53 protein-coding genes (1 of these 53 running past the window's edge) are annotated in these 57671 nt (G+C 55.3%); 48 read left to right on the top strand and 5 right to left on the bottom strand.

Features of this window, described 5'->3' with window-relative positions:
* The 3 genes from DWZ54_RS09205 to DWZ54_RS09195 form a co-directional block, all read left to right on the top strand.
* Positions 1 to 328, top strand: the 3' portion of a protein-coding gene (locus DWZ54_RS09205) for a B12-binding domain-containing radical SAM protein (RefSeq protein WP_118475747.1). The gene continues 1478 nt to the left of window position 1, outside the view; the window shows 328 of its 1806 coding nt (coding positions 1479-1806); its start codon lies off the left edge, out of view; the stop codon is at positions 326 to 328.
* Positions 329 to 417: 89 nt separating this feature from the next.
* Positions 418 to 1182, top strand: a complete 765-nt coding sequence (locus DWZ54_RS09200; RefSeq protein WP_118475797.1) for an HAD-IIB family hydrolase — start codon at positions 418 to 420, stop codon at positions 1180 to 1182.
* Between the two features lie 123 nt (positions 1183 to 1305).
* On the top strand, positions 1306 to 2001 hold the full coding sequence (locus DWZ54_RS09195) for a DUF542 domain-containing protein (protein ID WP_118475745.1): 696 nt from the start codon (positions 1306 to 1308) through the stop codon (positions 1999 to 2001).
* 85 nt (positions 2002 to 2086) lie between these two features.
* On the opposite strand, the gene DWZ54_RS09190 is transcribed toward DWZ54_RS09195, so the two are convergent.
* Both DWZ54_RS09190 and DWZ54_RS12050 read right to left on the bottom strand, forming a co-directional pair.
* Positions 2087 to 2692 carry a DUF1847 domain-containing protein gene (locus tag DWZ54_RS09190; protein ID WP_118475743.1) on the bottom strand — a complete coding sequence of 202 codons (606 nt, stop codon included), beginning with the start codon at positions 2690 to 2692 and terminating at the stop codon, positions 2087 to 2089.
* Positions 2693 to 2706: 14 nt separating this feature from the next.
* A complete protein-coding gene (locus tag DWZ54_RS12050; protein WP_118475741.1) occupies positions 2707 to 3621 on the bottom strand; it encodes a DUF134 domain-containing protein in 915 nt (304 codons plus the stop codon).
* Positions 3622 to 3968: 347 nt separating this feature from the next.
* On the opposite strand from DWZ54_RS12050, the gene DWZ54_RS09180 reads away from it, so the two are divergent.
* Complete coding sequence (locus DWZ54_RS09180) at positions 3969 to 4307, top strand: hypothetical protein (RefSeq protein ID WP_199663319.1); 339 nt, start codon at positions 3969 to 3971, stop codon at positions 4305 to 4307.
* Positions 4308 to 4356: 49 nt separating this feature from the next.
* Here the strand turns inward: DWZ54_RS09180 and DWZ54_RS09175 are convergent, their stop codons facing one another.
* Positions 4357 to 5241, bottom strand: a complete 885-nt coding sequence (locus DWZ54_RS09175; protein ID WP_118475739.1) for an Rpn family recombination-promoting nuclease/putative transposase — start codon at positions 5239 to 5241, stop codon at positions 4357 to 4359.
* Positions 5242 to 5444: 203 nt separating this feature from the next.
* Here DWZ54_RS09175 and DWZ54_RS09170 point away from each other — a divergent pair, with 203 nt between their 5' ends.
* The 8 genes from DWZ54_RS09170 (at position 5445) to DWZ54_RS09135 (ending at position 21284) form a co-directional block, all read left to right on the top strand.
* Positions 5445 to 7025, top strand: a complete 1581-nt coding sequence (locus DWZ54_RS09170; protein WP_233541670.1) for a type I restriction-modification system subunit M — start codon at positions 5445 to 5447, stop codon at positions 7023 to 7025.
* Positions 7018 to 8244 (top strand): restriction endonuclease subunit S, encoded by a 1227-nt coding sequence (locus DWZ54_RS09165; RefSeq protein WP_118475735.1) that lies wholly within the window; start codon positions 7018 to 7020, stop codon positions 8242 to 8244. The genes DWZ54_RS09170 and DWZ54_RS09165 overlap by 8 nt, the downstream gene beginning before the upstream one ends.
* 32 nt (positions 8245 to 8276) lie before the next feature.
* Positions 8277 to 8864, top strand: a complete 588-nt coding sequence (locus tag DWZ54_RS09160) for a restriction endonuclease subunit S (protein WP_118475733.1) — start codon at positions 8277 to 8279, stop codon at positions 8862 to 8864.
* Between the two features lie 21 nt (positions 8865 to 8885).
* Positions 8886 to 12026 carry a type I restriction endonuclease subunit R gene (locus DWZ54_RS09155; protein ID WP_118475731.1) on the top strand — a complete coding sequence of 1047 codons (3141 nt, stop codon included), beginning with the start codon at positions 8886 to 8888 and terminating at the stop codon, positions 12024 to 12026.
* A gap of 44 nt (positions 12027 to 12070) precedes the next feature.
* Positions 12071 to 13819: a DUF262 domain-containing protein gene (locus DWZ54_RS09150; protein ID WP_118475729.1), complete on the top strand. Its 1749-nt coding sequence runs from the start codon at positions 12071 to 12073 to the stop codon at positions 13817 to 13819.
* Positions 13820 to 14117: 298 nt separating this feature from the next.
* Entirely contained in the window at positions 14118 to 16202 is a 2085-nt protein-coding gene (locus DWZ54_RS09145) for an SEL1-like repeat protein (protein WP_118475727.1), read from the top strand.
* A gap of 135 nt (positions 16203 to 16337) precedes the next feature.
* Positions 16338 to 19013 (top strand): N-6 DNA methylase, encoded by a 2676-nt coding sequence (locus tag DWZ54_RS09140; protein WP_118475726.1) that lies wholly within the window; start codon positions 16338 to 16340, stop codon positions 19011 to 19013.
* Complete coding sequence (locus DWZ54_RS09135) at positions 19014 to 21284, top strand: N-6 DNA methylase (RefSeq protein WP_118475724.1); 2271 nt, start codon at positions 19014 to 19016, stop codon at positions 21282 to 21284.
* Here DWZ54_RS09135 and DWZ54_RS09130 read toward each other — a convergent pair.
* Positions 21274 to 22536, bottom strand: coding sequence for a phospholipase D family protein (locus tag DWZ54_RS09130; protein ID WP_118475722.1), 1263 nt, complete (start codon positions 22534 to 22536; stop codon positions 21274 to 21276). The two genes, DWZ54_RS09135 and DWZ54_RS09130, sit on opposite strands and share 11 nt — an antisense overlap.
* Before the next feature lie 173 nt (positions 22537 to 22709).
* Between DWZ54_RS09130 and DWZ54_RS09125 the strand changes: the two genes are divergently transcribed.
* Positions 22710 to 22949: a hypothetical protein gene (locus DWZ54_RS09125; RefSeq protein WP_118475721.1), complete on the top strand. Its 240-nt coding sequence runs from the start codon at positions 22710 to 22712 to the stop codon at positions 22947 to 22949.
* Between the two features lie 139 nt (positions 22950 to 23088).
* Here the strand turns inward: DWZ54_RS09125 and DWZ54_RS09120 are convergent, their stop codons facing one another.
* The gene (locus DWZ54_RS09120; protein ID WP_199663317.1) at positions 23089 to 23562 is read right to left on the bottom strand and encodes a sporulation-specific protein 15; all 474 of its coding nucleotides are present in this window, start codon (positions 23560 to 23562) and stop codon (positions 23089 to 23091) included.
* A gap of 195 nt (positions 23563 to 23757) precedes the next feature.
* Between DWZ54_RS09120 and DWZ54_RS09115 the strand changes: the two genes are divergently transcribed.
* From DWZ54_RS09115 to DWZ54_RS08945, 35 genes are all read left to right on the top strand, one after another.
* Positions 23758 to 24027 (top strand): IreB family regulatory phosphoprotein, encoded by a 270-nt coding sequence (locus tag DWZ54_RS09115; protein ID WP_118475719.1) that lies wholly within the window; start codon positions 23758 to 23760, stop codon positions 24025 to 24027.
* On the top strand, positions 24027 to 24443 hold the full coding sequence (ruvX, locus tag DWZ54_RS09110; protein ID WP_118475717.1) for a Holliday junction resolvase RuvX: 417 nt from the start codon (positions 24027 to 24029) through the stop codon (positions 24441 to 24443). Before DWZ54_RS09115 ends, ruvX begins: the two co-directional genes overlap by 1 nt.
* A gap of 148 nt (positions 24444 to 24591) precedes the next feature.
* Positions 24592 to 24900, top strand: a complete 309-nt coding sequence (locus DWZ54_RS09105) for a DUF1292 domain-containing protein (protein WP_199497589.1) — start codon at positions 24592 to 24594, stop codon at positions 24898 to 24900.
* A gap of 63 nt (positions 24901 to 24963) precedes the next feature.
* Positions 24964 to 26247 (top strand): endolytic transglycosylase MltG, encoded by a 1284-nt coding sequence (gene mltG / locus DWZ54_RS09100; protein ID WP_118475715.1) that lies wholly within the window; start codon positions 24964 to 24966, stop codon positions 26245 to 26247.
* A 35-nt stretch (positions 26248 to 26282) separates the two neighbouring features.
* Positions 26283 to 26897: an O-methyltransferase gene (locus DWZ54_RS09095; RefSeq protein ID WP_233541669.1), complete on the top strand. Its 615-nt coding sequence runs from the start codon at positions 26283 to 26285 to the stop codon at positions 26895 to 26897.
* A gap of 6 nt (positions 26898 to 26903) precedes the next feature.
* On the top strand, positions 26904 to 28130 hold the full coding sequence (locus tag DWZ54_RS09090) for a U32 family peptidase (protein ID WP_118475791.1): 1227 nt from the start codon (positions 26904 to 26906) through the stop codon (positions 28128 to 28130).
* A gap of 54 nt (positions 28131 to 28184) precedes the next feature.
* Positions 28185 to 28466: an acylphosphatase gene (locus DWZ54_RS09085; RefSeq protein WP_118016151.1), complete on the top strand. Its 282-nt coding sequence runs from the start codon at positions 28185 to 28187 to the stop codon at positions 28464 to 28466.
* Between the two features lie 27 nt (positions 28467 to 28493).
* A complete protein-coding gene (gene aroQ / locus DWZ54_RS09080) occupies positions 28494 to 28931 on the top strand; it encodes a type II 3-dehydroquinate dehydratase (RefSeq protein ID WP_118475713.1) in 438 nt (145 codons plus the stop codon).
* Between the two features lie 47 nt (positions 28932 to 28978).
* Positions 28979 to 30058 (top strand): Xaa-Pro peptidase family protein, encoded by a 1080-nt coding sequence (locus tag DWZ54_RS09075; RefSeq protein WP_118475711.1) that lies wholly within the window; start codon positions 28979 to 28981, stop codon positions 30056 to 30058.
* 157 nt (positions 30059 to 30215) lie between these two features.
* Entirely contained in the window at positions 30216 to 30773 is a 558-nt protein-coding gene (gene efp, locus DWZ54_RS09070) for an elongation factor P (protein ID WP_118016148.1), read from the top strand.
* Between the two features lie 226 nt (positions 30774 to 30999).
* Positions 31000 to 31401, top strand: coding sequence for an Asp23/Gls24 family envelope stress response protein (locus DWZ54_RS09065; RefSeq protein ID WP_118016147.1), 402 nt, complete (start codon positions 31000 to 31002; stop codon positions 31399 to 31401).
* Positions 31402 to 31421: 20 nt separating this feature from the next.
* A complete protein-coding gene (amaP, locus tag DWZ54_RS09060; protein ID WP_118475709.1) occupies positions 31422 to 32003 on the top strand; it encodes an alkaline shock response membrane anchor protein AmaP in 582 nt (193 codons plus the stop codon).
* A 15-nt stretch (positions 32004 to 32018) separates the two neighbouring features.
* Entirely contained in the window at positions 32019 to 32261 is a 243-nt protein-coding gene (locus DWZ54_RS09055) for a DUF2273 domain-containing protein (RefSeq protein WP_118016145.1), read from the top strand.
* A 45-nt stretch (positions 32262 to 32306) separates the two neighbouring features.
* Positions 32307 to 32738, top strand: coding sequence for a transcription antitermination factor NusB (gene nusB, locus DWZ54_RS09050; RefSeq protein ID WP_118475707.1), 432 nt, complete (start codon positions 32307 to 32309; stop codon positions 32736 to 32738).
* A 92-nt stretch (positions 32739 to 32830) separates the two neighbouring features.
* Positions 32831 to 34090: an exodeoxyribonuclease VII large subunit gene (xseA, locus tag DWZ54_RS09045; RefSeq protein ID WP_118016143.1), complete on the top strand. Its 1260-nt coding sequence runs from the start codon at positions 32831 to 32833 to the stop codon at positions 34088 to 34090.
* A complete protein-coding gene (xseB, locus tag DWZ54_RS09040) occupies positions 34062 to 34304 on the top strand; it encodes an exodeoxyribonuclease VII small subunit (RefSeq protein ID WP_118475705.1) in 243 nt (80 codons plus the stop codon). Before xseA ends, xseB begins: the two co-directional genes overlap by 29 nt.
* Before the next feature lie 6 nt (positions 34305 to 34310).
* On the top strand, positions 34311 to 35189 hold the full coding sequence (locus DWZ54_RS09035) for a polyprenyl synthetase family protein (RefSeq protein ID WP_118475703.1): 879 nt from the start codon (positions 34311 to 34313) through the stop codon (positions 35187 to 35189).
* A 21-nt stretch (positions 35190 to 35210) separates the two neighbouring features.
* Positions 35211 to 37139 (top strand): 1-deoxy-D-xylulose-5-phosphate synthase, encoded by a 1929-nt coding sequence (gene dxs, locus DWZ54_RS09030; protein ID WP_118475701.1) that lies wholly within the window; start codon positions 35211 to 35213, stop codon positions 37137 to 37139.
* A gap of 43 nt (positions 37140 to 37182) precedes the next feature.
* On the top strand, positions 37183 to 37989 hold the full coding sequence (locus DWZ54_RS09025; RefSeq protein WP_118475699.1) for a TlyA family RNA methyltransferase: 807 nt from the start codon (positions 37183 to 37185) through the stop codon (positions 37987 to 37989).
* Positions 37990 to 38004: 15 nt separating this feature from the next.
* A complete protein-coding gene (locus tag DWZ54_RS09020) occupies positions 38005 to 38856 on the top strand; it encodes an NAD(+)/NADH kinase (RefSeq protein WP_118016138.1) in 852 nt (283 codons plus the stop codon).
* A 66-nt stretch (positions 38857 to 38922) separates the two neighbouring features.
* Positions 38923 to 39381 carry an arginine repressor gene (gene argR, locus DWZ54_RS09015; RefSeq protein ID WP_118016137.1) on the top strand — a complete coding sequence of 153 codons (459 nt, stop codon included), beginning with the start codon at positions 38923 to 38925 and terminating at the stop codon, positions 39379 to 39381.
* Positions 39382 to 39400: 19 nt separating this feature from the next.
* Positions 39401 to 41110, top strand: coding sequence for a DNA repair protein RecN (gene recN / locus DWZ54_RS09010; RefSeq protein ID WP_118475697.1), 1710 nt, complete (start codon positions 39401 to 39403; stop codon positions 41108 to 41110).
* Between the two features lie 105 nt (positions 41111 to 41215).
* Entirely contained in the window at positions 41216 to 41761 is a 546-nt protein-coding gene (locus DWZ54_RS09005) for an NUDIX domain-containing protein (protein ID WP_118475695.1), read from the top strand.
* A 72-nt stretch (positions 41762 to 41833) separates the two neighbouring features.
* Positions 41834 to 42460: a site-2 protease family protein gene (locus tag DWZ54_RS09000; RefSeq protein ID WP_118475693.1), complete on the top strand. Its 627-nt coding sequence runs from the start codon at positions 41834 to 41836 to the stop codon at positions 42458 to 42460.
* A gap of 11 nt (positions 42461 to 42471) precedes the next feature.
* A complete protein-coding gene (locus tag DWZ54_RS08995) occupies positions 42472 to 43299 on the top strand; it encodes a ScpA family protein (protein ID WP_118475691.1) in 828 nt (275 codons plus the stop codon).
* Positions 43286 to 44017: an SMC-Scp complex subunit ScpB gene (scpB, locus tag DWZ54_RS08990; RefSeq protein WP_118475689.1), complete on the top strand. Its 732-nt coding sequence runs from the start codon at positions 43286 to 43288 to the stop codon at positions 44015 to 44017. The genes DWZ54_RS08995 and scpB overlap by 14 nt, the downstream gene beginning before the upstream one ends.
* 72 nt (positions 44018 to 44089) lie before the next feature.
* Positions 44090 to 46579 carry a DUF3656 domain-containing protein gene (locus DWZ54_RS08985; RefSeq protein ID WP_118475687.1) on the top strand — a complete coding sequence of 830 codons (2490 nt, stop codon included), beginning with the start codon at positions 44090 to 44092 and terminating at the stop codon, positions 46577 to 46579.
* A 45-nt stretch (positions 46580 to 46624) separates the two neighbouring features.
* Entirely contained in the window at positions 46625 to 49000 is a 2376-nt protein-coding gene (locus DWZ54_RS08980; RefSeq protein WP_118475686.1) for an endonuclease MutS2, read from the top strand.
* Between the two features lie 81 nt (positions 49001 to 49081).
* Positions 49082 to 51208, top strand: a complete 2127-nt coding sequence (locus DWZ54_RS08975; protein ID WP_118475684.1) for a transglycosylase domain-containing protein — start codon at positions 49082 to 49084, stop codon at positions 51206 to 51208.
* Between the two features lie 59 nt (positions 51209 to 51267).
* Positions 51268 to 52476 carry a tyrosine--tRNA ligase gene (gene tyrS, locus DWZ54_RS08970; RefSeq protein WP_118475682.1) on the top strand — a complete coding sequence of 403 codons (1209 nt, stop codon included), beginning with the start codon at positions 51268 to 51270 and terminating at the stop codon, positions 52474 to 52476.
* A 125-nt stretch (positions 52477 to 52601) separates the two neighbouring features.
* The gene (locus tag DWZ54_RS08965; RefSeq protein ID WP_118475680.1) at positions 52602 to 53339 is read left to right on the top strand and encodes a YebC/PmpR family DNA-binding transcriptional regulator; all 738 of its coding nucleotides are present in this window, start codon (positions 52602 to 52604) and stop codon (positions 53337 to 53339) included.
* Positions 53340 to 53425: 86 nt separating this feature from the next.
* A complete protein-coding gene (ruvC, locus tag DWZ54_RS08960) occupies positions 53426 to 53920 on the top strand; it encodes a crossover junction endodeoxyribonuclease RuvC (protein ID WP_118016126.1) in 495 nt (164 codons plus the stop codon).
* Entirely contained in the window at positions 53917 to 54513 is a 597-nt protein-coding gene (gene ruvA, locus DWZ54_RS08955; RefSeq protein ID WP_118475679.1) for a Holliday junction branch migration protein RuvA, read from the top strand. The genes ruvC and ruvA overlap by 4 nt, the downstream gene beginning before the upstream one ends.
* Positions 54514 to 54608: 95 nt before the next feature.
* A complete protein-coding gene (gene ruvB, locus DWZ54_RS08950) occupies positions 54609 to 55586 on the top strand; it encodes a Holliday junction branch migration DNA helicase RuvB (RefSeq protein WP_118016155.1) in 978 nt (325 codons plus the stop codon).
* A 166-nt stretch (positions 55587 to 55752) separates the two neighbouring features.
* The gene (locus DWZ54_RS08945) at positions 55753 to 56406 is read left to right on the top strand and encodes an epoxyqueuosine reductase QueH (protein ID WP_118475677.1); all 654 of its coding nucleotides are present in this window, start codon (positions 55753 to 55755) and stop codon (positions 56404 to 56406) included.
* Positions 56407 to 57671: the final 1265 nt, after the last annotated feature.

The raw sequence follows: 57671 nt of genomic DNA, 5'->3' as shown, positions 1-57671 counted from the left end.
CGCGGAGGCGGAGCTTATGGACAGCCTCCTGCGCTTCGACGCGCTGCTCGCCGATGGCGGGCGCATCCGGCCGGCGTACCTGCACTGGGATATGGAGAAGCATCAGGCTGTGACGGCGCCGTTCTGGCGCAGTGAGCGGCCGCAGGCGTATGTGCCGGGGTTCGTGTTCCGGAACTGGCGCGACCTGCGCGGCAAGTACCATATCGAGTTTTTTCCATACGATATGTGCGCCCTGCTGAAGGGCGAAGGTGAGCTGCCAAGGCGTCAGACGGCACTGCTCTTTGACTTCACGGGGCTCGACGTGACCTGCCGGGAGGTCGTGCTCTGAGATAGAGATTGTGCTATACTATAAGGAATCGCTAGGAAAAGAAAGGTGGTGTGCGGGGGCGTCGCGCATTGGCGCTGCCCGCGGAACAGATGAAATTAGCAGCAACGGATTTTGACGGGACGTTTTGCCCGCACGGGGAGCCGATTCCCGCGGAAAATATAGAGGCCGTGCAGCGCTGGCAGAAAGCCGGCCATAAATTCGGCATCTGTACGGGACGCGGGATCGGGCTCATCCGTCATGCGCTCGCGCCGTACCCGGAGCTCAGGCCCGATTACCTCGTCTGCAACAACGGCGGCGTGATCGTCGACGGCGCTGGCAGGATCCTGCAGAGCTTCGTCGTGCCCGCGGACGTGCGTGACGGCATGCTCGCCATGCCCGTGCTCCGCGAGACGCATCATCCGCTGCGCATCCTGACGGAGCGCGGCATGTTCACGCTCGACACGGGCGCCGATATCCCGTTCGGCCTGCCCATTGAGATGCCGCTGATCTCGTTTGACGAAGCGCAGAAACTCCCCGATGCCGTGCAGATCAGCCTGCGCTGTGATTCGGTCGAGGAAGCTCTGGCGACGACGCACGAGGTCGAAAAAGCCTTTCCCGGCATCGTCGGCAACATCAACCGCAATTACATCGATTTCAACCGCCGCGAGGCCAACAAGCGCGACGGCGTGCGCCATCTGCTGCAGGTGACGGGCTGGCAGCCGGAACAGGTCCTCTTCATTGGCGACGACCGCAACGATCTGCCGGCCGTCGAATATTTCAAGGGCTGCACCGTCGCAACGGCCGCTGATTTCATGAAGGAGGCCGCAAGCGCCGTCTATCCGACGGTCGGCGATATGCTCCTCGCCAATCTGTAAGTTCTCTGTAGCAAATGTTACAGAACCCATCGCTTCCATCCGATATACTGAAGATGCTTAAAGAACAACAGCAAAACAACAAGAAGCATCAATACTGGTACTATCTGTAAAGGAAGCGATACTATGATCACGAAAGATATGACACTTGCCGACGTCGTCAAGGCTCATCCGAACACGATCGGGTTCCTCAACGGCCTGCATCTCGATTACTGCTGCGGCGGGCACGAAGCCATTTCCATCGCGGTCCGCGAGAAAGGGCTCGACGTGGACAAATTCCTTGCGGAGCTCAATGAAGTGGCGGCGCGCAAGACGCAGCAGCGCGACGTACACGAGGACATCGAATCCTTCAAGGAACTCAAGGTTACGGACATGCTCGACGACCTCGAAGCCACGCACCACGTCACGGACCGCAAACTCATGGCCGAGACGGAAGCATATCTCAACAAGATCCTCATCGTCCATTACCCGCATCACGGTGAAATGCTCACGCGCCTCCATCATCTCTACGCCGGCCTCAAAGCCGAGCTCGAAGAGCATTTTGCCAAGGAAGAGCAGCTCGTCTTCCCGCTGATGCGTCAGCATCCGCACCCCGACGCCAAGACGCTCGCACTCGTCGAGGAGCTGGAGCAGGAGCACAGCGGCGCCGGCGACATCATCAAGGAAATCCAGGAACTCACGGACAACTTCACGCCGCCTGCAGATGCCTGCCCGACGTTCCGTCATACGTACGCCACTATGGAACAGCTCTTTGATGATGTCTTCATCCACATCTTCAAGGAAAACTCCATCGCCTTCCCCGAGTACGCCGAACAGGCATAAGAAGGCCGGACAAGCATAGAAAAACGCCCGCCCCGTGTTTCAAAGACACAGGGGCGGGCGTTTTGACGTATTTGGCTGAGATCAGTCAAACTTCTCCTTCGTCCATGATGCCGAGCTTGCGCTTCCAATAGCGCGAATAGATGGCACCGAGCGGGTTGTGGGCGAGCAGGCGGTCCTTGACGACGAGCGTCGTGACGGGGCCGGGGCAGGCGGCGTTGAAGAGCGCGTCATGGCCGACGCAGAGCCCGCACGAGATGAAGAGCTCCGTGCCGGCTTCGGCGAGGAAACGCGCCTGGAACTTCGGGTTGCACATGGCCTCGTGTTCAAGTTCCGGCTTGACCTGCTTGAGGCCGAGTTCCTTCTTGGCAAAGCTGCAGTTCTTGCAGCAGACGCTGTAAAAGGCAAAGCCCTGCTTTTCATAGAACCGGGCGATGTAGCGGGCCTCGGCGTTCAATCCGATGCAGAACGCCATGCCGAGTTTGTGGTAGCCCATCGCCTTGGCGAACTCCGCTGTTTCCTCGAGCCGTGTGATGTTGCTGTAAAACGTGCCTTCGACGTAAGCCGCCGCCTTCATGATCCGGCGCTCTTCCTCCGAATACGCCGCGAGGATGGTATCTTTATCGACGCCCGTGCAGTTGACGCCCCTGGTGTAGCAGGCATGCGTCGGGCAATTGGCACAATCCGCTTTCATGACCGCCACTCCTTTCAAGCTTCGTGATGACTGCCGTGGCTGTGGCCATGGCCTGCGCCGTCATGATGATGATGGCAGCCGTGACCCTCGCCTTCGCTGTGATGGTGGTGGCAGCCGTGGCCATGTCCCTCGCCCGCGCCATGATGCTCGCAGTGGACGGCCGGGTCATAGGCGAGACGGTCTGCGAGGAAATCGGCGGCCGCTTCGTCTGCGCTTCCCTGCACGCCGCCGTAAAAACGGATGCCCGCTTCCTTCAATGCGTTCTGTGCGCCAGCGCCGATGCCGCCGCAGATCAGAACCTCGACGTGCTCCTGCTTGAGAAGCGTGACGAGCGCGCCGTGGCCGGCTCCGTTGGCTTCCAGGATTTCAGAGCCCGTGATGGCCCCGTCCGTCACCTCATAGAGCTTGAACTGCTCGCTTCTGCCAAAATGCTGGAAAACCTGTCCTTCATCGTAAGGGATCGCTACTCGCATGAAAATCCTTCCTTTCCTTATATGGGAGCCGGTCGCATTCGAATCCATCGGGGCATCCGCCGGATTTGCCTCCGCCCTGGCTGGAAAAACTGCCGACTCTGCCGCTGAATTTGCCGAGGTGCAGGGGAGCGGTGCGCAGCAGGACCTGCAGCCTGCGGATTCCGCCTGCGGGCAGATTTCGAAATTTCCGCCCGTAATCACCAGCGGCCGGCCTTCGACGAGCGCCCCCGCCAGGCGCCGCCGCGCCCGCGTATAGATGGCCTGTACCGTCGTGCGGGCCACGCCCATCTGCACGGCACATTCCTCCTGCGTCATGCCGAGGTAATCCATGAGGCGGATGCATTCAAAATCCTCGACCTCCATGCGTACGGGCGCCTTCGCGTCATCCGGATGCGGCGAAAACTGCGCATACACCGGCAGTCCGCAAACGCGCCGCGCCTTGGCCAATCTCCCCATTCATATCACCTCAACTCCACAAATTACTGACATATGTCATCTATAAGCATCATAATCCCTTTTATGGCATATGTCAACAATTATTTCCTGATACGATTTTATTGGGAAGTCTTGCCTGAATCGAAGCTTCCCTCTTTTGGGGAAGTGGCCCGCAGGGCCGATAGGGGAAACTGCATGTATTCGCTTTGCTGCTCCATGAAAATCGAGCCCGTACTGCGTGCCCGCCAGCTCAAAGACCTCTTTCGCCCCTTCGGGGCACCTTCTCCGGGGATGCCGCGGCAGGATTTTGACGGCTGCATCTCGAATCCATTCATAAAAGATACAAAGAAGATACGGAGGTGCTTACAATGAAATTTCGGAATATTTTGGCTGGTATGCTCTGCGCCGTCATGCTGCTCACCGTAACCATGACGCAGGCATTTGCCGCTTCACCCATCAACCAGGACGGATACTACAAAGGCATCCGCCTGGCCGGCAAGATCAAGGTCGTCGATTACAATGCCGATATCAAGGTTAAAATCGTCAGCAGTTTCCCCGATCTGCGTGTCAAAGCCGTCGAGCATTTCCCCGACGACATCGGCGAATGGCAGTTCGTGGACTACGGCGAGGATTTCACGATCCAGTACGTCGACAGCTTCCCCGACATCAAGATCCAGTTCGTCGAGCACTGGCCGGGCGTCGCGTGACATCAAAAAATGCAGCCACCCGAATGGATGGCTGCATTTTTATTCTTCATCAGTGTGTGGTCAGCTTGCGGAATGCTTCTTCCGTCATGCCGGCCCGCTGGGCGGCTTCTTTCATCGTGATGACACCGTCATGAACGAGTTCCATCAGTATCATCCAGCGGCCCTTTACCGTACCTTTTGCTTCCCCTTCCGCAAGTCCTTCGGCACGACCTTCAGCACGGCCTTCCTCGCGGCCCTTTTCTTCGCGGCGGCGCAATTCCATGTAAAACGTCATGTATTCCACCTTCATTTCCTTGTTTTCCTTGGCCGTTTCCACGGCTTCTGCAATGCTTTCTGCGAACTTTCCCTGCGGAGTCTTGCCCTCGATGTAGTCGAGAAACGCGGCCAGATCGCGGTTGATGCCTTCACGTCTGCCCTTGCTGTTCAGGAAGATTTTCGTCGTGTCATCGCCCATGAGGAAACGTGGTTCTTCCTGACACGTCTCGCGGAACGTATAGAAGCTGCGGCCTCGTCCAAGCTCGTTTCGTTCAAACGGATCGAATGTGCAGATAAAGATGATGTACGTCCGGCGCAGCGTCGTGTAGAGTTCGCCTTTGTTGAGCACATCCATGTCCATCATGGCCTGATAATAGCGCGTGCGCTTCGGCAGCTCGTCCGGCGTGGCGTAGTCTGTCGTCTGCATTTCGATGTCGTAGAGCGTGCCCTGGTCGTCCTCGACGTAGACGTCGAGCCGCACGCTCTTGCTGTCGCGGCGCACCCGGATATCTTTCTCCGTTTCCGGGAAGGTAATCCTGCGGATCTTGATATTCAGGATGTTCTCGATTAGCCGCTTGCACAACCGTTTCTTGCGCATGACTTTCTGGAAGATGAAGTTGTCCGCAATGGTCAAATCCTCCCAAGCCTTGAGCGCATCTGCCTGTCTGTTCTGATTCACTGGCGTACCTCCTCTCGCGATTCTTCTCCTTCATTATATCGTATCGACGGAGGAGGTGACAAGGGAAAGCGTCATCTGTCGACTTGCATAAAGCAAACAGCATGGTGCTGACGTGGTTTACAATAAGCCTCGATGTTTCGTATAATAGTGATGTCATTATTGTACGCGATATTTTATGAATGATAGATTTGGGGGATACGCTGTTGGTAACGGACAACAAAAAAGAAAAAGAGCGTGAAGAGCTTCATCGTGCGATATGGGCAATTGCCGATGAGTTGCGAGGGGCTGTAGATGGCTGGGACTTCAAGAATTATGTACTCGGTGCCATGTTCTATCGCTATATCTCAGAAAATTTGACAAACTATATTAATCAGGGAGAGCATGATGCCGGTAATACGGATTTTGATTACGCAGCGATGGCTGATGAGGAGGCAGAAGAGGCGAGAAACGGACTGGTGGAAGAAAAGGGGTTCTTTATCCTGCCTAGTGAGCTTTTTGCGAATGTCACCGCACGGGCAGAAGATGATGAGAACCTGAATGAAACATTGGAATGTGTTTTCCGTCATATTGAAGAGTCGGCAAAGGGCAGCGAGGCAGAAAGCGACTTTGCAGGCCTATTTGATGATTTCGATGTCAATAGCAATAAACTTGGTGCTACGGTAACAAAGCGCAACGAAAGGCTCAGCAAACTCTTGACCGGTATATCTGAGATGAAGCTTGGCGACGTGCAGGATCATGATATTGATGCATTTGGCGATGCCTATGAATATCTGATGAGCATGTATGCCTCCAATGCAGGTAAATCGGGTGGCGAGTTCTTTACTCCTGCGGATGTATCGGTCTTGCTCACACGACTTGGAACTGTTGGTAAGACCAAAGTCAATAAGGTATATGACCCGGCTTGTGGGAGCGGAAGCCTGCTTCTGAAAGCCGTTCAGATTCTTGGCAAGGATGGTGTCATAAACGGTTTCTTTGGACAGGAAATCAATATCACAACGTACAATCTTTGCCGCATCAACATGTTTCTTCATGACATCGGTTTTGATAAATTTGATATTGCCTGTGAAGATACCTTGATTAATCCGCAGCACTGGGATGACGAGCCATTTGAACTGATTGTGTCCAATCCGCCGTATTCCATCAAATGGGCTGGAGACAGCAATCCACTGCTCATCAATGATCCCCGGTTTTCGCCAGCTGGGGTACTGGCACCGAAGAGCAAAGCCGATATGGCTTTCATCATGCATTCTCTTTCTTGGCTGGCATCCAATGGTACGGCAGCTATCGTCTGCTTCCCCGGTATCATGTATCGCGGCGGTGCCGAACAGAAAATCCGCAAGTACCTTGTCGACAATAACTTTGTTGATTGCATCATCCAGTTGCCGAGCAACTTGTTCTATGGTACGACTATTGCGACCTGCATCATGGTCATGAAGAAGGGCAAGACGGATAATAAAATTCTTTTTGTCGATGCGACCAATGCATGCATAAAGGTCACGAACAACAACAAACTGACGGCAGAGAATATTGACCACATTGTCGAAACCTTTACCAATCGCACAGATGAACAATACTTCAGTCGCTTGGTTCCTTATGATGAAGTCAAGAATGAGAACTACAATCTTTCAGTCAGCACGTACGTTGAGCAGGAAGACAAACGGGAGAAAATCGATATCGTCAAGCTCAATGCAGAAATCAAGACGATTGTCGCCCGCGAGCAGGTGCTCCGTGAAGAAATCGACAAGATTATAGCAGAAATCGAGGAGGGCAAAGCCAATGAGTAAATTGGATGAATTGATTCAGGAGCTCTGCCCGGATGGAGTGGAATACAAGAAACTAGGAGATATTGCAGTAGAGTTATATCGCGGAACAGGGATTAAACGAAATCAGATTACATCAACGGGTATCCCTTGTGTTCGATATGGTGAAATATATACCACGTATCACATATCGTTTGACCAATGTATTTCTCATACACAGCTTGATTTTTATAAGAACCCGAAATACTTCGAACATGGAGATATTTTATTTGCAATCACTGGTGAGAATGTGGAAGATATTGCAAAATCGTGCGTATATATCGGCTATGAGAAATGCTTAGCTGGTGGAGATATTGTCGTATTGAAACATAACCAAAATCCAAAGTATTTGGCTTATGCATTGGAAACCAGTAATGCAAGAAAACAAAAGAGTGCAGGCAAGGTTAAAAGTAAAGTTGTTCATTCTAGTGTACCAGCTATTAAATCCATTATAATTCCAATACCACCTTTAGAGATACAACGTGAAATTGTCCGTATCTTAGATAATTTCACAGAGCTTACAACAGAGCTTACAACGGAGCTTACAGCTCGAAAGAAGCAATATGAATACTATCGAGGTCAACTATTGACATTTACGAATATCATTAAGACAGTAAAATTAAAAGATATTGCTGATATTGGAACGGGTAACAGCAATACAAAAGATGCTGTAGATAATGGAACGTATCCATTTTTTGTTCGTTCTCAAGAAGTATTAAGAATGAATCAATATGAATATGATGAAATCGCTATTATTACGGCAGAGGATGGAGTTGGTGTAGGAAAAATTTTTCATTATGTGGAAGGAAAATATGCTTTACATCAACGTGCTTATCGTATCCATATTACATCGTCGGAGATCTTGCCAAGATATTACTTTCATTATATGAGAGCAGCTTTTTCATCGTATATCGAGAAAACAATGTTTCAAGGTTCAGTGGCTTCTATTAGACGACCGATGTTAAATAATTTCCCTGTACCAATACCCTCTCTAAAGGTACAAAGAAGATTAATTGATGTGTTAGATAACTTTGAATCTATATGTAAAGATTTGAATATTGAACTGCCCGCTGAAATTGAAGCGCGCCGAAAACAATATGAATTTTATCGCGACCAGCTATTGACATTTGCTGCAACTGGAAATAGCATTCTTACAGACAGACAGACAGACAGACAGACAGACAGACAGACAGACAGAGTCTGATTAAATTATTCCAATATGTTTTTGGGTATGCAATGGTATTTCTGGCAGATGTGGTAAAGGAAAAGAGTTCGGGAGCAACTCCAAAAAAATCAGAAGCGAAGTATTATCAGGGAGGGAATATTCCATGGATTAGGACACAAGATGTTGATTTCAATGAAATTTTTTCAGTAGATAGCTATATTACACAGACAGCGGTAGATGAAACTGCTGTGAAATGGATTCCGGAAAACTGCGTTATTGTTGCGATTTCTGGAGCATCAGCTGGCAGATGTGCAGTCAATAAAATAAGGGCTACAACAAATCAGCATTGCTTAAATCTTCAAATAAAAGAAGAGATAGCTTTATATCAGTATATATATTTTTGCGTGATGAATGGTTACGAAGAGTTACTTCGAAAAAAACAGGGAGCCAGAGGTGATCTTAATTCGGCTCTTATCCTTAGTACGATTATTCCTCTTCCTACCCTTGTGGAGCAGAAACAAATCGTTCATCTTTTGGATACATTTAACAGGATTTGCACTGGTATTTCTACTGGACTTCCGGCGGAGATTGAAGCTCGTCAGAAACAATATGAGTATTACAGAGATAAACTGCTTGACTTTAGGCAGAAACAGGGATAATGGTTTAGGAGGCGTGTGTTTATGCCGTATTTCAATATTGTCGCGCAGACGACGGAAGACACAGTCATCACCGAGTACGAGGCTGTAAGGGAACGGCAGGCTTCTTATCAGACAGAAGCAGATCAGGAAAAAGAATTCATTGATTTGCTTTGCGAACAAGGTTATACATATTTGCCCATCCATTCGGAAGGAGATTTGATTGCCAATGTCCGCACGCAGCTTGAACTATTGAATGATTACAAGTTTAGCGACAGCGAATGGAAGCGTTTTTTCACGGATGTCATTGCCAATAAGAACGAAGGCATTGTGGAAAAAACGGCAAAGATCCAGGAAGACAACATTCAGGTATTGAAGCGGGATAACGGCATGTCCAAGAATATCACGCTGTTTGACCGCAAGCATGTTCACAATAACTGTCTGCAGGTCATCAATCAATATGCCATCCATAAAGAACAAGGAGCCCATCACGATAACCGTTATGATGTCACGGTGCTGGTGAACGGGTTGCCAATGGTCCATATCGAACTCAAACGCAGAGGCGTGCCTCTTCGCGAAGCGTTCAATCAAATCAACCGCTATCAGAGGGATTCGTTCTGGGCCGGCTGTGGGTTGTATGAATACGTGCAGATTTTCGTCATCTCTAATGGTACGAATACGAAATACTATTCCAACAGTACCCGTTATAATGCCATCAAGGATCATAGTACGAAACGTGTGAAAAAGGAAAAGACGAGTAACAGTTTTGAGTTCACTTCTTTTTGGACCGATGCCAATAACAAGCCGATTACGGATCTTGTTGATGTAGCCAGAACGTTTTTTGCCAGGCATACAATCCTGAATGTCTTGGCTAAATACTGCATTTTTACTTCGGAAAATCTGCTGTTAGTCATGCGTCCTTATCAGATTACCGCGACGGAACGCATCATCAATCGCATCGAGATTGCTCATAACTATAAGAAATACGGCAGTATTGCTGCGGGCGGCTATATCTGGCATACGACTGGTTCCGGTAAAACGTTGACTTCTTTTAAGACGGCGCGCATTGCCTCGCAACTTCCTTATATTGATAAAGTATTGTTTGTCGTAGACCGCAAGGATCTGGATTATCAGACGATGAAAGAATATGACCGTTTCGAAAAGGGCGCGGCGAATGGAAATACGTCAACGAAAGTCCTGGAACGCCAGCTCGCAGACCCGCAAGCGCGTATCATCATCACGACCATCCAGAAGCTTTCAACCTTTATTAAACGCAATCATGAACATGATATCTATTGCCAGCAAGTCGTTATTATCTTTGATGAATGCCATCGCAGTCAGTTCGGAGATATGCATGCTGCTATCGTAAAGTACTTCCGAAAATATTATATGTTCGGCTTTACCGGAACCCCCATATTCTCTAGAAATACCGGCAACATCATTAAACATCCCAAGTATGCGACGACGGCACAGACGTTTGGTGATTGTCTGCATACGTATACGATTGTGAATGCCATCCATGACAAGAATGTCCTTCCTTTCCGTGTGGATTACATCAGGACGATGAAGGAAGAGGAGAATATTAAAGATGAGGAAGTCTGGGATATCGACCGGCAAAAAGCCTTTGAGGCACCGGAACGTATCTCTCTTGTTGCTAATTATATTTTGGATCATTTTGACCAGAAGACATACCGGGGCAATAAGACGTATGTCTATAATTCCCTGCTCAATATTTCAGAAGTTGCTTCTGCCAGTCAGGGCACGGTGGAGGAAATCAAACGGAAGCAGCGTCTCAGTGGATTCAATTCCATTTTTGCTGTTTCCAGTGTCCCAATGGCAAAAGCATATTATGAAGAATTCTGCAGACTCATGAAGGAACAGCCGACGAAACGGTTAAAAATAGCGGTTATCTATAGTTATGCTGCCAATGAAGAGGAAATAGACGGTCTTCTTGATGAAGAGAATTCGGAAGATACCTCGTGTCTTGACCAGACGGCTCGTGATTTTCTTGAATCCGCGATACAAGATTACAATGTGATGTTCCATACGAATTATGATACATCTGGTGATAAGTTCCAGAACTATTACAAGGATGTATCCCTGCGCATGAAGAATAAGGAACTGGATTTACTGATTGTCGTCAATATGTTCTTGACTGGTTTTGATGCAACGACGCTCAATACCTTATGGGTGGATAAGAATCTCAGGATGCATGGACTAATCCAGGCCTTCAGTCGGACAAATCGTATTCTCAACAGTATCAAAACTTTCGGCAATATTGTCTGTTTTCGCCCGTTGCGGAAGAAAGTGGATGATGCGATTGCATTGTTTGGTGACAAAGATGCAGGCGGGATTGTCCTGATTCGGAAATTCGAAGATTATTATTATGGCTATCGGGATGATGACGGAAAATATGTTCCGGGCTATGTCAATTTGATTGAGAAGTTGACAATGAACTTTCCTGTGGCAGAGCCGCAAATCATAGGTGAACAAAAGCAGAAAGATTTCATTAAGCTTTTTGGTGCAATTCTTCGCATGCGGAATCTCTTGCTTTCCTTTGATGATTTTACTGGCAAGGAGATCCTTTCCGAGCGGGATTTGCAGGATTATCTGGGTAAGTATCAGGACTTGCGGGATGAGTGGAAACGCCGGAGAGAAAATGGAGAACGAACCGATATCACTGATGACATTATTTTCGAGATTGAACTTATCAAGCAAATTGAAATTAATATCGATTATATTCTGATGCTTGTCAAGAAGTATCACGATAGTCATTGCAAGGATAAGGATCTGTTGGTATCGATTCATAAGGCTGTGGATTCGAGTCCGGAACTCCGGAGCAAAAAAACGCTGATTGACCATTTTATGGCCGGACTCGGTGAAGTAGACGATGTCATGGATGAGTGGAATCGCTTTGTTACTGAACAGCGGGAGCAGGACTTAGCAGCCATCATACAGGAAGAACGGCTTAAACCGCAGGAGACGAGAGCATTTATGGAGAATTCATTCCGTGATGGCGAAGTGAAAACGACAGGGACAGATGTCGATACGCTCATGCCGCCGATTTCGCGTTTTGGCAGTTCGAAGCGGGCGGATAAGAAGCAGACCATCATAAGAAAGCTCAAGGCTTTTTTTGAGAAATATTTTGGTATCGGTACAGCTTTTGAAAAAAAGGATGAAGAATAAACTGAATTAGGAACGATAGTAAACGCAGGAAAGGCGGTAAGGATATGTCGAAGCTTAATATTGATCAAAAAAGTGTACGGACCTTGTTCAGTGAAAAGAAAACAGATTTTCTGATACCGGATTATCAACGGCCGTATGCCTGGGGCGAGAAGGAATGCCAAACGCTTTGGGACGATTTGTTCTTTTTTTCATTTCCGGATAATAACTGTGATAAGTTCGATAGCGATACGGATGAGTATTTTCTTGGTCCTATTGTAACTTTCAAGAATGAAGATGGAAAAATGGAAATCATCGATGGACAGCAGCGTTTGACTACCTTGATGCTCTTGCTGCGTGCATTTTATGATAAATATGGAAGCATGAAGAATGACCGAGCTCTTAAGACAAGTAAATTCATCGAACAGTGCATTTGGAAGACAGATGAATTTGGTGATCCGGATAAATCTGCTTTGAAAATTGATTCGGAAGTGGCAACCGATGAACAGAAAAATGAATTCTTGAACATTCTCAAGACTGGCATTGTCCAAAAGGATTGGAAAAGCAATTATGCGATGAACTATCAATTCTTTCAAATGAAAATAGCAGATTTTCTCAATGCGTATCCAGATTGGTTTTCGTATTTTCCCATTCGTATCATGAATAATTGTATCCTCCTACCAATCGAGGCTGAGTCTCAGGATACAGCACTGCGGATTTTCTCGACCTTGAACGACCGTGGCAAGCCGTTATCAGATGCAGATATCTTCAAAGCACAGTTCTATAAATATTTCTCTTCTAAGGGAGAGAAGGATCAATTCATCCAGCGGTGGAAGGATCTCGAAGTTCTTTGTGAATCGATCTTTCATCCCATTACAGGAACCCCTATGGATGAACTTTTCACACGTTACATGTATTATGAACGAGCGAAACAGGGAATCAAGACTTCTACGACAGAAGCATTGCGTACATTTTATGAGCGTGATTCGTATGCGCTGCTGAAGTGTGAGCAAACGTTTGAAAATCTGATTGATTTGGCGAATTTCTGGAATGATGTGCAGGATCAAAGCAAGGCACGTTTTTCAGATCAAGTATTGCGACGTCTTTTTGTACTCAATTATGCACCCAATGGCATGTGGACGTATTTTGTTTCGGTTTACTATATGACCTACCGCGATTCGGATGGAATGTTGGAGGATGAATCTTTTTATCGATTCCTGAATAAGATTACGGCATTTATTTGGGCCTATGCTGTGACGAACCCAGGTGTAAATGCTTTGCGAACACCTGTATTTGCAGAAATGGTCAATGTTGTGAAGAAGTTGCCGATAAAATTTGATGAATACCTTTTCCAGGCGCAGCATTTGCAAAGTGTATTGAACAATTATGCGTTCAGCAACAATCGTGCCATTACGAAGTCTATGCTGACCTGGTGGGCATGCCAAGATGAAGGACAAGAATTGCCGGCTCTTGAAACGTCGTTTCAAATTGAACATATCTTTGCGCGGAATCGGCAAGCGAAAGAAGGCTGTTTATCGAACCCAAGGAATCTGGAAAGTTTGGGCAACAAAGCTTTGTTGGAGAAGAGAATCAATATCCGGGCTTCTGACTATCGGTTTGCTGACAAGAAGAAATATTATACGAGCTTTATAAATTCCCGCAATCAGAAGGTATATGGCACAAACATCAAGGAATTGCTGGATTTAGCGAATAAGCAAACGGATTTTACGGAAACAGACATTGTTCAGCGTAATGCAAAGATCATGCTGCATTTTCAAGAATATCTGAAAGAAAATGACTTATTGCGGGATGAGTAAATTGTCATGAATAGAAGGTTATCTACATGAGTGGCAGGATCTTGTCGCAGCTTGGCGAATGTCAAGGAAGAGGATTTCCCTGAATTCGAGAGACGGAACCGCCCGCACAAGTAATGGCGCAGGCGGCCGGATGGCATAAAAAGGAAGCAGTCTTGCCGGTTGAAGTAGGCTGCTTCCTTTTTTCTTGCTTCCTGTCGTGACGGCGCAGTATGAGCGTTGCCGTCGTCTGTCCGGATCGCAAAGCGGCAGGATATTTGATTGAGATTTGCAATATATATTATAGCATGAGGTGAGGAAGTTGGAAGTAAGATACATTGAGAAAGAGAATTCTTTAAATTGCATGAATGGAAAAATTTATGTAGTTCTTGCTGTTGAAAAAGGTTGGTATCGTATTATCGATGAATCAGGGAAAGATTATTTGTATCCGCCGGAAAGTTTTGAGATGGTTGGAGGCGGCGTGAATGATGTTCGTGATAAAAATTTTATATTCACGATAAACGATGTTAATGACAATCCTGGAAAGGAATGGTACGATGAAGCATGTGATTTAATCGATACGAATAGCAATGAAAAAAAGGAAGATTATCTTCAAGGGTTAAAATTATTAGAAAAATCAGCCTGTATGGGAAACCGTGATGCCATGAATGATCTGGGTATGATGTATTATCGCGGCTACGGGGTGGAGCAGGATTATACACTGGCCTTGAAGTGGTTTAGAAGAGGTGCTGCCTATGGTTCTGATATGGCTTATGAGAACTTAGCGCTCCTATATAAAAATGGGCAGGGCGTTCCACAAAATACGAGCGTTGCCAGAGATATGTACCTGGCAATGGCAAATAAGGGATCTACGACTGCGATGAATTCTTTGGGGAATTTATATTATCTTGGAATTGATGGAGAGTCAGATTATGAGCAATCTTTTCGATGGTATTCAAGATCAGCTGAGTTGGATGATGCTGAAGGTTTGGATGAAACGGGAGCTTTTTATAAAAAAGGTCTTGTGGTAGAGCAGGATTACAAAAAAGCGGCTGAATGTTTTGCTAAAGCAGCATGTCTAGGGGATAAATATGCATTTATAGATTTGGCCAGCATGTATTATCATGGCTGCTATTTTAAGCAGGATTATGGAACTGCCTTGTATTACTTGAGAAAAGTTGTTCCACTTAATATGGGGATAGCCATGAATAATATTGGAAGTTTGTATGAAGATGGGTTGGCTGTTCATAAAAATGAGGAAATCGCTTTGGCGTGGTATAAGCGTGCTGTTATGGCAGGATATGATGAAGGAGAAGAAAACGTAAAGGATTTGGAGCTGAAAAGAGCGGCTAAGGGCTTAAGTCCTATGTCCGATGATGCTGTTTTTCATTTGACGACGTCGATTTTCGATAAAATTGATGAAGCGTTGCAGGATGCTGATGAGTTGCCTGAATCCTTTACGCTGCAAACGAAAAAATCTTCAGATGGACTTGTATGGGCGGATGGTGCTCGGGATGGCATATACGTTTATCATAACAGATATCCAGTTCCAGATATTAGTCCGTTAATACATGCTGTTCGGGAAATATCGGCGAATCATTATTCCATAGCTGACACGATGTTGTTGGATTTTTTTGATGATGAAGAGAATGTAATGATAGCCTGCATGGAGGCGGTTCAAAAATGGATTTTGACTAACCGTGATGATCTTGATGGTGATAGAATATACGCTTTTGCACGTTCTTTGCTGATCAACACCCAAGAAAAGGAGATTGTAAAATTTGCTATAAGCGTATTGGCGATTATAGATTTAGAAGATGATGATCCTGTTATAGCGATTGTCGAAAAGATGGGCCTCTCCGATGAATTTACCTTGTTTGCGATCTACCTGCTCAGCAAATTGAAACATGGTAATGAGAAAATTTTCGAGATAGCGCAAAATGTTCATGGTTGGGGGAGAATTCATGCAGTTGAATGGTTGGAACCAGCTACAGAGAAGATAAGGGACTGGCTGTTGCATGAGGGAATTCATCATATTATGCCTGAGTATTCTGGTGCAGCGGTGGCAAACAAGATTGGATTGGTGGAGCGCTTACAGGCAGCTGCACCTGACAGCAGGGAGTATGTTGATATTGGTAATGTATTGCAGGCTGTTCTAAGGGGAATGGGCGGCCCCTTAAATGAGGAAACATATAAACATACAGATGAAGCGACAGAATGTTTCCTCGCCAAGGTCGTATTTGCGCCACCAAATGAAGACGTTTATGATGTGCTTCGTACAATAAAAATATATTTTGGTGCCAAAAAGGATCGAAACTATCAGGATTATGCCAAGCGCGCACAAGCGGTACTCAGAGATCGTGTTCAGTCTGAACGGGAGCAGCTCCATGAGTGGCCTGGAGACTGATGCGAAGTAGACGCAGCATGGTACGTATCTTTTTGTAACTTGAAGTATTAGGCAAGGTAGGGTATAATGTGATGAGTGAAAATATTAGTATCCTTCGTGAAAGAGAAGGAATGGAAGAGGCGACGGTGATTATAAATGGCACGGTATTTAACAGCACAAGAGGTATCGGATCAATGGGGGATCACAAAGCGTAGAGTTCAGGATCTGTGTGCTACGAATAGAATCCCTGGTGCATTCAGATTGGGGAATATGTGGGTCATTCCGGCAAATGCGTCAAAGCCAAAGGATGCGAGAGTTCATAAACGAGTCAAGGATGCCATTCCAACGGGAGTATCGATACGGAAAGCCAGACGAAGGTTAAAACGTGTTGTCGAAACAGCCATCCGGGAGTTTAGAAGGAAAGGGCTTTCATCCGTGGAAGCCATGCAGACGCTGGTGATTATGTTTGCATCGACACTTTTGGAAAACCTGGGCATGAATGGTACTTCCAGTCTGGCGCTGTGTGAAAGATTCTTTGGGTACAGATTAATGGTACCTGTTTCGAACGAAGTCAAGAGCAGTATTCGCAGATATATTTCTGATAACAGCTTGTATTTGGATGACTCTCTTTCCTGGGTTTATCAGTTTTCTACAAAGAAGTCGGATGCATTTCCGTATAATGATACTCAATTTTTTACAGAGAAATATATGATTAATACCCTTGTCGATTCTATCCATATCGACGAGGGATCAAAGGTTATGGACCCGGCATGTGGCGGCGGCAATTTCCTTCTCTATTCCTTTGATCGTTTGGTTGAGCAGGCACCGGAAAAAGATGTGTTTGACCGGGCGGTATTTGCCCTCGAGAATTTGTACGGGTATGAAATTGATTCATTCCTTGCCTATGTGGGAGCGTTCAATTTAAAGCTTAAAGCACTGATGTATGTGCGCCATGAAAGAGAACTGACAATGGATGATTTCACCAAACTGCATTCGTTTGTTTTCTACCCGAAACATGAATCAGTTTCGGGATTCCTTGATACAAAGTGGGAAAATCAATGTGTCGTCAATTGTGACAGCAGAGAAGAACGGCAGCTTGCCGATGCCTTTGACGGAGTGAATGTGATCATCACGAATCCTCCATTTCGGACAATAAAAGGTATGCCTGCAGAACAGAAGGAGTATCTGCAAGAGTTTTACCCTATGGCAAAATGTGATATGTGTAATGCATTCATTGAGAGAGTTATGGATGTGCTTCCTGCTTCTGGTAAAGCCGCTATGGTTGCTCAGAACAGTTGGATGTATCTGGACAGTTTTACCTCTCTGAGAGAAATGCTGTTACGTAAATATACGCTTCATTGTATTTGGGAACTCGGGTCCAATGCCTTCTACGATCTGTCGGGAGAAAAAGCCAATATCGTTCTTATGACCGTTACAAAAGAGGTACCTGCAAAATCTCACCAGATAGAACTAAGTTTTTTGAGAAATATGGAAATAGACCGTATTGAATCGGTTCTGGAAAAAGGAGCAGTACGGACTTTGCCGGTCAAGCAGATGGATGTACTGAAACATACGGGATCGCGATTTGATATGGTAAGCACAGACCATTTAAAAAATCTTCAAACGAGCTGTGTGCAATATAAGAATTTTGCCGTGCCCATGCAGGGAACTTCTACCGGAAATGCGAAAAAATTGATTGATTACTATTGGAATCACTTCGGCGATGAGGACTGGGTCCTGGTAAGTAAAGGAGGAGGTTATTCGCGATTTGAAGGCCTGAACTCATACTGTGTTAAATGGGGAAAAGACGGAGAATACATCAAGAATACAAAGGGATCTGCGATTCGGAATGCAAAATATTTTACGGAAACCCAGCTCGTGTATAGTGATACGGGAACAGCCGGATTAAATGTCAGGGTCCTTTTGCCGGGGCAGATTTTTGTTGCTTCCGGACCAGGCATTCGCATCATAACGGGTAAGACGCTGGCGCATTTGGCCTTCCTGAATTCGCGGTTTGCTGCATTTTACGTTAGACTGCTTTCGCCGAAGCTGACGATAGCTGCTGGATATATTGGTAAAATACCTGTGACAGATGGCATTCTTGCTTCTGAAGAATTGGAAACGTATGCAGCGGCGTGTCTTGAGACGAAAAAGAACAGACTCTCAAAACGTCCAAACAATTATGAGTTTTCTTATGTGAGACATCCGGAAGGAAAACATATCCCGGATATGGCGGAGGTATGGTTTCAGGAAGATCTCGAGGATGAATGGACGCAGCTGCTGAATGAGGAAAAAATAGAAGCGTATATTTCAAAAGAGATGAAACTTACCGTTGAAGACCATCAGGCAATGGATGACTACATTGGACCGCGCATCATTAAAGCGAGTGAATCGGAGATGAATCAGGAGCTTTGTAAAGATGATGCAGCGGGGCAGCTGGGATTCGATTGCTTCCCGCGCCGCACAAAGGCAAGCAAACAATCGCTGGGGTCAGATGGATTGATCGAATATATTTCGCAGACAAAGATGGTTTCATGTGAAACGGTATATGGTGAACTGAAAAAACATTTTGACTGGCTAAAGGATAGTTACGAGGATCTTTATGTTCATGCGCTGGTGTTGTCCGCATTGAAATTCAAGGAAAATAAGAACAGGGAGCACAAGATAGACGAGCTCCTGTCGGAAATGGGCGTAACGGAGGCAGACGACATGTCTTTTGTTCAAACCTGGATTGCGACACGGTTTGATGTGGTTCACAATGGTGTCTTCAAAGGGAACCCGCTGTATGGCTATGATTCACAAAGAAGGATATTAAAAAGGGTAGAGAAATAAATGGTGGATAATCGGATATATCGAATTGCAGAGATTTTGTTATCGGTAGTCAAACAAAAATACAAGGGGACGTATACAGATGTTCCCGATGTCCTGGCCTATTGGCATAATATCATATTTTTGTTCTTTTCTGCGATGAATCGTCAGAGATTGTTTGGAGGCAAGAATGAGAATTATGATGAAATGATCGCATGGGGGCTGATGCCTGCGTATCTTGGCAAATTTTATGAAGCGAATAAGACGATTATCGGAACCGGTATGGATGCGGCTTTGGACGTGTATTCATCGAATGAGATGAATATAAACAGCATGCGCCAGGAGTTGTTGAACGTAGAACTGGATTTTACCAATGACGAACTTGAATTATTCGCCGATAAAATCAGCAGAGATAATACGGGAGCATATTATACGCCAGGAGAACTGGCATCGGAAATCATACGGAAATCATTTGCGGGCAGGAGTTTTAGTGCATTGAAAGATTACCGCATTGCTGATTTTTCCTGTGGAGGCGGAGACTTCTTCCTTGCAGTTATGGAATATCTAAAGAATAAATACGGCATAAAGGAGGATGTATCGGTTAAGTGGTTTTACGGAGTCGATATTGATCCTATTGCCCTGCAGATATGTGTGGTCAATCTTCTCGCTTATGCCAATCAAAATGACTGGAAAACGGTGATTTCACATTTCGTTTTCGGCAATCCTCTGGTAATGAGCAGCAGTGTGTGCAGTGAGGAAGAGAAGAATACTCTCTTTGCGACCCGCAGGTTGTACTCCACTGGCTTGGGAATGCCAGAGACGTTCTTTGCGGGCACATTTGATGTGGTGATTGGCAATCCTCCATGGGAAAAAATAAGATTTGAGGAGAGGAAATTCTTTCGGGGAATATCCGATACGATTTCATCTATATCTCAAAAAAGTGTTCGTGATCAAGAGGTCGCAAAGCTGGAGGATAGCTGGCCCGCTGTCTTTGTGTGGAGAAATCAGGTACGTGATGAGTACTCGAGGATGAAGGCAGTGAATTACAGACACTGCAGGATAAAGGAATCCGTTGCAGGAGAACTGAACACATATGCATTGTTTACGGAGCTGGCTTTTAACATGCTTTCCCAGAATGGTTTCCTCGCTCTTGTTGTCAAGAGTACCCTGGTTACGGCACCGGTCAATCAAAGACTATGGACTAAACTTCTTGAAGAAAAAGCCGTTCAGGGTGTATTCCTGTTTGAGAACAAGAAGAAGATTTTCAGCATTGATTCCAGAGAGCGATTTATTGTATTGATCGCAGGAACGATGCCGACGGATTCTTTTGCGTTCGCAGCGGGGCTTATGGAACCAGAAGATCTTTCAAGATGTGAAACATTGCTCCTTCGGGCTGATGATCTTCGAAAAATAAATCCGTTTACCAATATGATCCCAAATGTAAGCAACAACAGGGAAATCAAATACTTAAAGGATGCGCATGATCAATTCAAGTTGTTTTCGGAAGAATATCCCAATTGTCATTTTGGAAGATTGATACATCTGACTGCACATGCAGCGTCTATATCAAAAAAGCAAACCGATTGCAATATACCTGTTTATGAAGGGAAATTCCTGGAACAATATGACGCCAGATATGCAACCTTCAAAGGAATGCCAGAACATAAAAAATATGCAAACAAGGCTTCGGCAAAGAAGAATGTTATGGATGACGAGGGGATTAAAGCTTGGCCTGAAAGCAGATTTTACGTAGATAAGGATTTATGGGAGAAATATCTGCAAAATTACAGCGAGGAATATTCTCTTTGCTGGAGGAGCCTTACGTCACCGACAAACAGAAGAACAATGCTTGCGATGATTACACCTACTGTTCCTACCTGCCAGTCTGTACAGATGCTTCAGACACCGGATACAGAAGAGCTGATCATGCTTCTTTCCCTCTTTAACTCGATTCCGTTTGATTATTTTGTGAGAATCAAGATGCCAGGTTTGGATCTGACGCAGAGTGTCATCAAACAAATACCTGTGCCTTCTCAAGCAGATTATGAAGAGATGGTTGAGTTCGGCGGCATAAACTGTACATTGAAGAAACATATTATGTCGTATGCGATAAGTATTCTTAAGGAAGAGGACAGGCTATCTGGCCTTCTTTCTCCGTTTAAAAGCAGAGTCTATGAAGTGGGAGAAAAAGACGTATCCAAAAAGAAAAAGATGATAGACCTTCTGTTCAAAAAAGCCTATCATCTTGATGATGCTGCCTATAAAGAAATATTGCGCACATTTCCTAAATATTAAGCAAGCCATATTGTTTCGATGCTGGCGTATTGCCATTTCTGGCTGTAAAAATGCTTTCAGCAGTCAGCGCGTTCAATTCGGATTCTGGCAATACAGACATCGTATAGTAGTCGGTTCTGATTTTTTCCAATACGATTACCTTGTGAACGAACCAATCACCACCTTCGGCCGTTGTAAGTTTCTCGCCGGAGGTGGTTTCTCCTTTGAGCTGAATCCTCCATGAGCCATTCGGGTTTGCCCCTGTGTTATGCATTTTTATGGTACAACCAGCATAATCTTTTGCGTTGTAGTTGATGGTAATATTTTTTTCGCAATCTGTATTGGTTGGATTAATATCAAAGAAAACGACAGAGCCCAGAACGATATGGTTGTTATCTGTTTGATATTTTGTTCCGTCAGCACTTCCCCGTACCAGATTGCCCAGCATGGAAAGATCTAAAATGTTTCTGGAACCACCCGTCATCTTGCGGGTTTCAAACCACATTTTCTCAGAGTTATCTGAAGGCACGATGGGGTGAAGGGACTTGACTTCCACATTATGCCCGTGGATCTTTACCTGTTTGCCTTTGTCCTTGCTTTTTAGTGTGGGGATGAGAACCTTGCCCATGGAACCAAATAGCTGGGGAGTGTTCTTGCCAGTGGATTCTGTGGCATGATATCTCGCTTTTCCAGCATCCATTTGAAGGACGATCTCATGACGAAGAAGATCCGCTTTGAGGAGTTTATCCAGGTCACGTATACTCGTGATTTTCATAGAGAAACGGCAGTTTGTTTCTTTGTAGCGCGCAATGAGTTTTATGTATTGGTTAAAGTATTCGGTTGATTCGGTATCGGTGGGGGAATCCTTGCTTACGATATTGGCGGTTTCATGATTCGTCCAAAGGCCACCGCCGGTAAAATTATTTGAACCAACGGCGATCCATTTATGGTCTTTATGATCGGTCAGGTAATAGATTTTTGAGTGGAACGTGATGCCGGGATTGTTGTCGTGGACAAGATAAAGCGAGTCTGCTAGAGAAAAGAGGTTTACAACTGCCTCATATGATGTGCCGTATGCATCCAAGCCGATGAAAGCATCTATTTTCCCGCCACGCTTGCGGAAGGCTTGTAAACTGTCTTTCATCCTAAGAACACCACTGTTCTTGGCAAAAGCAGAGACGATGACAAAGTGCTGATATTTTCTTTCCGTCAATTTGCCTTTAAGAATCGTTCCCAATTGTCCTTCAAATGGCTGAGTGATCAGTTCAATCATACGGTCGCCTCCCATACATGTGTACTCTTATAATTTTATCACAATTAATTCTGAAAATATACGGCAACTCTTATCCCCGGACATGATATTATAAGATAGGAGGTTATCTGCATGAGCGGCAGGATTTTGCATCTGCCTGGCGAATGTATGTATCAGATAAGGGGCTGGGGACTATGAATAATCTGCCGAAATTCTTTAATATGCTGGTGCAGTCGTGGAATACGGTGTTCTTCGGGCTTGTGGCGTTCGGAGGAGTCTACCTTTTGACGGAAGGCTCGTATCTGCTGGGCGCAGTGCTCATTGCGGTTGGTCTGGGTGGCGCCTGTTTCTGCGCGAAGCAGACGCAGGCGTGGGCGAATGTCAAGGAGGAGGACCTCCCTAAATTCGGGAAGCGGAACCGCCTGCGCAAGTGATGGCACAGGTGGCCGCATGGCAAAAAAGGAAGCAGTCCTGCCGGCTGGGGCGGGCTGCTTCCTTTTTTCTGGTTCCTGTCATGACGGCGTGGCATGAGCGCGGCTGCCGTCTGTCTGGAGCACAAAGCGGCGGGGCGTTTTACGCGCCGGTCTGTGCGTCCCTGCCTTCGCATTTGGCGAGGGCCTGGCGCATCTCTGCGTCCTGATGGGCGAGCTCGTCGCGCAGGCCGTCGTAGAACTGGACGAGGCCGTCGATGATGCCCTGGCGGGCCGTGGCTTCGATCTTTGCCTTTTTCTTGAGCTCGCGCGTCGTCTCGAGGATGTTGCCGATCGTCAGGATGTAGTTGTATTCGTCTTCGAGGACGGCGGTGGCATCCATCGGGGGCAGGCAGCGGACTTCGCGGCTGAGCTTGTCGTATTCGCTGCTGAGGCGGCGCAGGTTCTTTTTCTGCGTGAGGGCGAGGTCGAGGTTGCTGCCGTTGACGCGCGCGAGAGCGTGATTCATCTCGTTGCGCAGCTGGTGCATGACGGCGATGCGTTTCTGCAGGGCCAGGAGGTCGCGGCGCGCCTTGTCGCGTGCGGCCAGGCTCATATCATTTGGTTCGGTGAACATAAGGGGTAACGCCTCCGTTATTCTTGTTGATGTGCCTTTCTATTGTAACGGATTTTCAGGCATTCGCCAAGCCGCTTTCAGATAAACTATAGGAATGAGGCGTAGAATGGCAATCGACGTTGAAATGTGATAAGATAGAAAGCAACATAACGCAATGTACGGGGAAACCCGGATAGGTGCTTCGGAGGGATCTTTATGGTTAGTGAAGAAACAATGATGTTCCGGTTTGGCAACGATGAGAACAAGGCGGAGCGAATCATCCGCTCGGTCTGCAAGGCCATGGAGGAGAAGGGCTACAATCCCATCAACCAGCTGGTCGGGTATCTGCTCTCGGGCGATCCGGCGTACATCACGAGCCACAACGACGCGCGCAGCCTCATTCGCACGCTGGAACGCGATGAGCTTTTAGAGGAGCTCGTGCGCTCGTATCTGGACAAGGACAAGGAAAAGGAAAACAAAGAATAATGAAACGATACATGTCACTCGATATCGGCGATCGGACGATCGGCATCGCGGTCAGCGACCTGTTGGGGCTGACGGCGCAGGGCGTGGAGACGATCCACCGCAAGACCATGGAGGACGACCTCAAGCGGCTTGGGGAGCTCATGGCGCAGTATGAGACGCATTCGCTCGTCTCAGGGCTGCCGAAGAATATGGACGGTACGGAGGGCGAGCGCTGCGAGATCGTCAAGGAATTCATGGCAAAGGTCAAGGAAACGTATCCGGAGGCAGAGATCGCGTTCTGGGATGAGCGCCTGTCGACGGTGGCGGCGACGCGTTCGCTGATTGAGGCCGATGTCTCGCGGCGCAAGCGCAAGAAGGTCATCGACAAGATGGCGGCGGTCTTCATCCTGCAGGGGTATCTCGACAGCCTGCGCTGATGCGCGGTGGAGTGCCTGCGGCCTGTCCCGGCATCTGGCTGGCGGCGTGAAATGTTGACAAGCCTTCTTGCCATACGCTACAATGAAGGCAGCGATAAGTTTTGGATATAAGAATATAGTTTAAGAGGTGATCCTTGTGGCAGATGAAATGATGAACGAAGAGGATGTAGTCGTGGTCATGACGGATGAAGACGGTCATGAATATTACTATCGGGAAGAGATGATCATCCCGGTCGAGGAGGAGCGTTATGCGCTGCTCGTCGGCATCCATGGCGAGGACGAGGAGCACGCGGCCGGCTGCGGCTGTGGCTGCGAGGATGGCGACGAAGATGTCATCATCGCCAAGATCGTCGTCAACGATGAAGGCGAGGAGGAGTACATCGAGCCGTCGGACGAGGAGTTTGAAGCAGTCCAGAAGGCTTACGATGCCCTGGTCGATGAGGCCGAGAAGGAATAAACGCGTCACGATAGGCTGCTGTCCCGCTGGGTGGCGGCCTTTTCGTTATCATGAGCAATGCATATGAACGATTGGAAAACAAAAGGACAGGAAGCCTGGCAAAAGGTTCGGGATTTCCTGGCAACGATACGGGGCGGCGCCGGTGAGCGTCCGGAGCAGGCGACGGAGACGAAGCCTCTCCATACGGATGCCGGCAAACCGGATGCTGTCAAGCCGGATGCCGTGAGTCAGGCGGCTGACAATCTGAAGGCGCAGTCAGGCGCTGCGGCGGCTGCAGAGCCTGACGAGGGGCCGAAATCTCTGAAGGAGCGCTGCGCCGCGTTTTGCAAAGCTTCTGGCTGGAAAAAGGGGCTTGTGGCAGGCCTTGTCGTGCTGGTGCTTGTCGTCGGCGGGGTTGCCGCCTATCTCTTTGGCATGGGCAGTGCGCCGAAGCGTGCCTCGTTTGATGACGGCCAGAATATCTACGTGATGGTGAAACCCGGCATGGGGGCCAATGATATCGCGGCGGAGCTCGTGAATCTCGGCGTCATCGACAGCAAGATGCGCTTCTGGTGGCTGACGAAGATCCACGGCTACGGCAGCCAGATCAAGACGGGCACGTATGCGTTCCAGGCTGGCATGGACGAGAATGAGGTGCTTCAGAAGCTCGTCGCGGGCGATACGACGATCATCAAGTTCACGATTCCCGAAGGCTTCAGCGTGCGCGAAATCGCGAAGCGGCTCGCGGATGCGGGGCTCGTCGATGAGCAGGCGTTTCTTGCGGCGGCGAAGGATTTCGCGCCGTACCCGTACATGAAGAAGCAGCCGAATGTCCAGTTCGCGGCCGAGGGCTTCCTGTTCCCCGACACGTATGAGCTGCACAGCGATGCGGCGACGCCGGAGGGCATCATGAAGATGATGGCTGAGGACTTTGACCAGCGGCTGACGCCTGCCATGCGCCAGCAGGCGGCGGCGATGAATCTCTCGATTCACGATCTCATCACGCTGGCGTCGCTTGTCGAGAAGGAGGCGCGCTACGATGAGGACCGGCCGATTATCGCGCAGGTCTTCCTCAAGCGCCTGGCCACCGGCATGCCGCTGCAGTCGGATACGACGCTGCAGTATCTCATGGCCGCGCCGAAGGAGGATGTGTCCATCGAGGATACGAAGATCCAGTCGCCGTACAATACGTACCAGGTGACGGGGCTGCCGCCGGGGCCGATTGCGAATCCGGGCCTCAAGTCGATTGAGGCCGTGCTGCATCCGGCTGCCACGGATTATCTGTATTTCGTGGCCGACCGGCAGGGACACAATCATTATTCCACAAATTACGCCGATCACGAGGCGATCGTCGAACAGGTGCGCTGAGGTGCTGAGCAGAAGCAGGTAAGGAGGGAGAGACGATGGAACAGGCAGGAATCGAGGCCCTGCTGCGCGAGATGGAATCGTATGCCGCCGCGCATCACGTGCCGATCATCAATGAGCGCGGCCGACAGGCGTTCCTTGCGGTCGTGCAGGAAGAGCGCCCGCGCCGCATCCTCGAGATCGGCACGGCCATCGGCTATTCGACGCTGCTGCTCCTGCTGCATGGTGCGGCGGACGCAAGGGTGACGACACTCGAGCTCGGCGAGGAGCGCACAGAGCTTGCGCGCTCGTTCTGGGCGCGTGCGGGCGTTTCGGACCGCATCACGCTCCTGACGGGCGATGCCGGCAGGATCCTCGCGGAGCTTCCGGGAAAGCTCGCTGCGCCGTACGATTTCGTTTTCATCGATGCGGCCAAGGGGCAGTACGTCGATTATTTCGAGAAGATCCAGCCGCTGCTCGCGCCACACTGCACGGTCCTTGCGGACAATGTGCTGTTCCGCGGCTACGTGCTCGGGGAGGAGAAAGCGCCGCGCCGCTACCGCACGATCGTCAAGCGGCTGCGCGCCTACATAGAACTTGTCAATCACACGCCAGGCTTTGTAACCGAGATCCTTGAACGCGGGGACGGCCTGGCGGTCACACGGAGGAAATAGGGTTTGATCAGGAAAAAGCCGGAGCTTCTGGCTCCAGCCGGCAACATGGAAAAGATGAAGATGGCGCTGCTCTACGGTGCCGACGCCGTGTATCTCGGCGGCAAGGCCTATGGCCTGCGGGCTTTTGGCGGCAATTTCAGCCGCGAGGAGCTCAAAGAGGCGATGGAATTCGCGCATGGCCTCGGCAAGAAGGTCTATGTGACGGTGAACATCTTCCCGCACAACCGCGACCTTGCGGCGCTGCCCGACTACCTGCGCTATCTGCAGGAGATCGGTGCGGATGCGCTGCTCGTCGCCGATCTCGGCATCTTCACGATGTGCCGGGAAATCGTGCCGGAGATGGAGCTTCACATCAGCACGCAGGCCAACAACACGAACTGGGCAACGGTCAGGGCCTGGCAGGCCCTCGGCGCCAAACGCGTCGTGCTCGCGCGCGAGATGTCGCTTGAGGAGATTCGCGAGATTCGCCAGAAATGCGATGTGGATCTTGAGATGTTCGTGCACGGCGCGATGTGCATCTCGTATTCGGGCCGCTGCCTGCTCTCGAATTACTTCACGGGCCGCGATGCGAACATGGGCAGCTGTGCGCAGTCGTGCCGCTGGAAGTACGCGCTCGTTGAGGAGACGCGTCCCGGCAAGTATTTCCCGATTGAGGAGGACGAGCGCGGCACGTACATCATGAATTCCAAGGATATGTGCCTCCTGCCGCACATCGCCGACGTCATCGGGAGCGGCGTCGAGAGCCTCAAGATCGAGGGGCGCATGAAGAGCGTCCATTACGTCGCGAGTGTGGTCAAGGCGTACCGCCTGGCCATCGACGCGTACTTCGACCATCCGGACGATTTTCACATCGACCCGGCCTGGATCGAGGAGCTCGAGAAGGTTTCCCACCGCCCATATACGACGGGATTCTACTATCATCAGCCGACGAAGGATGACCAGCTTTATGGCACATCCTCTTATATACAGACGTCCGAGTTCGTGGGACTTGTGCGCTCTTATGACAAAGAGACGGGCTGGGCGCTCGTCGAGCAGCGCAACAACATGAAGCTCGGTCAGGAGATCGAGGTGTTCCAGCCGACGGGGCCGCTTTTCCGCCAGACGATCCGCGCGATGCGCGATGAAGATGGCGAGGAAATCGCGGTCGCGCCGCATCCGCAGCAGCTCCTCTACATGAAGATGGAACAGCCGGTGGAGCCTTATACCATCCTGCGTCGGGATTATCAGGCGTGAGCCTGGGCCTCGTGCCCGGGCGGAAGTGAAAGTGAAGGAAAGCGGGGATTACTCATGGAAAAGACAGTTCGTTATTTTGGTAAGGCAACGGGACGCGTACAGGGCGTCGGTTTCCGCATGTTCATCCAGCAGCATGCCACGGAGCTTGGCGTGACGGGCTGGGTCCGCAACATGGAGGACGGCAGCGTCCACATGGAAATCCAGGGCACGCCGGAGGCCGTCGACAAATTGTCGGTGCTCATGCGTGAAGGCAATTACTTCATCAAGGTCAAGGAGCTGACGTTTGAGGAGCGCCCGGTCGAGGCCGACGAGACGCGCTTCATCATCCGCTACTGACCCGGGATTCGTAAAAGGAGACTTGTTATGCCAAAGATACTCGTGCTGAACGGCCCGAACCTCAATCTCCTGGGCACCAGAGAGCCGGAGATTTACGGTCACACGACGCTTCAGGACATCAACGACCGCATCGGGAAGCGGGCGGCTGAGGCGGGCATCGCCGTCGATTTCCTGCAGTCCAATCATGAGGGCGTGCTCGTCGATGCCGTGCAGGCGGCCAATCACAAATACGATTACATCATTTTCAACGCGGCAGCGTTCACGCATTACAGCATCGCGCTGCGCGACGCCATCGCGGCCATCGAGGTGCCGGTCATCGAGGTGCATCTCTCGAACATCCACCAACGCGAGGAGTTCCGCCATACGTCGGTGCTCGCACCCGTCGCGATGGGACAGATCTGCGGCCTCGGCGCCGAAAGCTACATGGCCGCGCTCGAGGCCATCATCTGCAAGCTCAAGGGCTGAGCACAGGGGCCGCGGTCCCGTAAAACTTTCATCTGGAGATGATTTTCATGAATCCAAATCGTTTGGAGGCACTGCGCGCCCTGCTCGCGCATGAGGGCCTCGATGCCGTCGTCGTGACGAAGTACGTCAATCTGCATTATTTCAGCGGCTTCCGCGGCGATGATACGACGCTTGTCGTGACGCAGGATCACGCCCTGCTCATCACGGACAACCGCTACACGGAGCAGGCACAGAAGCAGGCGCCGCTTTACGAGATCGTCGAGCAGAAGGGCGGCCTCTTGAAGAAGACGGCCGAGTGCCTTGAGAAGCTCGGCTGCCAAAAGGTGGGCTTTGAGGGCAATGCGATGCTCTACAATGACCATGCGGCACTTGCCGCCATGCTGCCGGGCGTCGATTTCTCGAAGGCGCTGACGCTCGATGCCCTGCGCGCCGTCAAGGATGCCGAGGAGATTGGCTGTATTCGCAGGGCCTGCGAGATCGCCGACAAGGCGTTTTCAGACATCGTCACGTTTATCCGCCCGGGCCGCATGGAGATCGAAGTCGCTGCGCGCCTCGAGCAGGTCATGCGCGCCGCCGGCTCGGAGAAGCCGTCTTTTGATACGATCGTGGCGTCTGGCCTGCGCGGCAGCATGCCGCACGGCACGGCCACGGAGAAGGTCATCGAGGAAGGCGATTTCGTGACGATGGATTACGGCGCAAAGTTCCAGGGCTACTGCTCTGATATCACGCGCACGGTCTGCGTGGGGCACGCGACGCCGCGCCAGCGCGAGGTCTACGAGGCCGTACTCGGCACGCAGGAGCTCGTGCTCAGCCTCATCGGGCCGCACAAGTCGTGCCTTGCCATCGATACGGCGTCGCGCGAATACCTTGCGCGCTATGATCTTGCCAAATACTTCGGCCACGGCCTCGGCCACAGCCTGGGCCTTGAGATCCACGAGTCGCCGCGCCTCTCGCGCTCGTGTGCGCCGGAGGATGTGCTCGTCCCGGGCAACCTCATCACGGACGAGCCGGGCGTCTATTTGCCGGGCTGGGGCGGCCTTCGCATCGAGGATACGGTGCTCGTGACGGAGACGGGCTGCGAACGGCTCACGAAGTCGGACAAGTCGCTCCTGGAACTCGGCTGCTGAACGGCTCCGCCTGCCTGTGCGGTCATCGAGTATCCTCGCACAGGCGCGCGAATGCGCAGGAATGCTTGACGCGCGGCGTCAAGTTGATTATAATAAAAACGTTATGATATGTTTATATCGTGCAAATTGACCATGATATTTTGGAGGGCGTTATTGAATGATTAATAGTACGGATTTTCGCACGGGCTTGACGATTGAGATTGATGGCGGTGTCTGGCAGATTGTTGATTTCCAGCATGTAAAGCCGGGCAAGGGCGCAGCCTTCGTTCGCACGAAGATCAAGAACGTTGAGACGGGTGCAGTGGTAGAGCGTACCTTCAACCCGAACGAGAAGATGCCGGCCGCTCATCTTGAGACGCGCAACATGCAGTATCTCTACGAGTCCGACGGCATGTACACGTTCATGGATATGGAGACGTATGAGCAGACGGAGCTCAACAAGGATCAGCTCGGCGATGCGCTGAACTACCTCATGGAGAACATGGAAGTCTCGCTGCAGACGTTCAAGGGCCGCATCATCGGCATCCAGCTGCCGAACTCCGTCAACCTCAAGGTTGTCGAGTGCGAGCCGAGCGTCAAGGGCAACACGGCCACGGGTGCCACGAAGATGGCCAAGGTCGAGACGGGCTACGAAGTCCGCGTGCCGCTCTTCGTCAACGAGGGCGATACGCTCCGCATCGATACGCGCACGGGCAACTACATCGAGCGCGCATAAGAAACGCTTTTTTGAGCAGCTGTTGTACCGGTTCGCTGGTATGGCAGCTGTATTTCTTTCACGTTTCTTTTTCTTTTTTCTATCCGCCGGGCAGGAGAACGGTGTTTTTTAGCGAAATAATATAGTATAAATATGCATCAGGTGAAGCATGGAAACACGCCGGACGTGGCATATGCTTTCGCCTGCGGCATTCACATTGCTCGTTTCGTATAAGGAGGCCTTTATCATGGCAACGGAAAAAGAATTATTGAAGAAGGATTCTGGTCTGGGCGCAATCCGCATCGCGGATGAGGTCGTTAGCATCATCGCGGGCCTGGCTGCCACGGAAGTCGACGGCATCGCGGGCATGAGCGGCGGCATCGCCGGCGGCATTGCTGAGATGCTCGGCCGCAAGAATTTCGCCAAGGGCGTCAAGGTCGAGGTCGGTGAGAAGGAAGCCGCCGTCGATCTCTACATTATCGTCAAGTACGGCGTGCGCATCCCCGATGTGGCCCTTGCGGCACAGGAGAATGTCAAGCAGGCCATCGAGACGATGACGGGCCTGTCGGTTGTCGAAGTCAATGTCCACGTACAGGGTGTCGGTTTCCCGGAGGAAGCGCCGAAGGCAGAAGAGGTGCGTGTACGCTGAGTTGAAGCGAGGCGGATACCATGGGGATCATCAACCGTATATTGCTGTTTTTCTTCAATCTGGGCGCTATGGCGCTGTCGCTCGTCGTGCTCGCGGCCTGTATCGGCGTGCTGCCGGAGTCCGTCTGGCTCAATGAGCTTCACTATGCGCTCACGCGGCCCGAGACGATTGCGGGGGCTGTCGTTGCATTTCTCATCGCGTTCCAGCTCTTCTGCTGCTCGTTCCGCCGGACGCGTCCCGTGGAGCGGGAGTCGGGGGAATACCTCGTGCTGCAGAATGAGGCCGGGGCCGTGCGCGTGGCACTCGATGCCGTGCGCTCGCTCGTCGAGCAGACGGCATCGAATCTGCCGGGCATCCGGCTGGCCCGCGCGAAGGCGTACCGCGTGCACAGCGGCAGCGGCAAAGAAGCCGTGGACAATCTCAAGCTCGTGCTGAACCTCTCGGTTGGCCGCGGCCTCAATGTCAACGAGGTGTCGGCAGCCGCCGCAAAGGAGATCCGCGAGGAGCTCCGGGAGGTCATGGGCCTTTCGGATGTTGTGCTCGACCTGCGCGTCACGAGTCTTTCCGATGCTGCCCTGCCGTCGAAGCGCCGCGTCGTCTGAGGTGGTGGACAGAAGATGAAAGAAGAAATCAAGAACTATCTGGAACAGATCTGGCAGGAAAGCCGGTATCGCGTCATCGGGCTCTTCGCGGGGCTCTTCATCGGCCTGGCCATCCTGATCTTTGGCTTCTGGCGCACCATCTTCGTCCTGTTTTGCGGCAGTGTCGGTCTTTTCATCGGCACGCGGCTTGACGAGGGCGATACCATTTTCTCGATGCTCGAACGCATCCTGCCCGAACGGTTCAATCATTTTCGCTGAGCACGCAGCCGCGTGCAGGAAGGTTTAAGGTAAGGAAGGTTATTCATGAGTCGTAGACAAGCAAGAGAGGCGGCCCTTCAGGCGCTCTTTCAGTTGGATTTGAATCACGCAGATGAGGCCGGTCAGGAGGAGATGTATGAGTCTCTGGCCATCGATACGGCCCTTTCGGAAGGGGAGGCCATGAGTGCTCATGACCGCGCGTTCGTCAAGGCGCTCGTCCATGGGACCCGTGAGCACCTTGAAGAGATTGACGCGAAGATCGCCCATGCTTCGCGCGAGTGGAAGGTGGAGCGCATGGCGGTGGTCGACCGCAATCTCACGCGCATGGCGACGTATGAGATGCAGTTTGCCCCCGAGAAGCTCACCCCGAACATCGCGATCAACGAGGCTGTGGAACTGGCGAAGAAGTATGGTACGGATGAGTCCAGCCGCTATGTCAACGGCATCCTGGGCGCAATCATGAAGAATGCGCAGTGATACATGACGGAAGCCAGACCTGGGTCTGGCTTTTTTCTTGTGAGAAGGACGGCAGATACGGGCGAGAGGTGAAAGAAGACATGAGAGACAGGATGGAATCCATTCACAGTGTCAGCGACGTGACGCGCTACATCAAGATGGTGCTGGCGCGCGAGCCGGCGCTCGCGCATCTGCAGGTGCGCGGCGAGCTCTCGAATTTCAAGCGCTACGCCTCGGGGCACTGTTACTTCACGCTGAAAGACGCGGGCGCCGCCATCAAGTGCGTGATGTTCCGGAGCCGCGCGCAGAGCCTGCGCTTTGAGCCGCAGAACGGCATGCAGGTCATCGTGAGCGGCAATGTCGCCGTTTACGAGCGCGACGGCGTCTACCAGCTCTACGCCGACCGCATGATACCCGATGGCATCGGCGATCTGGCGCTCGCCTTCGAGCAGCTCAAGGCGAGGCTTGCGGCCGAGGGGCTTTTTGAGGAGGCGCACAAGCGGCCTTTGCCGCATTTCCCGAAGACCATCGGCATCGTGACGTCGCTGTCGGGCGCCGTGCTGCGCGATATCTACCGCGTCTCGAAGCGGCGCTGGCCCGCCGTCCGGCTCGTGCTGAAGCCCGTGCTCGTGCAGGGGGAGGAGGCCGCCGGGCAGATTGCGGAGGCCATCCGCTTCTTCAATGAGAAGTATCCCGTCGACGTGCTCATCGTTGGGCGCGGCGGCGGCTCAATGGAGGACCTCTGGGCCTTCAATGAGGAGGCCGTCGTGCGCGCGATCTACGCGTCAGAAATCCCCGTGATCTCGGCCGTCGGTCACGAGACGGACTTCACGCTGGCGGATTTCGTCAGCGACCAGCGCGCGGCGACGCCCTCGCAGGCAGCGGAGCTCGCCGTGCCCGACCGGCTCGAGCTGCGGCGCTACGTCGAAAGTCAGGGAAAGAGGCTTTCCGAGCAGGCAAAGCGCCAGTGTGCGGCCAAGCGGCTGCGGCTTGATGCCTGCCTCAGGAGTACGGCACTCGAGCGGCCGCAGCTCCTGCTTGCGGGCCGCTCGCAGCGCCTCGACCGCGCCGTGCAGGCCCTGCAGCACGCGATGAAGCAGGAGCTCACGGCGCGCCGTCACGAGCTGAGCATTGCCTGCGAGAAGCTCGACATGCTCAACCCGCTGCAGGTGCTCTGCCGCGGGTACGGCATTGTCGAGAAGCGCGGCAGGATTGTGACGAGCGTCAGGGAGACGAAGCCCGGCGAGCGCGTGCACATCGTCATGAAGGACGGCCGCGTGGCCGCACGCATCGAAGATACAAATGCTGGACGGAGTCAGCAACGTCAGGAAAGGAAGATGGAAGATGCCCAGAAAGAAGGAACTCTCTTTTGAAGAATCCCTGGGGAAACTCGAAGAGATTGTCAAGACCATGGAAGAGGGCAGCCTGAGCCTCAAGGACCTCATGGCGAATTATTCGGAGGGTGTCCAGCTGGCCAAGAATTGCCTGACGGCGCTCGACCGCGCGGAAAAGACCATGGACCTCCTCGTCAAGGAGGGGGAAGACGGTACGGTCAAGGAAGAGCAGTTGGAGATAGAGGGAGAATAAGGTAGTATGTTCAAGGAACTTTGGCATGAAAGACAGCAGCTGGTCGAGCGCCAGCTCGTAAAAGAACTCGATGCGCAGCAGCCGCTCGACAAGACGCTGCACGATGCGATGCAGTACAGCCTCATGGCCGGCGGCAAGCGCCTGCGGCCAATCCTCGTGATGGCGGCGGCCGATGCCGTCGGCGCCGATGGCACGAAATTCCTCACGACGGGCTGCGCGCTCGAGATGATCCACACGTATTCCCTGATCCACGATGACCTGCCGGCCATGGACAACGACGATTACCGCCGCGGCAAGCTGACGAACCACAAGGTCTACGGCGACGGCATGGCCGTGCTCGCGGGCGACGCGCTTCTGACGCTGGCCTTCGAGGTCATGCTGCGCCAGAAGGACGCCGACGAGGCGACGCGGCTGGCCGTCGTGCGCGAGATGAGCACGGCTGCCGGCATGAACGGCATGGTCGGCGGCCAGGCCATCGACCTCGAGTCGGAGGGCCATCACATCAGCATGGAGACGCTGCGCCGCATGCACATGGGCAAGACGGGCGCGCTCTTCCGCGCGGCCATCCGCAGCGGCGCAATCCTCGCGGGTGCCAATGACGAGGAGCTCGCATTGCTCACGCGGTATGCCGATAAATTCGGCTTGGCCTTCCAGATCACGGACGACATCCTCGATGTTACGGGCGATGAGAAGGAGATCGGCAAGCCCGTCGGCAGCGATCTGCGCAACCACAAATCGACGTACGTCACGCTGACGTCGCTCGAAGAGGCCCGGAAGCTGGCGAAAGCGACCGTGCAGGAGGCCGTGGACGCCCTCGCGCCGTTCGGCAGCCGCGCCGTCTTCCTCAGAGAACTCGTGGAGTATCTGCTCACACGCAAAAATTAAGTAGGAATGGGAAGTGTTTCCATGCATGCATTGCTCGATCGAATCAATAAACCGGAAGATGTCAAGCGGCTTAACGTTCAGGAGCTCGACCGCCTGGCCGCGGAGATCCGTCGCCTGATTATCGATACCGTCGCGCGAAACGGCGGCCATCTCGCGCCGAATCTCGGGACGGTGGAGCTCACACTCGCCCTTTACAGCGTTTTTTCGTTTCCGCAGGATAAACTGGTCTGGGACGTCGGCCATCAGTCGTACACGCACAAGATCCTGACGGGGCGCCGGGAGCGGTTTGCGACGCTGCGCCGCCAGGGCGGCATCACGGGATTCCCGAACCGCTTTGAATCGCCGTACGATGCGTTCGGCGTCGGCCATGCGAGCACCTCAATCTCGGCGGCGCTGGGCATGGCAATCGCGCGCGACGTCCGCGGCCTCCACAACCAGGTCATCGCCGTCATCGGCGACGGGGCACTGACCGGCGGCGAGTCCTTTGAGGCGCTCAACCATGCCGGTGACCTCGGCACGAAGCTCATCGTCATTCTCAACGACAACGAGATGTCCATCGATGCCAACGTCGGCGCCATGAGCGAGTATCTCTCGCGCATCCGCATCGCGCCGCAGTACAACCGCGCCAAGCGCGACATGGGCAATCTGCTCATGAGCATCCCGCACATCGGCGGCAAGGTCTACAAGACGGCCAGCCACTTGAAGGACGGCGTGCGCTCGGTGCTCGTGCCGGGCAGCCTGTTCGAGGAGATGGGCTTCCATTATATCGGCCCCATCGACGGGCACAACATCGGCCTCCTCGAGGAGGTGCTGTCGCGGGCGCGCGATATGACGGGCCCGGTACTCATCCACATCCACACGGTCAAGGGCAAGGGGTACCTGCCCGCCGAGCAGGCGCCGGAAAAATTCCACGGCGTCGGCTGCTTCGATGCACAGACGGGCAAGCCTGTCAAGAAGGCGGCCTGTGCGCCGTCGTATACCGCTGTTTTCAGCCAGGCGCTCATCGAGCTCGCGAAGAAGGACCCCGATATCCTGGCCATCACGGCGGCCATGCCGTCGGGCACGGGGCTCAAGGCCTTCGGCAAGGCATATCCGAACCGCTTCTTCGATGTTGGCATCGCCGAGGAACACGCGATGACGCTCGCGGCCGGCATGGCTGCGGCGGGCATGCATCCCGTCATCGCGCTCTATTCGACGTTTGCGCAGCGTGCCTACGACCAGATGATCCATGACGTCTGCCTGCAGAACCTGCCCGTGACGATCTGCCTGGACCGTGCGGGACTCGTCGGCGAGGACGGCCCGACGCATCACGGCGTCTTCGACCTCTCGTACCTGCGGCAGATGCCGAACATGCACGTGCTCGTGCCGAAGGACGAGGAGGAGCTGCGCCACATGCTCGCGACGGCCATCGCCATCGACGGGCCCGCGGCCATCCGTTATCCGCGCGGGGCGGGCCGCGGCGTGACGCTCACGGACGATTTCAGGACGCTGCCGATCGGCAAGGCCGAAGTGCTGCACGAGGAGGGCGAAGTCGCCCTGCTCGCCGTCGGCACGATGGTCGAAAAGGCCGAGAAGGCTGCCGAGCTTCTCCACGAGCAGGGCGTCGAGGCCGCCGTCGTCAACATGCGCTTCGTGAAGCCTCTCGATGAGGCGCTCATCCTGCGCTATGCGGCGGAGAAGAAGCTTCTGGTGACGCTTGAGGAAAACGCTCTCGCGGGCGGCTTCGGCGCATCCGTGCTCGAGTGTCTCGCCGATCACGGCGCCGCGGTGCCGGTGCTGCGCTTCGGCATCCCCGACCGCTTCATCGAGCAGGGCACGCGCCAGGAGCTCCTCTCGCTCTGCGGCCTGCAGGAGGGGGCCATCGCTGCCGCCATCCTGCGGAAGCTCGGACGGGAGCCTGTGTCTCAGCAGGATGCTGCGGGCGGGCAGATGGAACAGCCGGAGCAGTAAGAACAGGAAAATCAGGAAGAGAAGAATAGAAGGTTTTTTACGAATGGCAAAAGAACGATTGGATACCCTTTTGGTCGAGCGCGGCCTGGCCGGCAGCCGGGAACGGGCCAAGCGCATGATCATGGCCGGCGAGGTGCTCGTCGACGGACAGAAGGTCGACAAGGCCGGCACGACGGTGAAGCCCGAGGCCGAGATCCGTCTGCTCGGCCACGACATCCCCTATGTCAGCCGCGGCGGCCTCAAGCTCGAGAAGGCCATGCAGGAATTCGCGGTGACGCTTGCGGGCAAGGTGGCCGCTGATATCGGCGCCTCGACCGGCGGCTTCACGGACTGCATGCTCCAGAACGGCGTGCGCAAGGTCTTTGCAATCGATGTCGGCTACGGCCAGCTCGCCTGGAAGCTGCGCACAGACGACCGCGTCGTCAACATGGAGCGCACGAATATCCGTAATGTCACCTCCGAGATGCTCGGCGAGAAACTCGACTTCGCCTCGATCGACGTGGCCTTCATCTCGCTGACGAAGGTCCTGCCCGTCGCGAAGGAACTCCTGACGGACACAGGCGAGCTCGTCGCGCTCATCAAGCCGCAGTTCGAGGCGGGGCGCGAGAAGGTGGGCAAGAAGGGTGTCGTGCGCGACCCGGCCGTGCACGAGGAAGTCATCGTGCGCGTGACGGATTTCGCGCGCTCGCTCGGCTTCTGCCCGCTGGCGCTCACGTATTCGCCCGTCAAGGGCCCCGAGGGCAATATCGAATATCTCATCCACCTCACGAGCGGGGCGGGCGAGGACACGGTATCCCCTGAGCGCATCCGTGAGGTGGTCGCCTCTGCTCACGCGGCCCTCGACAAGTAAGGAGGGAGTATTTGCATGCTGACGATCGCTGTATTCCCAAATGTCACCAAGAAGAATGCCGCCGATATCCTCTACCGCATCATCGCATTCTTCCGCGACAAGGATGTCCGGCTCATCATGCCGCTTGACGAATCGCGCTTCTTCGATATGGAGTCGTACGGCGTGCCGGATATCGAGAAGGTGCCGGCGGACCTTGCGCTCTGCCTCGGCGGCGACGGCACGCTGCTCGGCGTCTGCCACCGCTACGGCGATGCGGCCATCCCGCTCTGCGGCGTCAACATCGGCACGCTGGGCTTCATGGCCGACATCGAGCCCGATGAGCTCGAGACGAAGCTCCAGAAGATCCTCGACAAGGACTACCACATCGAGCACCGGCTGCTGCTCGCGGGCTTCGTGCATTCGTGCGGCAAACGCCGCTTCATCGGTCATGCCATCAACGATGTCGTCGTGACGAAGGGCGGTGTCGCGCGCATGCTGCACCTGGGGCTCAGCATCAATTCGTCGCATCTCATCGACTACAAGGCCGACGGTCTCATCGTGTCGACGCCGACGGGCTCGACGGCGTATTCGCTGTCGGCGGGCGGGCCCATCATGAACCCGAACATCCGGGCGCTGCTCCTGACGCCGATCTGTGCACACACCTTCAACATGCGCCCGCTGGCCATCCGGGAGGACGATGTCGTGCACATCCAGATCGCCGCCGTCCATCAGGACATCATCGTGACGCTCGACGGCCAGGAGAGTTACCGCCTTTTGCCCGGCGATGAGGTCACGGTGCAGAAATCCCAGGTACAGGCCAATATCGTCAAGTTCGACGACAAGGATTACTATCAGATCCTGCGCACGAAGCTGTGGCGAAATGACTGAGCATACGACACATACAACGCATACAACAAGAGATGAGAAGGGAAGAAAAAGAGAAAGGCTGATTCGATGAAAGAGAGACGCTTGGAACTGATACGTGAGATCATCCGCCACGAGATCATAGAGACGCAGGATGAGCTGGCTGCCGAGCTGCGCAAGAAGCGCATCGCCGTCACGCAGGCTACGGTTTCGCGCGACATCAAGGAACTCATGCTCATCAAGGTGCCGACGGGCGACGGCCGCTACCGCTACGCGCTGCCGGCACAGGAGAATTACGCATTCACGAAGGAGCGCATGAAGCGCATCTTCAACGATACGATCATCGATTGCGACTACAGCGAGAACGTGCTGGTCGTCAAGACGCTGCCGGGTGGTGCGAACACCGTGGCTTCGGCGCTCGATTACTGCAAGTGGCCGGAGATCATCGGCACGGTCGCAGGCGACGACAGCATCCTCGTCGTCGTCAAGCCCAAGGAGACGGCGCCGGAGATCAAGAAACGCATCTTAGACCTCCTGGACCAGAACTGAGAGAAGGGATCCATTCAACATGCTGAAGACTTTGACGGTCTGGAATTTCGCGCTGCTCGAGCATGTGCAGGTGGAATTCGGGCCGGGACTCAATATCCTGACAGGTGAGACGGGTGCGGGCAAATCCATCCTCATCGATTCGCTCGGTGCCGTGCTCGGCCACCGGGTCTCCGCCGACAACATCCGCTCGGGCTGCGACTGGCTGCGCGTGGAGGCCGTGTTCTCGCTTGACGAAGAATCGCTTGGACTCCATGAATTTTTGACGCAGCAGGCCATTGACGATTCGGAGAACATGCTGATCGTCACGCGCCAGGTGACGCAAAATGGCCGCAGCACGGCGCTCGTCAACGGCTGCCACGTGACGCTTGCCACGCTCAAGCGCATCGGCAGCTTCCTCGTCGACATCCACGGGCAGAACGAGAACCTGGCGCTCTTAAAGGAAGAAAGCCAGCTGCACCTGCTCGACACGTACGACCCGGATCTCTCCGAGGCCCTGGCTGCCTATGAATGCGCCTACCGGGCCTGGGTGGAGCAGAAGAAATGTTACGAGGAGAAGCAGCAGGCCTCGCGCGAGTACGCGCAGCGCCTCGACATGCTGCACTGGCAGGATAAGGAGATCACGGACGCCGGCCTCAGGGAAGGCGAGGATGAGGAGCTCGAGGCCGAGATCCGCAAGCTCTCGCATGCAGAAAAGATTGTCGGATTCGTCGAAGAGTCGTATAATCTTCTTGATGGCAGCGGAGGCGGCCTCAGCGTGCTCGCCGCGCTCTCGCAGGTCAGGAAGGACCTCGGCGACATGAGCCGCTTCGACCAGTCGCTGGCAAATGCCCAGAAGATCGTCGAGGAGGCGTTCGTCTCGCTGCAGGAAGCGGCCTACGAGCTGCGCGATTACGGCGAGAACATGGAGTTCCGCCCGGAAAGGCTCGACAAGCTCCAGCAGCGCATGGATCTCATCTACCGGCTCTGCAAGAAATACGGGGCGACGGTATCCGACGTGCTCGCGCACCAGCAGAAGGTCCAGCAGGAACTCCTGGAGATCGAGAATTACGATGACGATATCGCGGCGCTCGAGAAGAAGATCGCTGCGCTTGAAGCCGAGCTTTCGCGCAAAGCCAAGCGCCTGACGGAGCTGCGCGAGGCCGCGGCCAGGGACCTCTCTGCCGCCATCCACGCCCAGCTCCTCGAGCTCGGCATGCCGCAGGCGCGCTTCTACATCGCCGTCACGCCGGCCGGTCAGTACGGCCCGCACGGCAGCGATGAGGTTGCGATGTACTTCTCGGCCAATGCCGGCGAGCAGGAAAAGCCCCTGCAGAAGGTGGCGTCCGGCGGCGAGCTCTCGCGCATCGCGCTTGCCATCAAGACGGTGGCTTCGTCGCGCGACTCGTCGGTGCCGAGCATGGTCTTTGATGAGATCGATACGGGCATCGGCGGCCGCACGGCCCAGATGGTCGCGGAGCGCATCGCGCTCGTCGCACAGTACAAGCAGGTGCTCTGCATCACGCATCTGCCGCAGATTGCCTGCATGGCCGACGAGCATCTCTACATCTCGAAGGGCATTGAGGACAATCACGCCGTCACGCAGGTGCGGCCGCTCTCCGAGCGCGAGCAGATCAGCGAGATCGCGCGCATGGCATCGGGCGCCGACATGACGACGGCGTCCATCGACAACGCGCGCGAGATGGTCCTGCACGCCAAGCTCAAGAAGGAGAGCTTCCGCCAGCAGGCCTGACGCAAGAGCGGGCTGTCATGAGAAATATGAGGCAGGATGGCTTTGGGAGCCGGTCTGCCAGACCATACTGTAATAGATAATAAGGGGTACGAGGAGGTTTTTTCGATGTATGAGGATTTGATTGAAACGAAAATCGCAAGCGAGGATGTCTTTGACGGCGTGCTGCTGCACGTGAAAAAGGATACGGTCAAGCTGCCGAACGGCCGCACGGCGACGCGGGAGTGGATCAAGCATCCGGGAGCGTCCTCGGTTATCCCGGTATTCCCCGATGGCTCGATCATCCTCGTGCGCCAGTACCGTTACCCGATTGACCAGGTCACGCTCGAGGTGCCGGCCGGCAAGCTCGATTCGCCCGACGAGGATCCGCGCTTCTGTGCGGAGCGCGAGCTTTCGGAGGAGACGGGCTACAAGGCCGACAAGATTGAAAAACTCACGACGATCGCGACGACGGTCGGGTTCTCGAATGAGCACATCCATCTCTACGTGGCCACGGGCCTGACGCCGGGCAAGCAGCACACGGACGAGGATGAATTCATCAACGTCGTCAAAGTGCCGATGAAGGAAGCCCTCGAGATGGTCAGGGACGGCCGCATCATCGATGCAAAGAGCGTCGTCTCGATCCTGATGATCAGCCAGCAGCAGAAGGCCTGAGGCCCTGGTCTGCCGGAACGATACGTGAGATCGAACGATACAATAGAACGATAAAGGATATTGGGGGAATCTATGTTTAATCTGAATCTGCTGGATATCATCGCGGGCATCCCGGGCCTCATCATTGCGATGGTCATCCATGAATACGCGCATGCGCGCACGGCCGACGCCCTCGGCGACCCGACGCCGCGCATGATGGGCCGTCTGACGCTCAATCCGGTCGCGCATATCGACCCCATCGGCCTCATCATGCTGTTCCTCGTGCGCTTCGGCTGGGCGAAGCCGGTCATCATCGACGCCCGCCACTTCAAGAATCCGCGCCGCGACGATATCCTCGTCTCGCTGGCCGGGCCCGCCGCAAACCTCGTGACGGCATTCCTGACGCTTGTCGTACTCCTTGTGTATCATCAGGTCGCGGGGCGTCCGTCCGTCGGCATGTACCAGGTCCTGCAGCTCATCATCATCTACAACATCAACTTTGCGATCTTCAACCTGATCCCGCTGCCGCCGCTCGACGGCTCGCATGTGCTCGCCCAGCTGCTGCCGGGCAGGCTCGCCTATGAGTACGTGCGCCTGGAGCGCTACAGCTTCCTCATCCTCATCGTCCTCATCATGACGCCGGTTCTCAGCATGATCTTCATCCCGCTGCAGCGGTTCATCTGGTCGGCCTTCCTGTTCATCCTGACGCCGTTCTTCTGAGCAGGTGAAGCATGAAGGATTACACGATACACCTGCCGGTCTTTGATGGCCCGCTTGAACTCCTGCTGCATCTCATCGAGAAGAACAAGATCGATATCTACGATATCCCCATCGCGCTTCTGACGCGCGAGTATCTCGATTCGCTCGAGACGATGAAGCGCATGGACATGGAGGTGACGAGCGCCTTCCTCGTGATGGCGGCGACACTGCTCCAAATCAAGTCGCGCATGATGCTGCCGAAGCCCGTGCACGAAGAGACGGGTGAGGAGGAGGACCCGCGCCTCGAGCTCGTCGAGCGGCTGCTCGAGTACAAGAAATTCAAGCAGGTCAGCGAGGTGCTCGGCGATATGGCCGTGGTGCAGGAACGCTTCGTGGGCAGGGCACCGCTGCCCTTGCCCGTGCACCGTCTGCCGCCCGAGCACCTGCCGCTTGAAGAGCTCGTCGCGGCGTTCCAATCGGTCCTCGCGGTCAAGGTGGAGCCGACGATTCCCGCGGTGCTCGTCGCACCCGAGACGTACAGCCTCGAGGAAAAGATGGGGACGATCCTCACACTGCTGGCCAAACGCCATGGCGCTGTGCGCTTTACCGAGGCATTCCGGCCCGGCGCGCGCGGCGAGCTCATCGTGACGTTCCTGGCTCTCCTCGAGCTCATGAAGAAGGGACTCGTCACGGTGCGCCAGCCGCATCTCTTCGCTGACATGGAAATTGCCCTGCGGCAGGGCGCAGAACAGGCAGATGGCCGGAATGACCGGCACAGCCGAGATGGCCATGCCGGTCAGGACGAGCAGGCGGGGCAGGATGGGCAGAATAGAGAGGAGTTTTTGCATGGAACAACGTGATATGGGCGATGCCGGGCTCCTCGAAGCCGTGCTGTTCGCGGCGGGAGACCCCCTTGGCCGCGACGCGCTGGCGCATGTCATGGACTGCCCGGCCGATGCAATTGAGCCGCTTGTCGAGAAACTCCGGCAGGAGCTTTTGGCGCGCGGCAGCGGCCTCACCGTTCACCGCGTGGCCGGCGGCTATCAGCTCGTCACGCGGCAGGAGGCCTATCCCGTCGTCGAGCGCCTGAGCCAGGTGACGGAGCGGCGCCTGTCCGCGCCGACGCTTGAGACGCTCTCGATCATCGCGTTCAAGCAGCCCATCACAAAGCCCGAGATTGAGAGGCTGCGCGGCGTGCGCATCGAGCGTGCGCTCGCCAAGCTCCTCGAGCTCGACCTCATCGAGGAGCGCGGGCGCAAGCAGGTCATCGGCCGGCCCATCCTCTACGGGACGACGGCTGCGTTTCTGCGCTGCTTCGGCCTTGAGTCGCTTTCGGACCTGCCGCAGCTGCCGACGACGGAGGATGCGGCCGAGAGCCTCGACGAGGAGCAGAAGGCAATCCTGCGTGAAAGCCTTGCAAGGCGGCAGCCGCAGGAAGCTCCCGCGGCGGGAGTCGCCGGAGACACGGAAGCAGCCCCCACAGCAGAAGCCGTACCCAGAGAGGCCGCGGAGCCCGGGGCAGCAGAGGCCAAAGACGCCGCCGCTTCCAAGACGCAGGCGGAGCAACAGAAGGATTGACGGACAGCACGTGCCCTGGCGCCGTGCTGTTTTTTCGGAATAGATACGTATTGTAATTAGGAGGAAAAGAAATTGGTGGAATTATTAGCACCGGCCGGCAGCAGAGAGGCCCTGATCGCGGCCGTGGAGAACGGCGCCAATGCCGTCTATCTGGCCGGCAACGTTTTCGGCGCCCGCGCCTATGCGGCGAATTTTGACCGCGAGGGGCTGCGCGAGGCTATCCGCTTTGCGCATCTGCGCGATGTGGCCATCCATGTCACGGTCAACACGATTGTCGACGACGAGGAACTGCCGGAGCTGCGCGACTATCTGCGCTTCCTCTACGAGGCGGGCGCCGACGCCATCCTCGTGCAGGACCTCGGCGTCGCGAAGATCGCCCATGAGACGGTGCCGAATCTGCCTCTTCATGCGAGCACGCAGATGTCGGTGCACAGTCTCGAGGGCGTGCGCACGCTCAAGGAACTCGGTTTCTCGCGCGTCGTGCTGGCCCGCGAGCTTTCGATCAAGGACATCCGCTACATCTGCGCGCATGCCGGCGTGGAGATCGAGACGTTCATGCACGGCGCGCTCTGCGTCTGCTACTCGGGCCAGTGCCTCATGAGCAGCATGATCGGCGGGCGCAGCGGCAACCGCGGCCGCTGTGCGCAGCCCTGCCGCCTGCCGTATACGCTCGTGGACGGGAAGGGGGAGGATGTGCTCGGCGAGGAGGCCGGCAAATACCTGCTCTCGCCGCGCGACCTCAGCACGATCGACGTTATTCCCGAGCTCCTCGCTGCCGGTGTGAATTCTCTTAAGATTGAGGGCCGCATGAAGCGCCCCGAGTACGTCGCGACCGTCGTGCGCACGTACCGCGAGGCCATCGATTCGTATTACAGCGGCAAGGGGTACGAGGTGACGGCAGAGGAGCGCGACGACCTCGCGCAGATCTTCAACCGCGATTTCACGACGGCGTATCTGCTCGGACGCCCGGGCAGGACGATGATGAGCGACCGCCGGCCCAACAACCGCGGCCTGCTCATCGGCCGCGTGCTCGATTACGACTGGGACAAGCGGCTCGTCACGGTGAAGCTCAGCGGCAGGCTGGGCCTCGGCGACCAAGTGGATTTCTGGGTCAAGGTCGGCGGTCGCGTGACGGCGACGATCAAGGAGCTTTTGACGCCAGCAGGCAAGGCGCTTGCGCGCGGCGAAGCGGGCGATACCGTCGTCTTCGCGATTCCGTCGGCCGTGCGCCATCATGACCGCGTGTTCAAGGTCTACGATGCCGCGCTCATGGAGAAGGCCAAGCACAGCTTTGACACGGGTGCGCCCGTGCGCCGCATCCCTGTCGCCGTTACGGTGCATGCCGCCATCGGCGAGCCGCTCATCATCACGCTGCGCGACGCGGACGGCGTGACGGGCACGGGCAAGACGGACTTCATCGGCGAAGCCGCGCGCAAGCGCCCGCTCTCGGAGGAAACCGTCCGCAAGCAGGCCGCGCGCCTCGGCACCTCGGTCTTTGCGATGGAGTCTCTTGACTGCGACATCGAGGGTGCGGTCATGGTGCCCGTCAGCGAGATCAACGAGGCACGCCGCCGCGCCGTTGAGGAGCTCGAGAACAAGCGCCTCGCCATTCATATGGAGAAGGCTCGCCAGGTGCCGGCGTGGCACATCGCGCCGGAGAAGCCGCGCGACGTGCTCAAAGAGAGCGCTTCGCTCATGGTCGCCTGCGATACGCTCGAGCAGGTCAAAGCGGCGCTCGCGGGCGGTGCTGACGGCATCCTGTTCGGCGGCGACTCGTACCGCCATCACGTCATCACGGCCGAGGAATACCAGGCGGCCTGGCAGCTTGCCAAAGATGCGGGCGCGCGCATCGACTTCAATATGCCGCGCATCGTGCGCGAGGCCCATCAGAAGGGCGTCGAGCGTCTCATGGCAGCTTGGCGGGATTTCCCGCCCGCGGCCGTCCACGTCCATAACATCGGCACGCTTGGCCTCGTGCGCCGCCTGACGACGCTGCCCATCCATGCCGATTACTCGCTGATTTCGTACAACCGCCAGACGCTGGCCTTTCTCAAAGAATACGGCGTGGCTGAGGCGACGCTCTCGCCTGAGCTCAACCGCGGGCAGATCCTGGAGATCGCGAAGGACTCGCCGCTGCCGCTCACGTGCATCGTGCACGGGCGCCTCGAGCTCATGATCTCGGAGTACTGCGTCATGGGCAGCTTCCTCGGCGGCATCGACAAGGGCCCGTGCAGCCAGCCCTGCACGAAGCGCCGCTTTGCGCTGCGTGACCGCAAGGACACGGATTTCCCGCTCGTGACCGACCAGTTCTGCCACATGCACGTGCTCAACAGCAAGGTGCTCTCGATGCTGCCGCATGCGATGAAATTCATCCCGGGCGGTGTGCGTACGCTCCGCATCGAGGCCAAAGCCCTGGCACCGGACGAGATCCGCCGCCTCGTGGCAGCCTACCGCCGCGCCATGAACCTGCCATCTGAGCTCGACGAGGCACAGGAGGCATGGGTGCGCGAGCAGGAGGGCCCGGATATCACGCGCGGCCACTACTTCCGCGGCGTCCTTTAAGCATTCACGCCGTTTAGAACCGTCAAATGAGGTAAAGAACGAACAATGGAACAAGAAACCTATAAGATCATGGAATACAGCCGGGTGCGCGAGATGCTCGCCGCCTGCACGTCCTCGCTCATCGGCAGGGAACGCGCGCAGACGATGCTGCCGACCAGCGACTTTGACGAAGCCGTCGAATGGATGCAGGAGACGACGGAGGCCGTGACGGTCCTTGAGACGGCCGCACCTCCGTTCGGCGGCATCTTCGATATCCGCCCCCTGCTCAGGAAGGTGAAGATGGGCGCCGTGCTCGACCTCGACGACATCGTGAGCATCATGAGCACACTCTACGCGATGCGGAGTGTCAAGCGCTTCTTCCGCGACAGCGAGGTCGAGGCCCCGACGCTCAAGGAGTGGGCGCGGAGCATCGAGATTCTTGGCCAGCTCGAGCGGCTGCTCGAGAACACCGTCGACGAGCACGGCGCCATGCGCGAGGACGCGAGCGTCGAGCTTCGGCGCATCCGCCGCGAGCTCAAGAGCGCGCAGAGCAAGATCAAGGAGCGCATCGGCAGCATCCTGCACACGGCGGAATACCAGAAATTCTTCCAGGATGCCATCGTCACCGTGCGCGACGAGCGCTACGTCATCCCCGTCAAGCAGGAGTACCGCTCGCGCTTCCCGGGCATCGTGCACGACCAGTCTTCAACGGGCGCGACGCTCTTCATCGAGCCGATGGCCATCGTCGAGCTCAACAATGACGTCAAGCAGCTGACGCTCGCCGAGCAGCAGGAAATCCAGCGCATCCTGCGCCATCTCTCGGCCGAGGTCAACAAGAACGGCGAGACGCTGACGGAAAACTGCCGCATTTTAGGCGATATCGACTTCGCGTTCGCGAAGGCCCGTCTCGCGCAGCAGATGGACGCGCAGCGCCCGGAGCTCAACCGCGAGGGCCGCACGGACCTTCGGCAGGCACGCCATCCGTTCATCCCGAAGGAAAAGGTCGTGCCGATTGACCTGCGCATCGGCGAGGGCTACCGCATGCTCTTGATCACCGGCCCGAACACGGGCGGCAAGACCGTCAGCATGAAGACGTTCGGCCTCATGGTGCTCCTCGCGCAGTCGGGCTGCTACCTGCCGACGGCACCCGACCCCGTCATTTCCGTCTATCCGAATATCTACGCCGATATCGGCGACGAGCAGAGCATCGAGCAGAATCTCTCGACGTTCTCGGCGCACATGACGCATATCGTGCGCATCCTCGAGAAGGTCGAGTCCGACGACCTCGTGCTGCTCGATGAGCTCGGCGCCGGCACGGACCCCGAGGAGGGCGCGGCGCTCGCCATGGCCATCCTTGAGAAGCTGCTGCAGCTGCGCGTGACGACCGTCGCGACGACGCATTACTCCGAGCTCAAGACGTTTGCCTATTCGCGCGACGGCATCGAGAACGCCTGCGTGGAGTTCGACGTGAAGACGCTGCGCCCGACGTACCGGCTGCTCATCGGCATGCCCGGCGCGAGCAACGCCTTTGCCATCAGCCGCCGTCTCGGGCTCTCGGAGGCCCTCATCATAAGGGCCCAGCAGCTCGTCAAGGCCGACCACGCGCAGTTCGAGCACGTCATCAACGAACTCGAGAACGAGAAGATGATGTACGAGCAGCGCAACGCCGACATCCTCGAGCGCCAGCAGCGCGTGACGCAGCTCGAGCAGAAGGTCGCCGGCATGAAGGAGGAGCTCGCGAAGCGCAAGGGCGACATGATCCGCAAGGCCCGCGAGCAGAGCGCCGCCATGGTGCGCCGCACGCGCCGCGAGTCTGAGGCCATCATCAAGGAACTCAAGGAGCAGTTCGACGACCAGGGCATCAAGCGCCGCCAGCAGGCCATCCAGGATGCCCGCGCGAAGCTCAACGAGGCCTTCGAGAAGGCGCGTCCGGGCATCATGACGCAGAAGGGCGTCGGCGAGGCCGTGAATCTCAAGACCATCCGCCCGGGCGACAGCGTCTACGTCAAGAAGCTCGACCAGAAGGGGACGGTGCTCGCCGTCGACGGCAGGGAACTCCTCGTACAGATTGGCAGCCTGCACACGAAGGTCAAGGCCTTGGCCTGCCGCTTTCTGAGCCATGCGCCGGAAAACAAGCCTGCGGCCGCATCCTCCTCGAAGAACCGCCAGACGCGTTCCTTCATGCAGAAGGTGCAGGGCATCAGCCGCGAAATCGACATCCGCGGCCTCATGGTCGATGAGGCCGAGATGGTCGTCGGCAAATTCCTCGACGATGCCGAGATGGCCGGTCTCTCGCAGGTCCTCGTCATCCACGGCAAGGGCACGGGCGCACTGCGCAAGGGCATCCACGCGTATCTCAGGCATCATCCGAGCGTCGTGAGTTTCCAGTTTGCCGATATCAATGAGGGCGGCACGGGCGCGACGGTCGTCAACCTCAAATGAGGCGCAGAAACAGGAAAACCATATGCTTTTCCGCGAATGTGTGGTAAAATGAAAGGCGTATATGTTTGAAGGAGGCGCCAAATGGAAACTCGAAACCCGAAAAACCATCACAGACGAGCCCCGAAGACTGGCGGCCGTTCGACCGCACATAAGACCCTTATGGGCATCGGCATCGTCCTGGTGGTCATGCTGATCGGCGTTGGCTGCGGCTTCTTGACCGCGAGCATGAATACCAAATCGGATCTGGCGGATGATATCCTGCCGCCGGCCTCGTCTCAGGTTTACGATATTGACGGCAATGAGATCGCGACGATCCACGCGGAGGAAGACCGCATGCCGGTCAAGCTCAGCCAGGTCCCGCAGAATCTGCAGGACGCATTCGTCGCCGTGGAGGATAACCGCTTCTACGACCACATCGGCGTGGACCCGCGCGGCATCGCGCGTGCCATCTGGGCGAATCTGCGCGGCCGCACTGTCTCAGAAGGCGGCTCGACCATCACGCAGCAGCTCGCCAAGAATGCGTATCTGACGCAGGACCGCACGCTCAAGCGCAAAATCCAGGAGCTCTTCCTGGCCCTGCGGCTCGAGCGCCAGTACACGAAGCAGGAGATCCTCGAGCTCTACCTGAACCAGATCTACTTCGGCCAGGGCGCCTACGGCGTGCAGGCCGCGGCGCGCACGTACTTCGGCAAGGACGTCGAGGACCTCACGCTCAACGAATGCGCGATGCTCGCCGGCATCCCAAAGAGTCCGAATTACTATTCGCCGCTCAACAACCTGCAGGCCGCTCAGGACCGCAAGGCGACGGTGCTCGACCAGATGGCCAAGTACGGCTACATCGACACGGCAACGGCGGAGAAGACGAAGAAGGAAAAGCTCGACCTCGTGCAGCCGAGCCAGAAGAAGGATGACCACGAGGCTTCGTACTTCATCGATTACGTGACGCAGAAGCTCATCGACAAGTACGGCGCGGACAAGGTCTACAAAGAAGGCCTCAAGGTCTACACGACCATCGATATGGACATGCAACGCGCGGCCGAAAGCGCCATGAAGAAGCTGCCGAACGGCAAGAAAGACGGCAACGGCGTCCAGCAGCCGCAGGGCGCGCTCGTCGCGATCGACCCGCACACGGGCTACGTCAAGGCGATGGTCGGCGGCCGCGGCACGGACCAGTTCAACCGCGCCACGATGGCCGAGCGCCAGCCGGGTTCCTCGTTCAAGCCGTTCGTCTTTGCGGCGGCACTCGAGAACAAGTTCACGCCGTCCACGGTCATCAACGACAGCCCGATAAAGATCGGCGACTGGGAACCGCAGAACTACGAGCGCACCTTCAGCGGCGCCGTGACGCTGCGCCAGGTCGCGACGCACTCGATGAACGTGCCGACGGTCAAAATCGCCCAGAAGCTCGGCATCGAGAAGGTTCTCTACTACGCGCAGGAGATGGGCATCACGACGCTCGTCACCGACGGCCCGCAGAACGACAAGAATCTCGCGGCCTCGCTCGGCGGCCTGACGAAGGGCGTGACGCCGCTGGAGCTCACGAGCGCCTACGGCACGTTTGCGAACAAGGGCGTTCACGTTGACCCCGTCGTCATCGTCCGGGTGCTCGACCGCAACGGCAAGGTCATCGATGAAGCGAACCCCGAGCAGCACAATGTCATCAGCGAGGACAGTGCGGCTGAGCTCACGAGCATGCTCGAAGACGTCATCAAGTCCGGCACGGGCCGCGGCGCAAACATCGGCCGTCCGGCCGCCGGCAAGACGGGTACGACGAGCGACTACCACGATGCGTGGTTCGTCGGCTACACGCCGGACCTCGTCACGGGTGTCTGGATCGGCAACGACGACAACACCTCGATGGGCACGATGACCGGCGGCATGCTGCCCGCCAGCATCTGGAAATCCTTCATGACGGATGCGCTCAAGGGCACGCCCGCGAAGGACTTCGACGGCTCCTCGTCTTCCAAGAGCGATTCCATCGGTTCGCTCGAGGATGACAAGAGCACGGCCGTGACGAAGAAGGAATCGTCCGCGGCGAAATCGGAGACCAAGGCACCCGAGAAGGGCAAGGATAACGGCAAGAAGCTGAATGACAATGCCCAGCAGCCGGCGGCTCCACCGTCGCAGGGTCCGGCAGCAGGCGGCAATGCAGCTCCGGCAGCGGCGGCGCCGGAACCCGGCAGCAGCGTCTCGAAGGGCAAGAACTAACATCATGAATGTCGGCAGCGGGCAGGCCGTCCACTGCTTTGTATAAAGGAGAGAGATTGTTGGCAAATGTATTTGACACCCTGAAAGAAAGAGGCTTTATTGCCCAGTGCACGAATGAAGCGGAACTGCGCGAGCTTTTTGACAAGGAACGCGTGACGTTTTACATCGGCTTTGACCCGACGGCGGACAGCCTGCATGCAGGCCATTTCATCGCGCTGATGGCCATGGCGCACATGCAGCGCGCCGGCCACCGCCCAATCTGCCTCGTCGGCGGCGGCACGGGTACGGTTGGCGATCCCTCGGGCCGCACGGACATGCGCAAGATGCTGACGGACGAGGACATCGAGCACAACTGCGAATGCTTCAAGAAGCAGATCGCGCGCTTCATCGATTTTTCCGATGACAAGGCCATCATGGTCAACAACGGCGACTGGCTCAGGAAGCTCAACTACATCGATCTGCTGCGCGATGTCGGCGCCTGCTTCACGGTCAACCGCATGCTCGCGGCCGAATGCTACAAGCAGCGCTGGGAGAAGGGCCTGACCTTCCTCGAGTTCAACTACATGGTCATGCAGGCCTACGACTTCCTCGAGCTCAACCGCCGCTACGGCTGCAAGCTCGAGATGGGCGGCGACGACCAGTGGTCGAACATCATCGCCGGCGTTGAGCTCAACCGCCGCAAGAACAATGTGGCGGTCTACGGCCTGACGAACAAGCTTCTGACGAAGAGCGACGGCAAGAAGATGGGCAAGACGGCAGGCGGCGCGCTCTGGCTCGATGCTGAGAAGACTTCGCCGTACGAGTTCTACCAGTACTGGCGCAACGTCGACGACGCTGACGTCGAGAAATGCCTGTCTCTCCTGACGTTCCTGCCGATGGAGGAGGTACACCGCCTCGGCAGCCTCAAGGATGCGGCCATCAACGAGGCCAAGCGCGTGCTCGCCTACGAGGTCACGAAGATCGTTCACGGCGAGGAAGAGGCCGAGAAGGCGCAGAAGGCAGCCGAGGCCCTGTTCGGCGGTGCGGGCAGCACGGACGACATGCCGAAGATTGCGGCTGAAGCCGGCAGGAAACTCCTCGATGTCCTCACGGCCGGCAAGGTCTTCGCCTCGAAGAGCGAGGGCCGCCGCCTGATCCAGCAGAACGGCCTCTCCCTCAACGACGAGAAGGTCAGGGACGTTGACTACGTCCTCCAGGACAGCGATTTCCAGGATGGTTCGGCCATCGTCAAGAAGGGCAAGAAGAAGTACTTCAAGCTCGTGAAATAACAGACAGGAACAGCAAATCGCCCGCTGCCCGCCGTTTCATATTGTGGGAAGCGGGGATTTGTGGTAAAATGAGTAAGTTATCACAGGATAACGTGCAATTTTGATTGAAGGAGCGGTGTTCTTTTATGTCAGGACATTCTAAATGGGCAAATATCAAGCGCAAAAAAGGGGCAAACGACGCCATACGCGGCAAGATCACGACGAAAATCGGCCGTGAGATCACGATTGCCGTCCGCATGGGCGGTGCCGACCCGACGGGCAACATGCGCCTGAAGCTGGCCCTTTCCAAAGCGAAATCCAACAACATCCCGAAGGACAACATCAAGCGTGCCATCGAGAAAGGCCTCGGCAACACCGAGAGCGGCAGCTATGAGGAGATCATGTACGAGGGCTACGGCCCGGGCGGCACGGCCGTCATGCTCGACATCCTCACGGATAACCGCAACCGCACGGCTGCCGATGTCCGCCACCTCTTCTCGAAGTTCGGCGGCAACCTCGGTCAGGATGGCTGCGTGGCCTGGATGTTCAAGAAGAAGGCCGTTTTCATCGTCGAGAAGGAAGCGTTTGACGACGAGGATGCCCTCATGGAGATCGTGCTTGATGCCGGTGCCGAGGACATGAAGTCGGAAGACGAGGTCTTCGAGATCACGGGCGAGCCGGATTCCTTCGACGCCATCGAGCAGGCGCTCGGCGAGAAGGGCATTGAGACGGCTTCGGCAGAAGTCACGATGGTACCGGATACGATGGTCCATCTGACTGGCAAGGACGCCGAGAAGATGCAGAACCTCATCGATGCACTCGAGGAGAACGACGACGTCCAGAACGTTTACAGCAATTACGAGTCCGACGACGAGGAGGAATAAGTCTCCCGGCCGGACGATGCGCAAGCCCCTACGATTCGACATTCGATTTGTAGGGGCTTGCTTTCATGAAAAGGAGACTACCCCTTATGCTAGCATTAGGCATTGACCCCGGCACGGCCATCTGCGGCTTCGGCTTCGTGGAATCGGTCGGCAGCCGCCTGATCCCGCGGGCCTACGGCTCGATTTTCACCTCGCCCGAGATGAAGATGGAAGACCGGCTCATGAAGATCTACGACGAGCTCGACGCGCTCATCAAGAAGTACAAGCCCGATGTCATGGGCGTCGAGAAGCTCTTCTTCAACCGCAACGTTACGACGGCCATCCCGGTCGGCCAGGCCAGGGGCATCGTGCTGCTGACGGCGGCCAAGAATGGCCTCCGGCTCGTCGAGCGCACGCCGATGCAGATCAAGCAGGATGTCACGGGCTACGGCAAGGCCGACAAGCAGCAGGTCATCTACATGGTCACGAAGATCCTGAACCTGCCGAAGCCGCCGAAGCCAGACGATACGGCCGACGCTTTGGCCATCGCCATCTGCACGACACATTGCCTCAATAGCATGACCTGGAGGAATCAATTATGATCGGCTATCTGCGCGGAACCATCATCTATCTTTATACGGATTACTGCCTGCTCGATGTGCAGGGCGTGGGCTACCGCGTCTTCATCGCGAATTCGACGCGCCAGAAGCTGCGGCTGCACGAGGAGGCCCGGCTCTTCACGTACACGAGCGTGCGCGAGGATGCCATCGTGCTCTACGGCTTTGCGGCGCAGGAGGAATACGATCTCTTTCTGCAGCTGATCGGCGTCTCGGGCATCGGCCCGAAGGTCGCGCTCGGCATCCTCTCGGCCATCACGGTCGAGGGTCTCTGCCGGGCCATCCAGAACAAGCAGACGAGTGTGCTGACGAAGCTGCCGGGCATCGGCAAGAAGTCGGCCGAGCGGCTGATCCTTGAGCTCAAGGACAAAGTGGCCTTTGCGGGCGGCGAAGAGGAAGAGCTGACGCTGACGACGGATGTCCCTGCGGGCGATGATGCCGTGGCCGAGGCGACGGAAGCGCTCAAGGCTCTCGGCTACACGCAGGCGGAGCTTGCGCCCGTCATCCGCAAGACGGCGAAGTACAAGACGACCGAGGCCATCATCAAGGCCTCGCTCAAGGCATTGAGCCATATGTGATAAAAACTTCATGATGAAACGCAATACAAGGATTAACAGAAGGAGGTGCTGGCTTGGACGGTTTTGATTCCTACGACGAGGACCGCATCGTCGCGATGGATGAGCAGCGGGCGGATGACTGGCAGTACAGCCTGCGTCCGCGCAAGCTCATCGAATACATCGGCCAGGAGAAGGTCAAGGCCAATCTCTCGATTTTCATTCAGGCGGCCTTGTCGCGCGGCGAGGCGCTTGACCACGTGCTCTTGTACGGCCCGCCGGGGCTTGGCAAGACGACGCTCGCGGGCATCATCGCCAACGAGCTCGGCGTCAATTTCCGCCAGACTTCGGGCCCGGCGATTGAGCGCAGTGGCGATCTCGCGGCGCTGCTCACGAATCTGCAGGAGCACGACGTGCTCTTTATCGACGAGATTCATCGCCTTTCGCACAGCGTCGAGGAAGTGCTCTATTCGGCCATGGAGGATTTCGCGCTCGACATCATCATCGGCAAGGGGCCGAGTGCGCGCTCGATACGGCTCGATATCGCGCCGTTCACGCTCATCGGCGCGACGACGAAGGCCGGTGCCCTCGCAGCGCCCCTGCGCGACCGCTTCGGCGTCATCTCGCGCCTCGAGTACTACACGCCGGAGTCCCTCGTGCACATCATCAAGCGTGCGGCCGAGATTCTCGAGATCCCGATTGAAGACGAGGGGGCGCTGGAGATTGCGCGCCGCAGCCGCGGAACGCCGCGCGTGGCCAACCGGCTTTTAAAACGCGTGCGCGACGTGGCCCAGATTGAGGGTGCGGGCGTCATCACGAATGAGATTGCCGACAAGGCGCTGCGCATGCTCGAGGTCGACAAGGCCGGCCTCGACCACACGGACCGCCGCATGCTCATGACGATGATCCAGAAGTTCGCGGGCGGCCCCGTCGGCCTCGATACGCTCGCGGCCGCCATCAGCGAGGCGCGGGATACCATTGAGGATGTCTATGAGCCCTATCTCATCCAGCTTGGCTTCCTCAACCGCACACCGCGCGGCCGCGTCGTGACGAGGGCCGGCTATGAGCATCTCGGCATCCCGTATCCCGAGAAGTAAGCAAACAATCCACGAAAGGCGAAGCTCGTGCCTGCCAGTGCCAGGTTTCCGCGCGCATCTCGAAAGATGAACAACCGGTCCGTGAATGATAAAGCGCATGGCCTGTCCGCAGCGGGGCTACGAGTTTCCCATGAAATAAGCAAGCAACTAGAAAGAGGTGAGCCACTTGCGTTTGTTACTCCATATGTGCTGCGGCCCGTGCTCCTGCTATCCCGTCAAGACCTTGCGGGAAGAGGGCATTGAGCCTGTCGGCTATTTCTTCAATCCGAACATCCATCCCTACAAAGAGTGGGACATGCGCCTGAAGACGGCTAAAGAATTTGCCGAGAAGGTCGGGATGGAATTTCATGCCGATGAGCATTACCGGCTGCGCGATTTCCTCAAGAAGGCGCTGCCGGCCGAGGCCTTGCCGAACGGCCGCTGCACGATGTGCTATACCTGGCGGCTCGAGGAGACGGCCCGCTATGCGGCCGAGCACGGCTTCGACGCCTTTACGTCGACGCTCTTCTACAGCATCTACCAGCAGCATGATCTCATGCGCCGCACGGCCGAGCGTTTCGCAGCGCAATACGGCGTGGCCTTCTATTATGAAGATTTTCGTCCGGGCTGGCAGGAGGGCATCGACATCAGCCACGAGCTTGAGCTCTACCGCCAGCCGTACTGCGGCTGCATTTTCAGCGAGGAGGAGCGTTATTCGCGCGAGATCCGCAAGCAGCGCAAGAAGGAGAACAAGGCCAAGAAGCGCGCCCGCCTCGAGCGCGAGGCACATGAGGCAAAAGAGGCCGCTGCGGGATGCATTCTGGCTTCAGCACGCGGCTGAATGTGAAAGACGGGGACGAGGGCGCAACGCTGCGCGAAATCGGCTGGTGGATGAGATCGGCGTCCCCTTTGGGGAAGCTGTCGCCGCAGGCGACTGAAGGGGTGAGTACGAGCAGTGACGCACAGGCTCAATGTAAATGAGCATAGAGAGCATGCACCTGTAAAAGGCGCTGCGGGATGTATTCCGGCTTCAGCGCACAGCTAAATGTGGAAGGCGGGGGCGAGAGCGCAACGCTCCGCGAAGCCGGCTGGCTAAAGGGATTTTTCCTTTGGAATGAAGCCTGACGAACGTGCGAAACGCGCGCTGCTTGAACGACGTCCGTTCGCCAGGAAGCTGGCAAGGAAAAAATCCCTTCTTAACGCCAGGCGCCAACGCTCCGCTTATGCACCCTCGTCCCCTACATGTATTGCCGCGGGCAATCGCTGTGCGCCTCCAGGCGGAATACATCCCTCCGCTCGGGCTCTTGCCCTTCGACAGAACAACCAGCGCAGCAATTCGCGCAGCCGTCCCCGCGCACGGGGAAGGGGGACCGCGAAGCGGTGGAAGAGGTCCATGGACGGACGGAGAAGAAGAATCTCCGACAGCAAGTCCTCACAAGCGTCGTAGCCCCACGCACGGGCGCGAAGCAAAGCTTCCCCCTTCGGGGGGAAGTGGCCCGCAGGGTCGATAGGGGAACTGCTGGCAGTTGCATTTCTGCTTGATGAAAGGAGGAATGCAAGGGCGCTGCGGGATGTATTCCGGCTTCAGCGCGCAGCTAAATGTGGAAGGCGGGGACGAGAGCGCAACGCTGCGCGAAGTCGGCTGGCTAAAGGGATTTTTTCCTTTGGAATGAAGCCTGACGAACGTGCGAAACGCGCGCTGCTTGAACGACGTCCGTTCGCCAGGAAGCTGGCAAGGAAAAAATCCCTTCTTAACGCCAGGCGCCAACGCTCCGCTTATGCACCCTCGTCCCCTACATGTATTGCCGCGGGCAATCGCTGTGCGCCTCCAGGCGGAATACATCCCTCCGCTCGGGCTCTTGCCCTTCGACAGAACAACCAGCGCAGCAATTCGCGCAGCCGTCCCCGCGCACGGGGAAGGGGGACCGCGAAGCGGTGGAAGAGGTCCATGGACGGACGGAGAAGAAGAATCTCCGACAGCAAGTCCTCACAAGCGTCGTAGCCCCACGCACGGGCGCGAAGCAAAGCTTCCCCCTTCGGGGGGAAGTGGCCCGCAGGGTCGATAGGGGAACTGCTGGCAGTTGCATTTCTGCTTGATGAAAGGAG

Source organism: Mitsuokella sp. AF33-22 (genome assembly GCF_003475755.1).
GTDB lineage: Bacteria > Bacillota > Negativicutes > Selenomonadales > Selenomonadaceae > Mitsuokella.
The sequence above is the reverse complement of the archived record's forward strand: the minus strand, read 5'-3'. Positions and strand labels throughout refer to the sequence as shown.

Excerpts from the sequence above, each read along its gene's own strand:
- argR (WP_118016137.1), top strand. The coding sequence starts at position 38,923 with ATGAAAGAGAGACGCTTGGAACTGATACGTGAGATCATCCGCCACGAG.
- amaP (WP_118475709.1), top strand. The coding sequence starts at position 31,422 with ATGGGGATCATCAACCGTATATTGCTGTTTTTCTTCAATCTGGGCGCT.
- DWZ54_RS09065 (WP_118016147.1), top strand. The coding sequence starts at position 31,000 with ATGGCAACGGAAAAAGAATTATTGAAGAAGGATTCTGGTCTGGGCGCA.
- DWZ54_RS09085 (WP_118016151.1), top strand. The coding sequence starts at position 28,185 with ATGGAAAAGACAGTTCGTTATTTTGGTAAGGCAACGGGACGCGTACAG.
- DWZ54_RS09190 (WP_118475743.1), bottom strand. The coding sequence starts at position 2,692 with ATGAAAGCGGATTGTGCCAATTGCCCGACGCATGCCTGCTACACCAGG.
- DWZ54_RS09140 (WP_118475726.1), top strand. The coding sequence starts at position 16,338 with ATGGCACGGTATTTAACAGCACAAGAGGTATCGGATCAATGGGGGATC.
- DWZ54_RS09180 (WP_199663319.1), top strand. The coding sequence starts at position 3,969 with ATGAAATTTCGGAATATTTTGGCTGGTATGCTCTGCGCCGTCATGCTG.
- DWZ54_RS09130 (WP_118475722.1), bottom strand. The coding sequence starts at position 22,536 with ATGATTGAACTGATCACTCAGCCATTTGAAGGACAATTGGGAACGATT.
- ruvX (WP_118475717.1), top strand. The coding sequence starts at position 24,027 with ATGAAACGATACATGTCACTCGATATCGGCGATCGGACGATCGGCATC.
- ruvA (WP_118475679.1), top strand. The coding sequence starts at position 53,917 with ATGATCGGCTATCTGCGCGGAACCATCATCTATCTTTATACGGATTAC.
- DWZ54_RS09200 (WP_118475797.1), top strand. The coding sequence starts at position 418 with ATGAAATTAGCAGCAACGGATTTTGACGGGACGTTTTGCCCGCACGGG.
- DWZ54_RS09020 (WP_118016138.1), top strand. The coding sequence starts at position 38,005 with ATGCTGACGATCGCTGTATTCCCAAATGTCACCAAGAAGAATGCCGCC.
- DWZ54_RS09125 (WP_118475721.1), top strand. The coding sequence starts at position 22,710 with ATGAATAATCTGCCGAAATTCTTTAATATGCTGGTGCAGTCGTGGAAT.
- DWZ54_RS08980 (WP_118475686.1), top strand. The coding sequence starts at position 46,625 with ATGGAACAAGAAACCTATAAGATCATGGAATACAGCCGGGTGCGCGAG.
- recN (WP_118475697.1), top strand. The coding sequence starts at position 39,401 with ATGCTGAAGACTTTGACGGTCTGGAATTTCGCGCTGCTCGAGCATGTG.
- xseB (WP_118475705.1), top strand. The coding sequence starts at position 34,062 with ATGCCCAGAAAGAAGGAACTCTCTTTTGAAGAATCCCTGGGGAAACTC.
- DWZ54_RS09165 (WP_118475735.1), top strand. The coding sequence starts at position 7,018 with ATGAGTAAATTGGATGAATTGATTCAGGAGCTCTGCCCGGATGGAGTG.
- DWZ54_RS09105 (WP_199497589.1), top strand. The coding sequence starts at position 24,592 with ATGATGAACGAAGAGGATGTAGTCGTGGTCATGACGGATGAAGACGGT.
- DWZ54_RS09035 (WP_118475703.1), top strand. The coding sequence starts at position 34,311 with ATGTTCAAGGAACTTTGGCATGAAAGACAGCAGCTGGTCGAGCGCCAG.
- scpB (WP_118475689.1), top strand. The coding sequence starts at position 43,286 with ATGGAACAACGTGATATGGGCGATGCCGGGCTCCTCGAAGCCGTGCTG.
- DWZ54_RS09155 (WP_118475731.1), top strand. The coding sequence starts at position 8,886 with ATGCCGTATTTCAATATTGTCGCGCAGACGACGGAAGACACAGTCATC.
- DWZ54_RS09115 (WP_118475719.1), top strand. The coding sequence starts at position 23,758 with ATGGTTAGTGAAGAAACAATGATGTTCCGGTTTGGCAACGATGAGAAC.
- DWZ54_RS09120 (WP_199663317.1), bottom strand. The coding sequence starts at position 23,562 with ATGTTCACCGAACCAAATGATATGAGCCTGGCCGCACGCGACAAGGCG.
- DWZ54_RS09055 (WP_118016145.1), top strand. The coding sequence starts at position 32,019 with ATGAAAGAAGAAATCAAGAACTATCTGGAACAGATCTGGCAGGAAAGC.
- DWZ54_RS09150 (WP_118475729.1), top strand. The coding sequence starts at position 12,071 with ATGTCGAAGCTTAATATTGATCAAAAAAGTGTACGGACCTTGTTCAGT.
- DWZ54_RS09075 (WP_118475711.1), top strand. The coding sequence starts at position 28,979 with ATGAATCCAAATCGTTTGGAGGCACTGCGCGCCCTGCTCGCGCATGAG.
- DWZ54_RS09000 (WP_118475693.1), top strand. The coding sequence starts at position 41,834 with ATGTTTAATCTGAATCTGCTGGATATCATCGCGGGCATCCCGGGCCTC.
- efp (WP_118016148.1), top strand. The coding sequence starts at position 30,216 with ATGATTAATAGTACGGATTTTCGCACGGGCTTGACGATTGAGATTGAT.
- DWZ54_RS09195 (WP_118475745.1), top strand. The coding sequence starts at position 1,306 with ATGATCACGAAAGATATGACACTTGCCGACGTCGTCAAGGCTCATCCG.
- DWZ54_RS09005 (WP_118475695.1), top strand. The coding sequence starts at position 41,216 with ATGTATGAGGATTTGATTGAAACGAAAATCGCAAGCGAGGATGTCTTT.
- ruvB (WP_118016155.1), top strand. The coding sequence starts at position 54,609 with ATGGATGAGCAGCGGGCGGATGACTGGCAGTACAGCCTGCGTCCGCGC.
- DWZ54_RS09160 (WP_118475733.1), top strand. The coding sequence starts at position 8,277 with ATGGTATTTCTGGCAGATGTGGTAAAGGAAAAGAGTTCGGGAGCAACT.
- DWZ54_RS08995 (WP_118475691.1), top strand. The coding sequence starts at position 42,472 with ATGAAGGATTACACGATACACCTGCCGGTCTTTGATGGCCCGCTTGAA.
- dxs (WP_118475701.1), top strand. The coding sequence starts at position 35,211 with ATGCATGCATTGCTCGATCGAATCAATAAACCGGAAGATGTCAAGCGG.
- aroQ (WP_118475713.1), top strand. The coding sequence starts at position 28,494 with ATGCCAAAGATACTCGTGCTGAACGGCCCGAACCTCAATCTCCTGGGC.
- DWZ54_RS12050 (WP_118475741.1), bottom strand. The coding sequence starts at position 3,621 with ATGGGGAGATTGGCCAAGGCGCGGCGCGTTTGCGGACTGCCGGTGTAT.
- DWZ54_RS09025 (WP_118475699.1), top strand. The coding sequence starts at position 37,183 with ATGGCAAAAGAACGATTGGATACCCTTTTGGTCGAGCGCGGCCTGGCC.
- xseA (WP_118016143.1), top strand. The coding sequence starts at position 32,831 with ATGGAATCCATTCACAGTGTCAGCGACGTGACGCGCTACATCAAGATG.
- DWZ54_RS09095 (WP_233541669.1), top strand. The coding sequence starts at position 26,283 with ATGGAACAGGCAGGAATCGAGGCCCTGCTGCGCGAGATGGAATCGTAT.
- DWZ54_RS08965 (WP_118475680.1), top strand. The coding sequence starts at position 52,602 with ATGTCAGGACATTCTAAATGGGCAAATATCAAGCGCAAAAAAGGGGCA.
- DWZ54_RS09135 (WP_118475724.1), top strand. The coding sequence starts at position 19,014 with ATGGTGGATAATCGGATATATCGAATTGCAGAGATTTTGTTATCGGTA.
- mltG (WP_118475715.1), top strand. The coding sequence starts at position 24,964 with ATGAACGATTGGAAAACAAAAGGACAGGAAGCCTGGCAAAAGGTTCGG.
- DWZ54_RS08975 (WP_118475684.1), top strand. The coding sequence starts at position 49,082 with ATGGAAACTCGAAACCCGAAAAACCATCACAGACGAGCCCCGAAGACT.
- ruvC (WP_118016126.1), top strand. The coding sequence starts at position 53,426 with ATGCTAGCATTAGGCATTGACCCCGGCACGGCCATCTGCGGCTTCGGC.
- nusB (WP_118475707.1), top strand. The coding sequence starts at position 32,307 with ATGAGTCGTAGACAAGCAAGAGAGGCGGCCCTTCAGGCGCTCTTTCAG.